The sequence below is a fragment of the Francisella-like endosymbiont genome, assembly GCF_003069505.1.
In the GTDB taxonomy this organism is placed as follows: Bacteria; Pseudomonadota; Gammaproteobacteria; order Francisellales; family Francisellaceae; genus Francisella.
In genome coordinates this window covers 173015-219747 of the sequence record NZ_QAPC01000003.1, presented here as the reverse complement: position 1 = coordinate 219747, position 46733 = coordinate 173015, and the positions used below count along the sequence as shown (strand labels likewise).

Genomic DNA, 46733 nt, shown 5'->3' with positions numbered 1-46733 from the left:
GCACAACCTTGCCAAGGTTGGGGTCGCGAGTTCGAGCCTCGTTTCCCGCTCCATAAATTTACGATAAATTCTCTTATTTTGACAACCCTTATATGCTAAAATTTACATTATTTTAAAATGCATTTAATATTTTAAAGCCAATAGGATAAAAATGACACAAAAAATAATTTTAACTGGGGTTACTCCATCAGGAACGCCACATTTAGGTAACTATATTGGTGCTATTAAACCGGCAATAGAAATGATTAAGAATGATCAATATAAATGTATGTACTTTATTGCTGACCAACATTCATTAATCAAGCTTTGGGATAAAAAATTACGCCAGCAATACATTCATGAAATAGCCTCATCTTGGCTGGCACTTGGTCTTGATTCCGATAAAGCTTACTTCTATCGTCAGTCAGATATCTCTGAGATAATGGAATTAACATGGATTATCAGTACAACTACTGTTAAAGGACTACTTAATCGTGCTCATGCTTACAAAGCCTTAGTTGACCAAAATCTTCAAGAGGAGAATATTGATCCTGATAAAGGTATAACTACAGGGTTATTTAACTATCCTGTACTTATGGCTGCAGATATTCTTATTTTTGATGCAGATCTAGCTCCTGTTGGTAAAGACCAAATTCAACATATAGAAATAGCTCGAAATATCGCCAACCGTTTCAACCATATTTACCAAAAATCAATTCTCAAAGCACCTCAAGCTATGACAAGTGAAGATAGCCAAACTATACTTGGTTTAGATGGTCGCAAGATGTCAAAAAGCTACGATAATACTATTGCTATTTTCTCAACAGAGAAAAAACTTAGAAAACAAGTGATGAAAATTATTACAAATTCTCAAACACCTGAAGAGAAAAAAGATCCAAATAATTGTACTATTTATGCAATATATAAAAGTATTGCAAGCCAATCAGAGATAACTGCCCTAGAAGAGAAATACTTAGCAGGTGGGCTTGGTTGGAGAGATGCCAAACAAATACTTTTTGAAAAAATAAATGAGCATCTAAGGGATGCTAGAGAAAAATATGACTATTATATAAATAATCCTAAAATTGTTGATGATATTCTTAGCCAAGGAGCTGCAAAAGTACGCCCTTTCGCAAAAAATAAACTCAAAGAAGTTAAAGATATCATAGGAATGTAAAATGCAGAAGTTAGATAATATAATTATTGCTAATTATAGCATTCATTCTTTAGCACTTATATGCTGGACAAAGCAAAATTTATCAGATAATTTCTGTGTTTTATCTGTAGATACAGGATTTGCTGCAGCTAGCTGGAATAGTTATTTAGCAGCAGTTTTTGACTGGCTAAAAAGAGAAAATATAAACTACTTTCATTTAAATTCAGAAAATACTTTCCAAGAATTAGTTTTAGCACGTAAGCAATTTCCATCGCAAAAGTTTAGCTGGTGTGCTGGTTTTCTAAAAGGCATAACTTTACTTAATAAAATCGATGAGCTTGATGCTAATGGTGATGCCACTATTTTACTTAGTCATCGCAAAGATATGTCTAGTGTATCACAGCTTTTAAAAAACATAGATGAAGAAGAAAGATATGATTATAGACCTTTATCATATCCTTTACTAAATCATAGCTATGATGACATTCGCAACTTAACCAAAGAATTACCATTTGAACCTGCAAAACATAGTCTTGAATGCCAACCATGTATACATTTAACGCAGCAGTTTAAAATATTGACAAAACAAGATATTGAGAAAGTAACTGATTTAGAAGTTAAAACAAACAGCTTTATGTTTGGAGATCTACCTTTTGATAAATTAAGTGATGATTTTTTTACACAAAAGAATTTATTAGAAGAGTTATCAAAAGCATGTAGTTGGGAATATAGTTGTGGCTTATAGGGAATTATTATGAGTGAATATTTTTTATTTAGTTTGCTAACTGTTGTAGCAGCATTGATGAGTTACATTAACATTAAGCTTCTAAAGTTACCCAAGGCAATAGGCTTAACAATTCTCTCAATAACATTTTCGACACTGTGTGCCTCTTTTTTAAGTCCGTCAAATTTTTTAGTAGTTGCTTTATCAAGTTTTGATTTCAAAAAAAACAGTTCTTGATGGAATGTTATCTTTCTTATTATTTGCCAATGCGCTACATTTTAATATGATTGATCTAAAAAAAGAGCTAAAAGCCATATTTGGACTTGCAAGTATTGGTCTACTACTATCAGCACTTACAACTGCTATATTAATTTACGGCTTCTGTCTATTAGTCGGTTTTGATATTAGCTTAGGCTATTGCTTAGTTTTCGGCGCATTAATTTCTCCTACTGATCCTATTGCTGTAATTAGTACTCTTGCTGGTAACAAATCTATACCTAAGCATATAAAAACTTGTGTAGTTGGCGAGTCATTATTTAATGACGCTACAGGTATTGTCCTTTCCGTTGTATTATCAAATATCGTTTTCTTTGGTAGTGGTGGTGATTTTGGACAAGCTATTAATGGTCATGGTATTGAATATGTTTGGATAATAGCTAAACAAATTGGTTCAGAAGCTGGTGGTGGCATACTACTTGGTTATATATTTGCTAGAGTCGCACTTATATTTCTAAAAACTAATCAGGACTCTGAAACTTCAATTTTTGTAACATTAGCTGTAGCAAGCATGGGATATGTAATCGCTCATAGCTTACATGTATCAGGACCTATTGCCATGGTTGTTGCTGGTTTATTCATTGGTAATAATCTTTCAGATCATAAAAAAACATCTCCAGATCAAGTAGAAAAACTCGATAACTTTTGGATGGTTATTGATAATATGCTTAACTCTTTCTTATTTATACTCATAGGTCTAGAGTTAACTAGTATACCATTTAATCATAGCGCTTTTTGGGTTGGTGCTGCTGGCATATTCATTGTGACATTTGCTAGATTAATTAGTATCTCAATACCAATTACTGTAATTGATAAAAAACTTACTCGAACTTCAGCTAGAGATAATTTGCTTGTAGCTTGGTCTGGAGTCAGAGGTGGCATATCTTTAGCCTTAGCATTATCATTACCTGATGAAGGTAATGTTATAGTTAGTATCACCTATACTGTAGTTATCTTATCGATACTTGCTCAAGGCTCTACTTTGAAGATAGTTCTAAATATGATTTATCCTCACAATATTACTAAGAAAGCTGCAAATACTATAGATAACTAATAAATTATTCGTATTTATGTTTATAGTAAGCATCACCCAAGTATTTGACTAAGTAATTATCTACCTGTATTGCTTATGGCGTTGAGTCTGTAGGCAGGTTTACACGGATTAACTCAATAATTAATCCACGCATTAATGTCCCAATAGTTTGTAGTTTACATACATTCTTTTACAAATTTTTTGATCAGATAACGATATTGAATCCGTATACAACCTACTATAAATAGGTCAACATATGACTATATAATCGGGATTTTTGCGTTGGCTTTTGGATATCTTTTGGTTGTCTTGGATATATCTAACAATCACTATAACAAGATTACCAATCCAATTGGAATTTAAATGCAATATACTAGACTGAAAGCCTAAAATTAGTGTAACTTCACCAACATATACCACAAAATCATCCTCTTGAGAATCTCCAAATAGAGCTGCAAATAAAAATGCTAAGCTATCCCGCCACTATTCGACTGGTAAATGTAATAGAGCCAATTACTGTTAAATTAGATGGCAGTAAAACGATAAAACCATAATATTATCCATCCACAAATTGCTTAACTTGAAAAAATCTCTAATTTCTTTGAATTTGCCGGCATTAAAGAAAGTTTAAATAAAACATCAATTAAAATTATATTAACTCTGCATCAAATTAAGTATTTATAACCAAATTATATTTGTCTGATTAACTTTTCAATAAAATATTGATAATCTTTTTCACTCTGATATAGCTAAAAATAGTGATATACTTGGTAGAGGGCTAGGCTTGTGTATCGTAAAAAAGATATTTGAAGCCAACAGTGTCCAAGTATCTATCGAAAACAATAAACCACATGGTTTAAAAGTAACTACTAACATTTAAAGATCAAAATTATTAAATAGTTTAACTGTATATAAATTTTAGCTGATTTATAAACCAGATTTACAATATTAAAATATCTAATTTCATAAATAGATAATTATTTTCGCTTAAAACTAACAACTACTAATCAAAACAAGCTTTTATCAAATATAATAGAGGAGCTAAGACATTATTTTAGCTAGATTATAAAAATGATATTTTTACAATTTTAAGTAACTATTTAATCTAAAATAATAAAAATAGGAGTAAAAATGAAAAAAATAGTTTTATTAGGTTTAGCTCTTTCTAGCAGTCTATCTTTTGGTTCAGAATATGTTAATTTATTAGCTAGAAATAATATTAACTCTCTTGTATTAGTCAATATTTCACAACAGCTAGGATTATATTCATAATTTAGAATTAAATGAAGCAGATTTAACTCAGAAAATGGATAAATTACAATCTGAACTTAGTAAATCTAAACAAAACCTTAAACTAGCAGAGTCAAGTGGTTCTTACCTTAATTTATATCACTGGTTTATAAACAGAAAACAGTCAGGATACCTAAGTAAATATGATTAAACATCATTTCCGGTAGACTTTTTATATAGAAAATTAAACCAGAAGAAATAAGCATGTATGCTCGATTAAACGTCGTTTACAATATTTCAAATGAAGACACTCTTTCTCAAGATGATGAATTTTACAACGATATACAAGAAAGTATTAACTTTTATGAAAGTTTATTAAAAATAAGTAAAAGATAAATTATCTAAAAAAGAAATAACTAAAATTATTGAAGAAGAGGAGTATGACAATAATCCACTTTTAGACAAGAAAGTCAATAATATAAAATCTCTTAAAAATGAACAAAAGAAAGAAAAAAGTTTAGATAACCGTTTTGTCAAGAACTTAAAAGAGAGTGTTATATTTGGTAAATTAGAAACAAGCCAATTTGAAGTTGTTAATATTCTTTACCGTAATAACTCTGAATTATCAGGAGTTATTCTTTATAGTAAAAAAGAAAATAAGATGATTATTGTTTATCCAGGTAGCAAATGTGCATCTGATTGGATTGGAAACTTACAGGCTTGGAGACTTATACTGGTAATGCTGAACATAATGTTGGTAAGGGTGATTTCAGTATACACAAAAGTATTCTGTCAATGTTTATTGAAGAGTTAAAACCATTTAAAATTTAATAAAAGAGTTTATAGATAAGTATTCAAATACTACTCCACCAGAGATAATTGTACTAGGGCATAGCTTAGGCAGGTCATTATCTACACTCATGACTTATCATATTAAATCACACATATTACCAGCTTATGCTAAGAATAATCCTACGATGAAAAATACAAAAGTATATAACATCAGTTTTAGTGCACCTAGATTTGTTGATAGCAAAGGTGCTAAAATTATTGAAGAAAAAATAGGTAAAGGAAACATTATAAGGTTTTGGAATGCTAGAAATCTAGTACCTTCTATTATGTTAGGATCACTTAATTCAAAACATGTAGGTATAGATATACCTTTAAAAGATAGATTTTCACATGAGTGGTATAAGCCAATACTAACCCATTACTCTCTATGCAACGTTATTGGAACCTCTCTAAAGAAAGTTTTGAGGAAGTCAGATATGAAAATATCAAAAAAATAGATCAGCTAGATGACATTAATATAATTTCTGATTACTTAGAATATCTAACTTAATCTAAAGATAGAATTAAGCAATTAAGAAGAATTGCATCATTATATTAAAGATATACTTAATCAGGATAAATTAGAATTAAGAGCTAAATTAAAACAAATTATTAAGAAGCTTGAAGAAAATAAAATGTCTGAAAATGATATTGAGTATCGTAAAGAGATTGATCAGTTAAAATTTTAAATTCTAGAAACTAAAAAATCAAGCCTATTAAATTTTCTATAGATACTCATAAGCCTAAAGGTTAGATTAAATCATCTTAAAACTTAAAGAGCTATTAGAAAGTGATGATGATTTGTCAACTTATGATGAAGAATGGGATGTTCTATAAATAACCTAAACAAAATCTACTATAATATCTAAACTGTATTATCATCTAAGATCTCATTTATATAAGTCATATTATATGGGCTGAAATCTCAAAAATGGAAATTTTCTAAAATGATGTCCAAAAACTTTAAAGAATAATTACATTTATTTACATTATATCATTAGATGTAGATATAATTTTTAGAATTAAATAATTATGAAAAGTATTTTAGTAGTCGATGACGAAAAAGAAGGCTATAAATTTTATATTACAGATTCAGCAGAAGCTGCAGAACATATTCTAAACTCAGAAAAAATTGACTTAATGTTATTAGATATTATGATGCCTATAATGAAAGTGGCTTAGATTTTTGTAAAAGGATATGTTCACAGAAAGGTATAAATATAATTATTGCTACAGCTTCAAATTATGAGATAGATCAAATTCTAGCATACGAATTTGGTGCTAAAGACTATATATCAAAACCTTTCAATAGAAAGCTTTTATTAATAAAAATTAAAACTAATGTTAACAGTAGTCTGATTCGCTCTAGATATTTATTTTTTGACGGAGTTGTTTTTGATACTTTAGAGAAAACAATTAAAAATAAACAGGATATACTTTATCAACTTAGTAATATTGAATATAAAATATTGCTCTTATTGACTGAAAATATTTATAGTTTCGTTAACTGCGACAAACTTTTTCAAGCAGTTTATAATCGTCCTTATGATGGTTATAGCCGAAGTGTAGATGTTACAATTAGTAAAATTAGAAAAAAGACAAATGATAAAGATAAAGTTACTATACTCACAAGTTCACAAAATGGTTACTCCTTAAACAAAGAAGTAAAAAAGTTTGTCTCACAAAGTGATCTATAAGATTTCATAAAATCTTATAATCAATAGTTTGAATTGTAATTAATTTAGTAATTTCTTTGCAGACGCATATTACTTGCATCACTTGGTGAATACATACTTGTACCCATTATTGATGAAATCAAGCTATGATATTGATAGTTTATACCATAGAAATCAAAATAATTATCTGTAAATTCTTCTGGGAAAGCTGCTTGAAGCGTATCCTCTTGTGGTTGAGAATAAGACATATATCCTTGCTGCTGATTACTACCCCAAATTATTGTGCGCGGGTATTATTCATATCAATCATAGAAACTGGATCATCACTAAATTAAGCTGTTTGGCACCTTGAGATTCTGACTAGAGAATTCTGGCACACCATTTTTATATGTCTCATAAATAGCAGCATAAACATTGAAACTAATCATAAGAGCTATAAATAATATTAATAATCTCATTTTAACTCTTTGATAAAATCACTATTGTTCTTTAATATTGCCAAAGCTTTTTCATAAGCACAATCATTTAGTATCATTACTATCGCAACCTTGACGGATTTATTCGCTTTTAAGTAAAAATCTGCTGCTGTCGTATAATCTACTCCAGTAGCTTCACAGATAATATTTTTTGAGCGCTCGACTAGCTTTTGGTTAGTAGGTTTTACATCTATCATTAGATTTTGATAGACTTTACCGACAGCAACCATTGAAAGAGTCGATATCATATTTAGAATAAGCTTTTGAGTAGTTCCAGCTTTTAATCTTGTTGAGCCTGTCAAAACCTCAGGCCCTGGTACTGCCTCTATAGTATATTTAGCATATTTAGATATTTTTGCCTGCTTAGTACAACTAATAGCAACCGTAGCTACACCAATAGAATTAGCATACTCAAGAGCACCAATCACATATGGTGTCCTACCACTTGCAGCAATACCTATTACAATATCTTTAGCTGTAAGATTTATGATCTGTAAATCTTCTTTGCCAAAATTAGCATCATCTTCAGCTTCTTCTTGGGCTTGGATAAAAGCCTTTTCCCCACCAGCTATCAAGCCTATAACCATATTATAATCAACACTGAAAGTTGGTGGACACTCTACAGCATCTAATATACCTAATCTACCACTAGTCCCTGCCCCAATGTATACAATCCTACCAGCATTTTTTAAAGTATAAGATGTTGCTAAAATCACCTCTGTTATATTTGTGTGCTGTTCTTTTAGAGCTTCAATTACACTATACTCTTCATCTATCATTAAACTGACTGCTTCAGCTATAGACATTGAATCAAGATTAAAGCTTCTAGGGTTTCTTTTTTCCGTGTTAATATTTTCTAAGATATTCATAATTTGATTTCCTTGACTATTCCTAAAGGATAAAGGTACTTACTATCTAAATATACAGGAGCAGCTGGTTTATTATCCTCTTCATCTTTAGCTTTGCTATTCTTTTTTTTAACTCTTGTTTTTTCTTTCAGCTATCGATTTTGATTTAGTTTTATTTTGGGAAGAAGATTTACCTTTATCATTAATTTCAGACTTATCCTGTGGCTGATCTTCATCACCTAGTTCATCTCTAATTTCCTGTACTTTAAGATCTAATGCCCCTGATTGAATATATATCTTATTAATTGTGTTTTTGACCGCATCAAAATCAGCTAAAATTTGTGGGCTAGATGCCTCTAAATCAATCTCTTGGAGTATATCAAAGTCGTAATCAAGTTGCATAACTTTATCTGGTGTAAATACAAATAAATAGCCAAACTTTGATACAACTAACTGAATGCCTTCATCTTTTTTATCAGCTTCTTTTTTTTGATTCTGGTAAGCTAACAACAACCATATCACTATTTTTATTATCCAAGTCAAACTCTTTTTCAAGACCATTTGAGCCGCATTCCAAACTTATAAAACTACCATAACCTTTTTTATATTCATAACGATGTAATTTATTAGGCTCAAATGTAATTATATACATCGAATCATTAGATTTGGACACTATTATTGGTTTACCAAAGCTCTCTCCATCAATATATGTATCTAGACTCTTACCAACGCGATGATTACCGTTATAATTAAAATCACTAATACTCATCAGTGTTTTACTTTGATCATTAGGATGAAATATCAGCACCATATTAGCCTCAAGATTACTTGCCATATCTGGCACTAGTAACTTAACTGTATCCTCATTTAACTCTTCTTTGAAGTCAAGTTTATCAGCCAATTTGACAACATACTTTTTATTGGTAGATGAATACTCTGAATAGTAGACTTCTAACTGTTGCCTAGTTATTTTTTTCTTTTAGTAGTATTATCCTTGGTATTACTACCACTTTGGTTTTGTCCACCACTTCTAACAATTAACAGCTCAGGAGGTGCATTATTTTTCTCAAAATACCAAACTACATCAATAATACCATCTTTGATAAACTGTTCTCCTGATGAACTCATATCTCTGCCACCACCACTAGTTACAGCTTGCCACTTACCAATTTGATTACCCAAAGCTTCATTATCAGCTGCTAAACCTTTGACCTCTTCATTAATAAGGTCATCTAAAAGTATATCTGTAGTAAATAATTTATCTGTATCATATAGCAGTAAATATAATCTCCACTTACCCTTCTCAAGGTTCCAGCCTACCTTAACTTTATAGTCTGTTGCTATTTTATCTAGAATTGGCACACCAATTTTTGCATTTTTTGTAAAAATATTTAACTGCCTATTCTGTTTTTGTATAAAGCCAATAAGTCCTTTTGGCGCATCATCAATAGTACCATCACTTTTTAAGCGATAAATTCTCTCTTGGTAATCAGTCATAGCGTCAAGATTTATCATCGGCACATTAATCGTGATAAAATCGTCATCAAAACTTTGGTAGCTATTTGCCGCTAACGAATTATAGATAATCCTTTCAGTAAGATCAACATGTGTACCTAAGCTAAAAGCTTTATATATTACATCATAACTATCATATTGCTGAGACTGAAAAAGTTCTGCATTTGTGTTATTAGGGAAAAACGGTGATATATTATCCTTATTAACTATAATTTGAAACTTACTATCGCCTATTTCAAACTCCGATGATTTTGTGAAATTTATATCATCTTTAACTTATAGATATATAGGTTTCACCTAAGACTTTCTCATTATTATTTTTAATGATACTTTTAGTAGTCAAAAGCCCCATCTTAAACGTATATAAAAGACTTGTAAGCATCACCATAATCACAAAAGAAAATACCAAAGCCATTAACAATGCCAAACCAGAAACTTTCGCTTTTAGTCTTTTATACATATAAGCCCCTAAACTTGATCTAATAAGAATATTTTACTAGTTGGTTGACCTGATACTTTAAAAGAAACCTTAAGTGCCGCAATTGTTGCACTTTTTACTTTTATTGGTTGTTTTTGTAGTGATTGCCACTTTAGCTTTGCACTTCCTTGATGGATATCAGAATTTAAAACATATTCGATCTTCAAATCACTGACATTATCTATTAACTCATATATTACCGAGTCATCGGAGTTTTGTTTCACATACTCATATAAAGAGTAAATTTCTTGACCACTTTTATCTTTTTACCACTATCTGCTACAAAGAAAACTTCTAGAATATACTTACCAACATAGTCACCAATCTTAAACTTATCTTCAACTAGTCTAGTAGTCGAGATAAAATCTAGTGTAACAGCACTAACTTTAACTAGCTCACACTCAAAAACATTACACAAAACTAGATAATCATTAGCTTTAAGATCTTTCTCCGGTAGCGTATCTTTTTGAAACTCATTTATTTTAAAAATATTATTTGATGAGTTAGTTTTTAAAGTTGAGTCTAAGATACTTCTTTGAATCATCAGAAAATCTGTACCTGGTTGTACACAGTGAATACTTTCTTTTATATTCATACTTATAAGATCTTCATCGTGTAACATCCGCTCTTTACAAGCTTCAACTGAAAGACTTAATCCCTTTGGCAGACCTTCTAACTCTTGAATTGGAGCTTTTCCAATGGTTATTATCCCCATTTTCCCAAAGATATCTCCAAAGTTATCCCCTGAGTTATTCACAAGCTGTTGATAGATATCACCATATTTAGTAGTAAATCCTACATGACTGATAGCATTATAGAAAATTTGCTTAATCAAAAGCTGATTGGTATTTATCTTATGTTTGTCACTTAATTTGATATACTGCTTATTCATATCAATATAAATACCAATAGCCATTACCATAACTATAGCTGCTATAACCATTGAAACCATTAGCTCTGGCAGTGTAAAGCCAGCGTTTTTATTATTGCTCTTGGCTATCATTTTGCTTTACCTCACGCTCAATAACCTTAACGCGATCTGCAACACTAAGCTGGTCATCAATAGTAACAATATTGACTATTTTGTATACTATATTAACATTATTATCAGTAGCTTTTTTGGATTTTTTATCTGCTTTTTCGACCATCTTTCTGATGTCAGCAACACTAAACGCTTTGAATCTTTCACAGCCTTTGGCTTTTCTTCAAGCTTAGCATCATTTTGTTTCTCTAACACAGCTGTTTTGATAAATTCTATACCATCTTTGGTTTTAGTATCATCAAAAACTCCAGTTAGACGATAAACACTTACTCTCTCATCAAGAAGAGTTGCTATCTCATTTTTTTGTTCTCAAGAATTATGTTGACTAAGACACTATTTAGCAGCAGAAAACCTGAGGATAACACAAACAATAAAATCAAAGCGGCAAGCATTGACTCTACTATACCAAAGCCTGCCTGTGGTTTTATCTTTTGTAAGAGCATTGAAACATTTTTGATTTAGTATTTATAAACTATGCTTCCTTGAACCTTCCAAAAGACATTAATTTATCATATCTTTTAGCATTTCTTTGTTCTACTGTCATGTCAGAAAGTATTTTTATCTCTGCAGTTATAGCTTTTCTAATATTAGTAGCAGTAGTTTCATAATCACGGTGAGCTCCACCTAGTGGCTCAGGAATTACTTCATCAACTATTTTTAATTCTTTAAGACGCCCTGAGGTGATATTCATCATTTGTGTAATCTCAGATGCTTTCTCAGCTGTTTTATGCAGAATTGAAGCACATCCTTCAGGTGAAATAGTTGCAAAATAGCTATACTGCAGCATAAGTAATCTATCACCAACACCTATACCTAAAGCTCCACCAGAACAGCCTTCACCAATTACGATACATACAACAGGAACTTTTAGAGCGCTCATCTCTAATAGGTTTCTTGCAATAGCTTCACTTTGACCACGCTCTTCTGCTTTGATGCCAGGGTAAGCACCTGGAGTATCAATAAAAGTCACAACTGGCATATTAAACTTCTCTGCTAGTTTCATAAGTCTTAAAGCCTTACGATACCCTTCTGGATGCATCATACCAAAATTGTGTTTTATTTTACTCTTGGTATCACGACCTTTTTCCTGACCAATAACCATAACTGGCTTATTGTTTAATTTTGCCAAACCACCGATAACAGCTAAGTCATCACCGAAAGTTCTATCACCATGCAATTCTTGGAAATCAGTAAAAATTAACGGTAATAAATCTTTAAAATATGGTCTATTAGGATGGCGTGATAATTGTACTACTTGCCAATCTGTAAGCTTAGAGTAAGTAGATCCCATCAGCTCCAGTCTTTTCTTACTTAGCTTTTTAATTTCGACTTCTGTTTTTTCATCTTCAAATACATGTGATAAAGATGTGATTTTATCTTCAATTTCTTTTATTTTTGACTCAAAGTCTAAATAATTCATTTATTTTCTCCTTTCAAATGCAAATCACTTCATAAAAAATCGCCACATTGGTATTTTAAAGTATTTTAGCAAAATAAAAAAGTAACAACGACTGATTTTAAAAGTTTGTTATGCTAAACATTTATATATAATCAATTGCTATCAAATAAGATTCTACAATTTAGCTATTATGCAAGATACTTCTAATCACACCCCGATGATACAGCAATATTTAAAAATTAAATCACAATATCAAGATATATTATTATTTTACCGTATGGGTGATTTTTATGAGCTTTTTTTGATGATGCTAAAAAAGCTGCAGAGTTTTTAGATATTACTCTGACTGCTCGTGGTAAGTCAAATAGTGAATCAATTCCAATGGCTGGAGTACCATACCATGCCGCTGAAGCTTATATTGCAAAAATTGTCAAAAAAGGTCTATCGATCGCTATCTGTGAGCAAACTGGTGATCCAAATACTTCAAAAGGCCCAGTTGAGAGGCAAGTCACACGCATTATAACTCCAGCAACAGTTTCTGAAGAAGCTTTTTAGATAGTAATCAAGATAGTATTCTTGTGAGTATTTTTGTCAAAAAAATAAATACAATTTAACATACACTAACTATACTCAAGGAAAAATTTATCTAGTTAAAACACTAACTAGTCTAAATGAACTAAAAAATGCTGTTCTGAAACTATCACCTCAAGAAATTATTACTCACTCTCGTGAACTTGCTCAAGAAAATCCTTTTAATAGACCAATTAAAGCTTTAGAAGAATGGTACTATAGTAATTTTGATGCAAAAAAATATATTAAAAACTCTTTTGATACCAATATTGCTAATAATATTCTCAATCTTTATAAAAGTGAACAGCTAACAACTATTGGCTCAATACTTAGCTATCTTGCAAATATTCTCAAGGATACTCCTAGGCATATCACTGATATCAGCTATGAACAAGAACAAGATATCCTTAACATCGATATAAACAGTCGTATAAATCTTGAGTTAGATAATAACTCAAAAAGTAGTTTGCTCAGCATAATTAGCAAATGTAAGACTAGTCTTGGTAGTCGTTTACTAAAAAGGTATTTCAGGAATCCAACAAGGAATTTAAATATTTTATCTACTCGCCATAATGTTATAAATAGCTTAAGTGAAAATCAGTATTTTTCAAAAATTTAAGATGTACTTAACTATATCAGTGATATTGAAAGAATAATCTCACGAGTTGCACTTGGAACTGTAAAGCCTAAAGATCTTGTCGCACTACGCGACTCTCTTGAGCAATTACCAACACTCAAAAAACTCCTTAGTGACAAAAATATTCAAGAGATTGAGAATATCAATAGACGTATCCACCAGCTTGATGAACTTGTCGCACTTTTAGAAAAAGCTATCGTTGAAAATCCCCAGCAAATATTCGTGATGGTGGCGTCATTAAAGATGGTTTTGATAAAGAACTAGACGAACTAAAAAGCATAAAAGATAACTCTTATGATTTTCTAGTTAAATTTGAAGAGTTACAAAAACAAAAAACTGGTATAAGCACACTTAAAGTTGGTTACAACCGTGTCCATGGCTACTATAGAATTATCGAAACAGCATGCTGATAAAATCCCAACTGAGTATGTCAGACGCCAAACTCTAAAAGCTAGTGAACGCTATATCACTGAAGAGTTAAGAAACTTTGAAGATAAAGTCCTTTCATCAAAAGAGAAAGCCATAGCCCGTGAAAAATTAATCTATGATACACTATTAAAGAAAGTTCTAGAATATTATAAGCAAATCTAAGAAACTGCTGCAAGTATTGCAGAAATAGATGTCTTAGCAAATTTTGCTGAAAGAGCTATTAAGCTTAAACTTAGTCAGCCTAAGTTTAATAACTTAGCAAAATTAGAACTTAAACAAGTTCGTCACCTAGCTATTGAACAGAATATTGATGAACCATTTATCCCTAATGATACATGACTAAGTAAAGATACCAATTCCCTACAAATAATCACCGGTCCAAATATGTGGGGTAAGTCGACATATATACGTCAGGTTGCACAACTAATATTCTTAGCTTACATCGGCTCATTTGTACCGGCAAGTTACGCAGATATTTGTGACATTGATACTATCTACACAAGGATTGGTGCATCTGATGATATCTCTAGCGGCAGATCAACTTTTATGGTTGAAATGACTGAAACAGCCTATATCCTCAATAATGCTAGTGCTAAATCGCTAGTAATAATGGATGGATAGGTCGTGGCACAAGCACTTTTGATGGGCTGGCTTTAGCTAAGGCATGTGCAGAGAAATTTGCCAAAATAGGTGCATTTACTTTGTTTGCAACACATTATTTTGAGCTCACAGAATTAGCCAAACAATATCCAAATGTATGCAATATTCACTTTGAAGCAAAAGAATATAAGGATAATATCTACTTTATGCACAAAGCTATTGCAGGAGCGGCTAAAAAATCTTATGGCATCCAAGTAGCTAAACTTGCTGGAATATCTCAAGATGTTCTAGAGTCAGCAAAGCAGAATTTATATAATCTCGAAAAAAACAGCTGCTAACAGAACCAACCCAAATCCAACCCCAACTTGAGTTAGAACCAACAACTCAAAAAAATCTTTTACAACAAAAACTTGATGCAATCGATATCAACACAATAACACCTTTAGAAGCACTAAATATTCTCTTTGAGCTAAAAAAGCGCTAATTTAGTTATATAAATCTTTTTCAATTTGCTATAATTTTCCAAAACTATAAAACTTTATAAAAGTCTTAGGAAAAATCATGCAAAATAATGAAATCCAACCATCTTTCTTAATCCAGAAAGTATATACAAAAGATGTTTCTTTTGAGACTATTAACTCTCCTGTTTGTTTTAAAGAACAGTGGGATCCTGGTTCTGATTTTAACATTGACATAAATACCACAAAAATAAATGATGAAAATTTCGAACTACATTTAACTATTACTGTAACTACGAAAAACAATGATACTAATGCTTATATAGCTGAAGTTACTCAATCTGGAATATTTACAATTACAGGCATGACAGCAGAACAAATTGATTCTGTACTTAATACATATTGTGCAAATACTCTTTTTCCTTATACCAAAAGAATAATTGACTCCTCAATAATCAAAGGAGGTTTCTTACCTCTTAATCTTCCTCCAATCAACTTTGATGCAATATACCTACAAAAGAAAACTAAGCAATTACAACAATCCACACATTAAGTAAGGTAAATAGCCTATGCATCATTCACAAAATAGTTTAATTAAAATTTTAGGATCTATAATGATTACTGTCGGCACCATGATTGGCGGCGGTATATTAGCTTTACCAATAATTACCGCTAAGCTTGGTTTTGTAATAGGTTCACTCCTCATATTCATAGTTTGGAGCATATGACCTACACAGCGGTAGTTATATCAGATATCTCATGCTCGATGCCTTATCGCAGTAGCTTCAAAACCATAGCAGAAAAATATCTTGGTAAACCAGGTGGAGTTGTTGCAAGTATTGCTTTTTTGATATTAATGTATTTCATAAGTACTGCATATATCTCTGCGGCGGCATCTTCATTATCAACATCATTACCAAGTCTTGATGAAAAACTATCATCTTTAATCTTTGTAATTATCTTTGGTAGTATCGTGGTCTTAGGGACTAGGTTTATTGACTATGCTAATAGATTTTTTATAATCCTTAAGATCTTAGTTTTAGTAATTTTGTGTGTAGTTTTTAACAGATATATTGATGTTCCTAACCTTTTTGTAGCTCCTGTTGACCTTGGAATATCACTAGTAATAGCTATTCCTGTTTTTACAACATCTTTTACTTCACATATTATCGTACCGGCATTGTCTGACTATCTTAGTAAAAATGCTAAAGATATGAAGCGTATTGTTATAATAGGTAGTATTATCCCATTAATCCTATATTTAGTATGGGTCGTAACTATTTTAGGTGTATTACCCCTACACGGCCCAGTAAGCTTTATGGATTCAATTTTCAATCATACCCCAGTAGATAAGGCTAATATCGGCGATATTCTAAAAATACTAGGTAGTAAAGTAAGAACTCCAACAACAGATGCTGTATTACATATTTTTGCTTATGTTGCGATTATAACATCATTCTTAAGCGTAAACTTATCTCTATTTCATTTTAATTTAGATACTTATAAATTATATAAAACTAAAAAAGCTATAGGTTACTCAATAGCAGCAGTACTAACCTTTGCTATACCATTAATAATAAACCAAATGGATCCAGACATCTTTATTCATGCAATGACTTGTGTTGGTTTATCAATCTCTGTTTTGTTAATGATTATGCCAACGCTTATGGCATTTAAGATAAATAGCCTCAGTGATAATTTCAATTACAAGATATCAACTTATAAAAGTCTATGGCTAATTTCACTAGTTTCTGGTGTAATAGTTATATTATGTGTTGTTGCTTAAAACCTAAGTATGATTAATCTAGAGTATATCAGTAATTTTCTTGATAATTTACTTTATCTCAAAAACTACTCTCAAGAAACTATCAATAACTACCAAAGAGATTTATTACAACTAAATCAATCTCTTAATGATAAAAATATTACTAGCTTAACTCATAATGATATATTGATATGGATAAAGAAGCTCCACGCTCAAGGTAATTCTCCTAAAACACTTCAGCGTAAAATTAGTTCGGTGAGAAGCTTTTTTAATTTTCTAATAAATAGCGAAATAATATCACAAAATCCAGCTAGTGGTATCAAAGCACCTAAAAGTAGTAAGAGACTACCCAAAGCAGTCAATACAGATGAACTGGCATATCTACTAAATATAAATCCAAACAATGATATTGAAGCTCGTGATATTGCCTGTTTTGATCTGTTGTACAGCTGTGGCATTAGACTTAGTGAATTATCATCAATTAACCTAAAAGATATCAGTATCTCACAAAAAAGTATCCGTGTTATAGGCAAAGGCAACAAACAGCGTATTGCATACTTTGGTTCTAAAACCCTAAGTAACCTCGATAGATGGCTCAAAATCAGAGATACCCTTAAACCAAGCTGTGATTATCTATTTATTTCTCGTGATGGTAAACATTTGACAAATAGATCAATCCAAAAGCGCCTTGAAATATTTGCCGAAAAATATGCTAGCCGCCATATTCACCCACATATGCTACGTCATTCTTTTGCTAGTCATGTACTTGACTCATCTAAAGATCTGCTAGCTGTAAAAGATTTATTAGGTCATGCTGATATTTCTAGTACACAGATATATACTCATTTAAACTTTCAACAATTAGCAAGTGTTTTTGATAAAGCACATCCTCGAGCAAAGAAAAAGTAATGCAGATAAATATTTCTAACTTAGATTAAAAAATCATCTTGATAAGCTTATAGAAGGTACACTAGAGTATAAGCTTTGCCAGCAACATAAATACTTATATCTCGAAAATGATAATCTAAAACTTCATTATGATAATAAAGAATTATTTATAGATTTCAATGATAGTGAAATCTTAAATAGAATAAACCCTAAAGCTAAGAAATGTAGTGTTGTACAGGTAGTTGAAGGTCGCTCTAAAGCTAAGCTTACTATCCTTGATACTACAATTAGGTAGTGATACTGTTACATTAGCTGCTAGAGGTCATACGCTAATAACTCTAGAAAAAGATCCATATCTCTATCTGCTGCTAAAAGATGCTTTGCAAGAGCTCAACAAATAGATTATCTGAAAGAGATTGTCACTAAAATAACCTTAATCAACATAGATAGTAATCATTATATACTTACAACTTATAAATCATTTGATTGTATCTATGTCGATCCAATGTTTCCATCTCGTAAAAAAAGAGCTAAAGTCAAACAAGGCATGCAAATACTCCATCAAGTTGCATTTAATGATGAGATATCTAACTCCAATTTATTAGATAACATTATACAAGGGACGAATAACCAAAAAAGCTGTAGTTAAAAGACTTATAAATGCCGAATTTCTCAGTAACAAAAAGCCAAGCTCTCAGCTTAAAGGCAAGACTAATAGATTTGATATTTATGTCTATAAAAATATTAAACACTTCTTTTAGCGTTAGTATACGAAGCGACAATAACTATTCCTTCAATAAATAGCAATAGTGCTGATAGCCAATAGTATGGAATAAAATCTCTATAATACTGTGGCGCATTTTGAATAACCATTGCAGAGTTTGCATAATTAAACAGCATAACTAATAAATACTACAGAAAAATAATAATTCCTATAGCTAATCTAAAAATAAGAAATATTCCACCTATAACAACCAACATATAGCATAAATAATCAAAACCAAACAGTAACTCGTAATCTAATATATAAGGGTTTACATATTTATACATTAGTCCAACCCATACAGCCAAAATAATTAACGCAATAACTAATAATAATTTCTTTTGCTTGGATGCTTTGATGTAAGTTGAATTTCTTAGCCAAACAATAGCTGCCAAAATAGCAGTTAGTATTTGTGTAGATAAGTAAATCAGTGATGTTGATATTCCATACTTGCCATAGATAAATACATTTATAACTAAACTAGCTAGTACAAATAACCATGCATAGCTATTTTTAAAAAAATCAAAAAAGCAAATATTAACATACATGCATTATTTTATGAATTATCTAAAATATCTTTATTTACTAATATTCATAGGCATGTTAACAAATATAGCTTATGCTTATGCTGATGATAATATTTATACTTGGCGTGCAGCAAATGGTAAAGTAGTCTTCTTACAAACAGTCCCTATTTTTGATCAATAGTATCAAAAAAGCGTTTATCATAAAAATCATATTGAACAAAGAAACCCTGTCAAACAACAACTTGCTTCTTTAAAACACAATAATTTTTATTTAGATAACGAAAATCCCCAAGCAACGACAACTCAAGCAACTAATCAAAGAAGTACTTAAAGTAAAAATTATCTCACCAGCTAATCGTGAAAGCCGCTTTGTGCATAATGAGAAATTAGCAATAATACTAGAGCCTACTTTAACAGCCGATGATCATCCAATATTCATCATAAATGGCATACCTTACCATGCTCATTTTAAAAACGATGGCTGGAAAGTCAATCGACCGAACCCAGGTCTAGTAACAATTGCCGTTCGAGGTAGACAAAAGATAATAAAATTATTAACTCTGATAATTCTGAATTTTATAGAAGGCAAGTGCTAAGTAGATAAATTTAATCTAAGCACTCTTTTGATTAGAACTAATTTTATATATACTTGATACTATTAGCACTTTGAGAATTTAATAATGTCAAAATTTCATAAAAATGTCTTTAGCGTTATAGTTTGCATATTGAGTTTTTTATCTCTTGCTAAAGCAACTTATCCAAAGGTCTATTCTTGGCGAGCTGAGAATGGTAGTGTGGTATTTTCAGAAGAAAAACCTAGTGATAATGTTGATTATAAAATTATTGAAGTAGATCAGCCTACTGTTATTGATACTAAAACTCAGCAAAATCCTACTGATGATAAACCAGTTAAAATAAACCAATCTGATGTAGAAAAACTAGCAACATCAGAGTTAGCTGAGAAAAACAAAGAAGTTCTTGAAGAAGGTCAAAATACTGAGTTAAATGTTGAGATTACCTCACCTGCTAATGATGCTAACATTTTTACTAAAGAAGATAAAAGCTATATCAACCAATCCTCAGATAGCTAGCAATGATAGTCTAACATTTATAATAATAGTTCAGCTATTCCAGCAACCTATGAGGATGGACAGTGGAAAATAGCTCGACCTATACTCCTGGCGAGAATAAACTTAGTATCTCTGGACGCATTGCTCAAGGTGATGAAATAAAATCAACTAATCAAGTAACTTTTTATATCAAAAATGGCTGGTTACAGCAAGCTAAAAATACTGGCAACTATCGTGGCAATTAATAAACACTATTTATCTAAATCTGAAACAATTGAATTTTTGATACAGTCTTTCGAACCTTGCTGAGCCAATTTTATAACTCACCCATTCACATTCAATTAACTAATTTCTAACAATTACTATCTAGTCTTCACTATCCCAATTAACTTCTATGAATTTCTCTGGACTTTTCTCTTTGAGATGATTTAAATTAGGACAGCTTATAGTATGTATAACCACCCCTTTTGAAACACTCATATATCCTTGAATTTGATCGGGATAAACAGGATGACAACACTTAGCCATCTCATATTTCATACCATCAAAGCCTGAAACTAAGACTTTTGGAGTTTTTGCTTTTATCGTTATTGGTTTACTTTTTTTCTTGATTAGTTTTTCTTCTGCTGAATATGTGTCAATAATATAGTTAACAACACTATTAGCCTTTAAGCTACCACCCTCAATCGCTGCAAAAAGACTATCACTAGTTTTCATATTAAACTTAGCAGCAACTTCAACGAAGTCAACCTCTTTAAGATCATAGCCTCTTAGCTCTTTTAGAAGCCGATCTTTTCCTAAAGCTATATTATCTTCTTTGTTCTGCTCATTAAACCATTTAGTGACTCTTGACCTATTACGTGCAGAAGATAAATAGCCTAAATTTTCTGACGCCCAATCTTTATTTGGATTAGGCTCTCTGCTTGTTAGAATTTCGACTTTATCACCAGTTTTTAGCTTAGTTGTTAATGGTACTATCTTACCATTTAGTTTAGCACCTTTAGTACGGTGACCGACCATCGTATGCACTGAATAAGCAAAATCTAAAACTGTCGAACCTTCAGCTAAATCTATTAGCTCATTTGCTGGCGTAAATACATAAATCTTCTTATTAAGCTCTTTAGTGATTTCACTACCATCTTCATTAATCTCTCTCTCCCACTCAAGAAGAGATCTTAACCAAGCAACTCTAGCCTCATAAGAAGCATCAAATTTAACACCTTCTTTATAGCGCCAATGTGCCGCAAAACCTAACTCAGATTCATCATGCATTTGCTGTGTTCTAATTTGAACCTCAATATTCTGCTCACCAACTTTAACAACTGTATGTATTGATTTGTAGCCATTTGGTTTAGGATGGGCGATATAGTCACTAAACTCTTCTGGTATTGGCGAGTATAAGTTATTAACCTCAGCAAGTACTTTATAGCATTCATCTACATTATTTGTTATAACTCTAACAGCAGTAATATCATACAAATCATCAAGTTCTTGATAACCTTTATTTTTAAATTTCTTGTAGATACTATATATATGTTTAACTCTACCTTGAATACCTGCATGTAAATTATATTTCCTAAGTATTGTTTTTAAATCTTGTATTACTTGAAGTAAGAAATCTTCACGCTGTTTTCGCGTAGCACCTAGGCTTTTAGCTATTCGTTTGTATTCATCTTGTTGTAAAAAGAAAAATGCTCTATCTTCTAGCTCCCATTTGATAGCACCTAAGCCAAGTCTATTTGCTAGGGGCGCATAGATATCTAATGTTTCTCTAGCAATAACTAGTTGGGTATTACTACTTAAAAATTTTAGATGACGAATTGTACATAGTTTGTCGACAATTTTTACCAGAACAATTCTAACATCCTCAATGATTGTCAGCAGCATTTTCCTAAATGTATCAATTTGCTCTAAGGAGATGTTATCTGAACGATACATCTTAATAGCTAACATTTTACGCGTACCTTGTAAAATCCTAAGTACTGTTTGGTTAGTTGCCTGCTCGATATTTTCATCAGATATATCGCCAAAATTATATAGCTCATAAAGAATACCTGCAGAAACAGATTCTTCATCTGCTCTAATTTTGAAAAGGACATACGCCATCTCAATAGCATATAAAAACGAGCTAATACCTGTAGGATGGCGCACAGATTCAGCACTTTTACTCTTAAGAAGCTCTAAAGCTGCAGCTATAATCTCAAACTTATCACTAGTATAAAAACTTTTAAGCTCAAATATCAAAAGATTATCTTTTATTTGACCACCACTATCTAGAAGTTTAGAGTCAATAACTTGCATAACTACCCACTTTTTGTAAAAAATACAAAGTCAGTCTATAAGCCGGGTTCTGTAATAGACAGTCATTTATCTAGGCTTACTGTCACCAGTAAGCTCAAGCGACCTACCCCTGCCACGATGCGAGCAACATCATAGTGGCACTATTTGGTCTTGCTTTAGATGGGGTTTACAATGCCATTGAGTGTTACCACTAATGCGGTGCGCTCTTACCGCACCTTTTCATCCTTACCTTACTAAAAATAAGGCGGTATATTTTCTGTTGCACTTTCCGTAGGCTCACGCCTCCCAGACGTTATCTGGCATCTTGCTCTGTAAAGCCCGGACTTTCCTCACTCAATTACAAGCGCGACTGTCCGACTGACTTTGTATTTATTAGCTTTCTCTAATTTTAGCTAACTCAATATTATTACTAGATTTTACCGAATTATATTCTTCCTGCAAAGCACATATCTTTGCATTATATTGTTTTTTTAGTTTGATAACTTCAAACTCAAGATACATTCTGTCATTATTAAGTTTTAAACGATAGTTATTGTATTCTTCTTGCAGTCGTGTTCTATCATATCTAACTGCTTGAACCAGTTTAAAAAGCTCAATCATATCACTAGGGAATTGCTTAAGCTTATCTATACTAAACTCCTCAACACTAGGGTTCTTACTATACTCATCGCCTATTAAGTCATCATTAGCAAAAGATTTTTTATTAATATCAAAATTAGGTTTCTTCATAGAAAATAGTCAAAGATTTGAAAGTTAACTAAATTATATACGAGGTAATCTACCAAAGGCTACTAATAATTGCAATCCAATAATACCTAGACCACTAAATAATATCAAAGATAAATATAACTTACTAAGGATATCATTTTTACCTTGCTTAGTTCTTATAGCCCAACCCATCATTGTAGGCTGCACGATCAGTAATACTGAAACAAAGATACTAGCATAGCCCAAAGCAGATATAAAACTGTTGACAAAATATATCGCAAAAATAAGTGGTGGTAATAGTGTTATCACTAAAGTTAGCAATTTTTTCCTGATATCCAAACCATAAAGATCTCTATTAAAAGAGAATAAAGCTAAAGCAACACCTAAAAAAGATGTAATAATCGCAAAGTTCTCAAAAAGTCTTATAAAAACTAATGGACCATTCTGACCTAAACCTTGATACGCTTCTACTAGAGTCTTGCCTGCATTACTCAACACTATAAAACCATTATCCCCATATAGACTTACTGTCCCAAGTGTAGCTACAACCCATACTAAATAAACAATTAATGGCGCTAATGCTCCAATAGCAACTGTTTTTTTGAAAACTACATCATTCTCAAAGTAGTTTCTAATTGCTGGGATAATAATATGAAAACCAAATGATGTAACAAGTATTGGAATAGCAAACCAAACATACTCTACCCCTAGAGCTTTATTTTCTAGTATAGGTGCACGAATTTGTGGAGCAACAAAAGCAATAAATAAAACAAAAGCTAGTATTTTTAGACTTAAAAATAGTTTATTAACACTAAATACTACTTTGATACCTTTATATATAAAAAAACCAAAGATTAAACAAAATAGCAGCTTTGCTAAGCTAGCATTTTCTAGGTTTAACCAACCAAGTATATAAGTTTGAAAAAGTTGCCCGCCCATAAAAATATAAGTTGTAAGTAACGAATATAATAATAGTAGATAAAATAACAAATTTAATACTCTACCAGGCTTACCTAATATATTGTGCGCGATCGAGTCCATATCTGTACCTAAAGGCTGGGAAACATTTGCCTCAACAATTAATAAAGCTGTTGCATACATAATTATCCAAACAATAAATAAAGCTGCCGCTGCATAATTAAACCCAACTGCTGCTACCGCAAAAGGAATCCCAAGCATGCCTGCGCCAATAGCTGTTCCGGCTATAATAGCTATAGCACCAATTTGCTTAACTTTTGAGACTTGTTTCATTGCTTAACCTTTGAGCACTTTTTTTCAAAAAACACTAAATTATACCAATTTTAATAATTTAATGTAAACAAATATCAACGATTGACTAACATCAAATAATACTTCCAATTATGTAATTAGATACAAATTTAAGCAAAACCACAAAACTAATCTTCATCTAGAATTTATAGCTTGATTTTAAGAGCAAATAGCTAAAAACTTATATCATATTTTGATCTTAAATTATTATGAGTATTCAAAGAAAAGCTATTCTAGCTCTTTTTATAGTTACTATATTTTGGGGAGCAACATTTCCCTTAATAAAAATCTCTCTTGTGTATATTTCGCCTGGGCTTTTTGTGGCTATTAGGCTTAGTTTATCGTGCCTATTATTTTTGCCTTTAGTCTTTGAAAGCTAAATTTAATAGTAAAGTCTATTTACTAAAAGTTGGTACCATATTTCGCTCACTTGGAGATATGAGTTTTTATTTCCAAACTCAGGGACTATATACAGTTTCTTCAAGTATGTCAGCTTTTTTAACTGCTTTGAGTGTAGTTATAATTCCTTTTATTAGTAGTCTTTTTAAGGTTGATCCGCCTAACAATATATGGCCTAATAGCATCTTGCGTCTCATTATTAGGAATCTATGCCCTATCTGGTTGAGTTTTGACAACTTTACTATTGGCTACCTTTGGTTAGTGCTATGTGCTTTGATGTATGCTGTATCAGTTGTGTATCTAAGTTATGAAACTAGAAAAGATCATCGTAGTGAAGCTTTTAAAGATTTACTCTTACCTAATAATACTACAGGTAGCCTTTAGTATACCTATGCTACTAGTATGTCACAAGTTGCTGTCATTTTCTCTTTTGAGCCTGTTTTTGCAACAATCTTTGAAAAATTAATTAATGATGAGAAAATTTATCTATCGACAATAATTGGTGGTGCATTAATACTTATAAGTTACTGTATAATTGAAATTGATAATAGAAAAAGATAATCCTAAGCCCTAGGATCGAAATTCATTTTTTCTTGCATCTGCATGTAGAACTCTTTTTTCTCATCAGTATCTGCAAGAGGTAGCTTAATATCATAAACAATATAAAAATCACCATCACCAAGACCTTTACCTTTGATACGCATTTTACGCCCTGATTGGCTTCCTTCTGGTACTTGCATTTTTTTCTTACCATAAGGAGTATCTATTTCTAATGACGTGCCAAGAGCTGCTTCCCATGGTGCAATATTGATATGTTCATAAATATCATTACCATCAACCTTATAATTTTTATAATTTACTACTTCTATTTTGATATAAAGATCACCTGCTGGAGCATTTGCTCCTATACCTGCACTACCCTTACCTTTAACACGAAGCTTCTTACCATTACCCATCGCTGGCGGTATTTTAACATCAACACTTTGATGCTGCATTGTTGGCATATCATTAGCACCTACTTCTTGATAACTATATGAAACTGTTCTCTTACCGCCCTTGATTGCATCTTCAACATTTAGACGTAATGATATATTTATATCCTCACCTTTTCTTGCTCTTGGCTGACCACCAGTAAAACCTCTAGCGCCAGCACCACCAAAAAGATCGCCGAAGATATCACCAAGATCCTCAAAATTAAAGCTATGAGATCTACCTTGAGAGAAACCACCAAAGCCACCACCAGCTCCGCCAAAGCCTCCTTGCTGGACTTTATCCCAGTTTTCTCCGTAGTTATCATAAAGTGCTCTTTTTTCTTTATCGCCCAAAGCATCATATGCTGTCTGGATTTCTTTAAATTTTTCTTCAGCTCCTTTTTCTTTATTAACATCAGGGTGATATTTTTTTGCTAACCTTCTATATGCTTTTTTTATATCTGCTTCTGATGCATCTCTACTCACCCCTAGTAAAGAATAATAATCTGCCATACCTAAAACTCCCAAATAATACTGTAATAATATATCTACACTAGATATAAACTACTTGATTAATGTTATAAAATTTCTGCTATTGGATATAAGGGTTAATTGGCAAAAAACAAGTAATATAACTAAATTCTGAAAGATTTATACAAAAAACAACCTTATCAATGAATCTGTCATGAGATTATTTAAGGCTAACAATTTTATATATAAGTCCTGCTAATGGTATTTTAACTAAAAAATTAAATAAAATAACTGCTAAAGTTATAATATGAACTTTTAATAAAAATATTTTTTGATAATGGTAGTGCAAATAGGATAGCCTATAAACCACACTCCGTATCATTAAACGATATAATCGTATACTTAAGCTGATCATTAAACTCAATACCATGCTGACGAATAAGAGTAAAATAAAATATAAGATGCAAGCACTAATTAAACCAGCCATAAAACCAACAAAAGTTTTATTCAAAAAATTTCTCATCGAAATTTACTCCTTTCCTTATCATAAACATAAAATTCATAGCAACGATATAGCGTCGTCCATAAAACTAATAATGTATAAATCAATCCGAGCATAAGTACTATACTAGGAAATAAAATCATTATGATAAAAAATATAAATGTAAAAACTCTTTATTGATTCTTTTTGACTGAAAACACCAACTAACAAAAAACTACTAATACAAACAATTATAGACATCATCATTAACAAACCAAACCATATTTGTGGCTGATTAATAAAAATAGCAATAATAATAAAACTCTCGACAAAGTGATCAGATAATATATCAAGCATCGTACCAAGATGAACTAGATTTTGTAGCCTTGCCAAACTACCATCTAACACATCTAAATAACCCAATATTAAAAGGAAAAATAGCTAACCATGGTAAGTATAAAACTAAAACAGCACTTAGTAAACCTGTTATAAAAGATAGTATAGTTACTTATATTTAGAGCAGACAGCAGAATTGCAGCTTTATTAACAAATAACCTCTGAAACCAGGACCTAATATTTTGTTTTATCACGTCTATTTTGGTTGTAATAACTTATAAGTGAAGTCTATCACTGCTCCATATATAATGTGAAGTACTAATGTTATTATTGGAGCCATCATACCAAGTTTTAATTCAAATAAACCTTCTCCACTCATTGGCATAGGTATAAACATCATAAGCAGCCAAGCTATTACACCAAAAGATATACCCTTAACAACTAGAGAACCAGGTAATTTATTATATAAAATAAAAAATGCTATACCCCAAACAATCGTTCCTATTATAAAATTAACTATCCACCCGATGAGAGGATTAAGAGGCATTCCTAACATATCATGTGACATCATAGTTAAAATCTTTATAGGGTTGAGTTGGGCATAATGTCAGCTTTTATTTTTATAATCATGAATAGCGAAATTACTATAGTAGCAATAAACCCCAAAACCATACTTTTAAATAAGTTTTTTATATTTATTTTTCCATTTTTTTTCTCCAACTTCTATATTTATTACTAAACTAAAATTTTATTTATTTTTCTCTATTCCTCTAGTTTCTTATTGTCCTTAGGTTAAACATTAGTAAAAAATGGATTATTTTTTAACTCTATCACTATATTTAACTCACTTAGAGTCTGATATGCAACTACGTGTGTTGGCATGTTTTTTTATTTTTAATAGCTATCGTCCATTGTACAATTAACTTACTAACATTCTCACCAATAATTGTAGCACCTAATATATAACCTTTCTTACTTACCGCTACCTTTATCAGTCGATCAGTTGCTAAACTTGCTACTACACGGTCATTACTTTGATATAACAACTTTAAAAGTGTTACTCCGTGAGTTTTGCCTGTGCGATATTTTGTCTAACATAAGCTATTTCTGGATTAATATATATAGACCATGGTAAACTACTATAATCAACTTTTGTTGGTAGTTTAAAAAGAATATTTTGTATCACAACACCTGTATGATAACCAGCAACATGAGTAAACTGATACCATCCTGTAACATCGCCAATTGCATAAATATTTTTGTAATTCGTTCTTTTAGACGTTTATTAACATTTATGTCTCTTGAGGTAATTTAATGCCAACTTTATCTAAATCAAGCTTATTGTAAGTTTGGTGCTCTTCCTAGCCGCAATTAACAAATGAGAACCTTGATAAAGCTTATCACCACAGTAAAGACTTATTTCCTGTGCATCATGCGCTACCTCACCAATATTTACATTTGTTATTACATTAATAGCTAATCTATCAAACTCTTTGAGGATAATCTTTCTACATTCACTATCAAGTATACCTAGAATAGTATCTGACGCCTCAAAAATAGTAACCTTACTAACCAAGTAAGGTATGAGCCTAGGCTAGCGCAACACTGATAGGCCACCACCAATAATCATCAAATGCTTAGGTTTTTCTTTAAACTCAAAGATTGTTTCATTAGTTAGGTAATCTACCCTCATCCAAACCTTTAATTTTAGGTATAGTTACACTTGATCCTATTACTATGACAATATACTTAGCTTTAATATATATTGTAACCTGCTTTGACTGTATATTGATCAATTATTTGAGCATATTCTTGGATAATCTCGACACCTAAAGCTTCAAAGCGCTCAACTGAATCATGTGGTTCTATCTTTGCTATTGTGTCTTGGATATGCCCTTATACTTTTTTATAATCAACATCAAACTTATCTATATTTATGCCGAAATTTTGTGCTTTATTTATTTTTGCAATAACTCAGTGTATTATCTTAAAAGGCATAATATACATAATAATACTCATGCTAAAAACTCATCAAATTTATTTAGCTATGCTAAATAAAAATATCTATAAAACTATATTTTATGCTCAAGAAATACAAACGCCAATTGGTAGTTTAATTGCAATTGCTGATACTAGTTATTTATATGCTTGTTTTTTTATCAGTAATTCAAGTACCTACTCAATAGAAAAGTTGCTAAAAATTTATACTGCAAAGATAATTTTTAAAGCTAATAGCATAACAATGCAGACAGCAAATCAATTAGGCAGATATTTTAAAAAAGAGCTAAGAGATTTCTCAATTCCACTACAACTAACAGGTACTAGTTTTCAAAAACAAGTTTGGCAACAATTAATAAAAATTCCTTATGGTGAGACTATCAGCTATCTTGAAGAAGCTAGAAAAATTGGCAAACCAACAGCTTTTAGAGCTGTAGCTAATACAAATGGTAAAAATCTTTTGCCAATAATTATTCCTTGCTACCGAGTAATAAATACAAATGGTAAACTTGGTGGTTATACTGGTGGATTAGATAAAAAAGAGTTTTTGCTGAATCTCGAATCAAATATTTAGAATGCTAAGAATAATCATAATTTCATAAAATCAATGTTATGGTAAATATATACTTCACCTAAATAAGATACTAATGCCTGTGGTATGTTTTAGAAGTAGCTAGTTAATTAATACAACATAACTCTTAGATGTGCTACTAAAGTAAAATATGGTCGTGATGAATATGTACTTATTGGTTTTTTGATAAAAAAAGAGAATAATTATTCTATAAAATGCTGTAAAAGATCTTAACAAAGCAGCTGCTGAAATTTTATCAAATTAATTTTCTAACACGTCTAGGCTGTAGGCATTGCAGTGTCTGCACTTCATAATTGATTCATTTAAGTCAAGTATAATATTTGATTTTTTAGTGTTCTAAAATCTGAAAAATTGATAAACTTTTATCGAGTCTTAAAAGCTTGTATGGTCTTGTTTTTAAAGCTATTAAAGGGATAGCTTTGAATTTATACTAGCCAAGTTGGAGCTTGGTTATTTAACAAGTTGCCGTGTGGTCAACTACTTGCTGTAAAATTGACTGCACTCCAAAACTAATGAGAATTTAATGGTTAAATTAATAACAAATAATTCTTAACACCAAAATTATAACTATCGTTATATAACAAAATAAAAAAATAAATGATCTTTTCTACCACTTTTTGTGAATCACAAAATTCTTTTTCTATGTAGCCAATTATAATTTCTCTTACCTACGTGACAAACCCTATGAGTATCTGGTCGTGTAAATCTAAGTCTAATAGCTGCTATAAAATACCATTATCCACATTACTACAGTAAACTGTGAAGTAATAGCAATCAATAAAGCAAATGCTCCATATACTGATGACATTATTAGAAATATCGATGATAATACAACTACAATTAGTACTTGTATCATCAGCATATTTACTGGCATGCCGAATTTATTCTTACCCTCCATAATTTTTGGGAAAAGCTCTTGCTCTGCTACTGTTTGCATACCACGAGCTGGCCTAAGATCCATGTACTAAGTGATGCTAACATACCTAAAGGATTACCACAATTATTGGCTTAACATCGCCTAAACCGATTATATTCAGTACTTGTGAAATACCTTGTATCAAACCATTTAAGATATTAACATCTTTCACTGGAATAATAATAGTTAAACCAACAGTGGTTAAAATAGTCAGTGATACAATTATCATGCATATTTTTTTAGCAATATTTACTATCTTACGATAATTATTTGCCTTAATTGCATAATGAATTTCCGCATTTTTGAAATTCTTATCCAAAGCTTTTTTTGCAATAGCAAAAGTATCGTCTAAAAGCTATAAATCATAAATATAGCAAGGTGTTGTAAGAGAATTATCTCTTATATAGTTGACTAATTTTGTATTATCAAAAATTATATATTTATTCATTAATTTATGCCCTTATAATAAATCAGGTAATTGCTAATCATTTTTAATTTGATCATAGATATGTTGTGATAGTTGTACTAACACTGAATTTTTATTTGAGTAGTGATGCTTGAATATCACTAATATCTTCTTCAGCTATAGCTGTACATCCTTCTGTACCAATAGTTGCAGACTTCCAGATATGCATAAAGATACATGAGCCTTTTCTTGGTACTGTTGAATTTGTATTCTACAAAACTTCTATACCGTATTCATAGAATAAAATCTCTAACATATTTTCTGCTGAGCGCCAATCTTTATCACTAATTTGCTTGCTATTAACTATGTGATTGTAATATTTTGAATTACTGTCATCGATACACATTCTATGCTTGTTTTTTAACTTGAATATAGTCAGCTGATGTCCTATTAGCAAAACCAAAAATTTTACCTAAGCTAAAAACTACTGCTGGAGATCTGCTATCGCCTTCTTGCTTTAGTGGCGCCTTTACTAAATTTTAGTAAGAGCTATCTGCCCATGCTAGACCACTTTTACCAATCACAACAGCTGAGGCTGGTTTAATAACTCTCCAAGTGTTTGCACCGTTTCTGGTAAAGTATGATAATCTAGCTGCCATCCCTTGCCAGCTATCTGTCACTACAACAATCAGTTGTTGAGCTTGAACTATTTTGTCTAAAGCTTGTTGTTGAGGATTCATAAAGGCCAACCTCTAGATATTGTTATTACTTAAAGATAATTCAAAGAAGTCTTGTTTGTGTATATTACTTTAGGCAATTTATATCTAGTGGTGAATAGAATTGATCAAAATAATTAATTAGTATACACATCGACATAACTCCTTTTTTATAGATTCCAAACAACACTCATAAAACTAAAACCAAAAGTCATACTAATGTTTATATCCTCTTATACCAGAGAAAATACTTAATCATCTAAAGACTAAATAATAACCACTTTGTAAAATTTATGTACGAAATTAAATTATTTGGTTTTTAATCATAAAAAACTATTATAAAATCGTATTAATATAAACTAAGTTAGTTGTAAACTAGCTTGGTTAAATACAAAATTGTACAAGCAGAGGATATTTATTCATAAGTTTCTTTATAATAACTGCATAAGGGGACTTGTTTTAAACATATGAAAAAATATTCTAATAAATTTCAAATTATAAAGGAGATGCATAAATGAATGCTCATGAGTATATTGATAGCGTAATTGCCCAAGTAGAAAAAAGAGATGGTCATGAAAAAGAATTCATCCAAGCTGTAAAAGAATTATTTTCTACGCTTAAACCAACTCTAGAACAAAATCCTAAATATATCGAAGAAAATATTCTAGCACGTATAGTTGAGCCTGAAAGAGGTATTTCTTTCAGAGTGCCATGGATTGATAGAGATGGTAATATACAAGTAAACCGTGGTTACAGATATCAATTTAATGGCGCTATCGGTCCTTTCAAAGGTGGGATTAGATTTCACCCAAGTGTATACTCAGGTATTATCAAATTCCTAGGCTTCGAGCAAGTTTTCAAAAACAGCTTAACTACTCTACCTATGGGTGGTGGTAAAGGTGGTGCCGACTTTGATCCTAAAGGTAAAACTGACGCTGAAATCATGAACTTCTGCCAAAGCTTTATGATGGAATTACAACGTCATATTGGTCCAGATATCGATGTACCAGCTGGCGATATTGGTGTTGGCGGTAAAGAAATCGGTTATATGTATGGTCAATACAGAAGAATTCGTGCTTGTTTTGAGAACGGAGTATTAACTGGTAAGTCACTAGAGTCAGGCGGTAGCTTAATCCGTCCTGAAGCTACTGGTTATGGTGTAGTATTCTTCTTAGATGAGATGCTTAAGCATGATGGTGACACTCTACAATGTAAAACAGTAGTAATATCTGGTTACGGTAACGTTGCTTGGGGCGTATGTAAAAAAGTTGCTCAATTAGGTAGTAAAGTTGTTACAATCTCTGGTTCAAAAGGTTTTGTACATGATCCTGAAGGTATTACAACTGATGAGAAAATTGAATTCTTGCTAAAAATCCGTAATGGTGAAAAAACAATGCAAGACTATGCTAAAGAATTCAATGCAAGCTGGCACGCAGGTGAAAAACCTTGGGGCATAAAAGCAGATATCGCAATTCCTGCAGCTACTCAAAATGAAATAGATGTTGAAGATGCTCAAAAACTTATTGATGCTGGTGTTAAGTATGTTGTTGAAGCATCTAACATGCCAACAACTAATGAGGCGATTGAGTTCTTAATGAAGAAAGGTATAATTCTAGCTCCAGGTAAAGCTGCTAACGCAGGTGGTGTTGCTGTTTCTGGTCTAGAAATGAGCCAAAACTCAGCTAGACTATCTTGGACAGCTGAAGAAGTTGAATCTAAACTTCAACAAATCATGGCTAACATTTTCCATGCTTGTAAGTTTGCTAGTAGTAAATACAACCTTGGTTATAATTTAGTTGCTGGTGCAAACCTAGCTGGTTTTGAAAAAGTAGCAGAAGCTATGATTCAACAAGGTAGATACTAATCATAAAACATATTATCTTATAAAATGCTAGCGACTATTTATTCACTAGTAAAATCTGCTAAAATCATACTCTTAGAGTTTTTTCATTTAAAATAAATTGAACACTAAAAAAACTAATTCTATAAATGATGATTATAATCATAAAATACGAATATTTATCTTACTTTAATTCCCTATCCTGATGGGTATGAGTATAGATCTATTTGCAACATCCTTACCCGGAATAAGTACTTCAATTAACACTTCAACATATATTTCAAAAATGATCATATCCATATATCTAATAGGCTATGCTCTGGATAATTTAGTAGTAGGTACCGTTACAGATGTATTAGGACGTAAGGCACTACTAAGAGTTTCATGTGTACTATTTGTAGTAGCTAGCTTACTAACCTATATTAATATCAAATGAATACGTACCTCTTAAGCTCAAGATTCTTTCAAGGATTTCTTATGGGATCAATAGGTGTTGTTACAAGAGGTTTTTTTCAGATATACTTTCTCCTGAGAAACTTATAGAACTAGGATCTACTATAGGCTTTATATGGGGATTAGGGACTATTGCAGGGCCAATAATCAGAGGCTTTTTCAATGCTTTTGGTTGAAAGTCTGATTTTTATTTCTTTAGTATAATTTGTAGCTTTATTGACGATATTAGTTTTTATTATATACCCCCAGAAACAATAAGCAAAAAGTCAAAATTGAGTATTATATAAAGTTAGAAAAGATATCACTGAGGTAATAACCAATAAAGAGTTTATGACCTTAAGTATCGCAATGGGAATTGCCTATTTACTTATCATAACCTTCAACACCCTAGGTCCTTTCTTAATTCAAGATATAATGAGGTTATTCAGCCGCTTATTTTGGAAAACTTGCTATATTTCTAGGTTTTGCTTTTTTACCAGCACCAATAATTCGGCGCAAGTTATTAGATCATTTTTCAGTTCGGAGGATCTTTTTTTTTTATATTTATACATCTAATTCACCTTATTAACAACAAGCTTTTTTGTGATTAGCTTATTAACTAGTGATATCGCTTTGATTATTATAGCTACTATGGTTGTTTATTTTACGTGTGGTTCAATTTTCCCTCTATCTATGGGAAAAGGCATATGAATGTTCCGCCATATATCAGGAACTGCTGCAGCTATTATGTACTTTGTAAATATTCTATAACTAGCTTAACTTCTTTTATACAAAATTATATCCATGTTCACAACATTATAGATATTATAATTATTTATCTAGTTTTGATGTTTATCATTGTTGGTTATACTAGTATAAACTAAATGATCTTTAGGATTTTATGTCAGCAAAAAATTATGATGTAATAATAATCGGTGCTGGTGTTGCTGGACTTATGTGTGCTATACAAGCTACAAAAGAAGTCGTAAAACTCTATGTCAGGTGGTGGACGCTGTAATTTTACTAATTATAATATCGCTGCTGATAGATATCTAGCTGATAATCCACATTTCATGAAAAGACTTTAGGACAACTCTTCTGAGATAACAAAACTAAAGATATCGTGAATATGCTCTTAGAAGAATGTGATAAGTATGATGCTAAGATACAACTATATACTAATATTGAAAATATTATTAAAAAAGGATCTTTATTTCATATCACAACACAAACAGATGAATATAGCTGTCAATCACTTGTAATAGCCACAGGTGAATTATCTATCCCAACGATGGGCGCTACACAGGTTTTGGTTATAAGATTGACAAGAAATTTGGACTAAAAGTAAATCCACAACGCGCCGGACTTGTACCTTTCATATTTAATTTAGAAGATCAACAAAAATTTGAGCAACTACGTGGTATTTCAATCTTCTGTCGTGTATCTAATCATCAAGTTAGTTTTGATGAAAATATTCTTTTTACTCATGAAGGTTTAAGTGGTCCAGCAATTTTGCAAATATCCTCGTATTGGAACTCTGGAGAAAGCATTAAAATTGATTTATCCCTTAATATCAATATTACTGATTTTCTAAACAGTAAAAAAGAGCAAGGCACAAAGGCTATACTAAAAAACACACTATCAGAATTATTACCTAAGAATTTTGTAGCTAATTTTTTCGATAGTGATATTCTCGAAAAAAGAGTCTGTGATTTAGCAATCGATGAGATTAATAGTATTGCTAAAAAATACATCAATGGCTAGTATATCCTCAAACTACAGAAGGTTATCGTACTGCAGAAGTCACCCTTGGTGGAATTAGTTGTGACGAGCTTTCATCTAAAACTCTAGAAACAAATAAAGTCAGGACTTTATTTTATTGGTGAAGTTGTCGATGTTACCGGTTGGCTCGGTGGCTACAATTTCCAGTGGGCTTTGGCTTCTGGTTGGGCTGCTAAGTTGTATAAGTGACAAAGCTAGGCTATAATTAGTTAAACATTTATAAGTGCTATTTTGTGGTATGAAAATTCCTGCTGAGAAAGAATTTGCAATAAAAAAAGCGATTCTAAAAGCAATTGAACATGGTTATAGTCCAGCTCAGTTAGCAGATAGCTTTGGTGTATCTAAAAGTTTAATCTATAAGTATCGTAGAGCACTTAGAGATCAGGGTTTCATAAGAAAAAATGAAAATGATGTATATGTCATAACAGAAAATAAATTCTCTATCAAACCGAGAATGCCTGAATCTGGCAAACTTGATTTAGATGATGATATAAAAGATCAACCAAAGCAAACTCGACAAGCTAACAATCAAGATATCCAGCAACGCGTAATAGATGAACCTAAACCTCAAATCAATCGTACTGAAATAAAGATTCAAGAAAAGATACAACAAATCAGACAAATCCAGTTACAGCAACAACAAAACACTGCTTCTCAAGATAAGAGACTTTTCAAAAAGATTCTTGATAAATTCAAAAAGATAATTTAAGTTTATTTTTTATCATTATATAACAAGATTAGCACTTATAGAGCTATCCATTATAAAAGTTGTACAAATATTCTCTTTTGGTTATCGTAAGATGCAAAAATAAAAGTCAGTATGACATTTTTATAATTAACTAGCTATATTTAACTATAAGATATTTTAGAAAATATTAAATAAGATAAATTTACATAGTAAACATTTTAACCTAAACTAATCAATATGCAAATAAAATACACTAATTTCATATTATGTCAAGCAATAGCAAAACAATCCTCATAACTGGTTGCTCTCATGGTGGTATAGGCTACGCTACAGCTATCCACTTAAAAATTTAGGTCATAGAGTTTTTGCTTCAGCAAGACAACAAAAAGATGTCGAAGCACTTAGTCAAGAAGGTTTTGAGACCTATCTTATAGATGTAACTAACTATGAGCACATAGATAATGCTTTAATTGATATTTTAAATAAAACTGGTGGTACTCTAGATGTAGTATTTAATAATGCTGGATATGGTCAGGCTGGTGCTTTAGAAGATATTGACACTAAATTTCTCAAACAACAATTTGAAACAAATGTATTTGGATTACATAACTTAACATATAAAGCTTTGAAAATAATGCGTAAACAAGGTTATGGTAAAATCATCCAACATAGTTCAGTACTAGGACTGGTTGCGATGAAGTATCGCGGCGCATACAACGCAAGTAAATATGCTATTGAAGGTCTGACAGATACCATGCGTCTAAAACTAAGAGACTCTAATATTTTTATAACTAGTCTAAACACAGGACCTATTACTAGCAAATTTAGAGAAAACTCTATTAAAACAATTACTAATGTTGATTATAACTCTTCAGTATATAAACAGCAATATGAAAAAATACTTGCACGCCAACACAAAAAAGTTCCATTTAATAAACCTGCTATTTCAGTTGCAAAAGTTGTTGAGAAAATAATAAATTCCGACAAACCAAGACCAAGATACTATATTACAAAAGCGACTTGGATTATGGTATCTTTTAAAAAGATACTACCAACACATATTCTAGATAATTTTCTTAATAGATACTAGCGAAGCTACTTTTTGATTACCACTTGAATTTATATAATAACCAACCAATAAATATAAAGATCTTAGGTCCGAGAGTTAATTCAAATTCATATATAAAAATATCATATTCACCTGTTAAATCAATAGATGGTTGAAAACTAAATGATAATCCCAATTGATGTCGATATAAACACAAAAAATCCCAATAAATATTTGTAAGCACCATCAATAAGTTTGATGTAAGCAACTACTAGATATAAAGTAAGAGATAAAATAAAGTACTATAGTATAAGTATTAAAGCTTGATACATCAAATTTACTGATGGTAAAAAGTTTGTTAGTAATATTATAGCTGTTACTAATACTACCATAAATACTAAGGCATTTTTAGGAGAATCATATTTGTTAGTTTTGTGTACCCACTCTGACAATATTCCTTTAGGTATACATTTAAAGAACATTACTACTTGGGCTAGGAGCCAAATACTCACAGCAGCCAGCTCTGCAAATGTCAGTAAAAAACCATTAATCTTGGGAACTAATCCCAGCCAAATCTATAACCAATTATTTCAAACACCATCAATCCTGAAGCACTATTTATCGTGTTAGGTGATGCAACAAGATTCAAAATAATTGTCCAAAATATATACAAACCCAACAAAATAAATGCAGAAAATATTAGACTATAAATATAGATTTTTCTTAGCATCTTTGACTGAATTAGCAAAAGTATGCTATGAAACCTAGAACAATAATTACTATAGCAGGCAAAAATGAACCTAAGACACTACCGATATCAACAAGGTATTTATTAGCTTTCAAACCACAAAAACTAATCACTGTAGCTAACCAAAAAGCCACTAAAATAACTACCGTTATATAATAACATATTATCAACCAAGTCAGGCTGACCTATGAAATATGCAAAGTTAGTAGCTAAAAAAATAAGTACAGTTGGATAATAAAATATTGTATTTACCTAGTATAACCACGCTACCATAAAACCTGCCTTTTGCCCTAAAGCTCTGACGGTCCATGAGTAAATACCTCCCTCATCAGGATGTTTTCTGGATAACTGAACTGCGATTATGACCAAAGATAAGAAAAACATTACAGCACCAAGTATACAAAAGAATATTGCTGAAGCTCCCAAGCAAGCTGCTACAGGTATCCAGCGAATACCAAAATTATCTGTGACAGCCATGATTGTAACACCTTTCAAATCTAGAACTTTATCTTGATTGGAATTTATATCCATATAGTGAACCTTTATCTTAAAATTTGATAAAGGTTACTACAGGTAAAAATAAAGAATTTAGAAAAGTATTTTGTGTTTTAGAAAGAATATAACCAGATTTTACATCATACCCGGCATACCGCCCATACCACCACCCATAGACATAGCTGGAGCTGCTTCTTTGATTTCACCAACCATCACCTCTGTTGTGATCATTAGACCAGCAATTGAAGCAGCATGCTGTAAAGCTGAACGAGTAACTTTAGTAGGATCTAAGATACCCATTTCAACCATATCGCCATAAGTATCATTAGCTGCGTTATAACCATAGTTACCTTGGTTAGCTTTAACTTGATTAACAACTACAGAAGACTCTACACCAGCATTTTGTACGATCTGTCTTAGCGGAGCTTCTATCGCCTTTCTAAGTAGAACTATACCATGGTTTTGATCATCATTTTCACCTGTTAAGCCATCTAATGCTTTCTGTGCTCTAATTAAAGCAATACCTCCACCAGCAACAATACCTTCTTCTACAGCTGCACGAGTAGCATGTAAAGCATCATCGACACGATCCTTTTTCTCTTTCATCTCAGTTTCTGTAACAGCACCTACTTTGATAACAGCAACACCACCAGAAAGTTTAGCTAGTCTCTCTTGTAGCTTCTCACGATCATAATCAGAACTAGCTTGAGCAATATTAGCTTTAATTACATTTACTCGTTTAGCGATAGCTGCTTTTTCACCAGCACCATCAATGATTGTTGTATTATCTTTTGTTACTTGTACTCTACTAGCTGTACCTAAATGCTCCATTTTAGTTTCTTCTAACTTCATGCTTAGATCTTCAGATATAAGTGTAGCACTAGTTAAGATAGCGATATCTTCTAGCATAGCTTTTCTTCTATCACCAAAGCCAGGAGCTTTAACAGCACATACTTTAACTACACCTCTCATATTATTAACAACTAAAGTAGCTAAAGCTTCGCTTTCTACAGCTTCAGCAATTATTAGTAACGCTCTACCAGACTTAGAAACACCTTCTAATACTGGTAATAGATCACGTATATTAGAGATCTTCTTATCAACTATTAAAATATATGGATTCTCTAAATCAGTAGTCATATTCTCTTGATTTGTTGCAAAATACGGAGATAGATAACCTCTATCAAATTGCATACCTTCCACAACATCAAGCTCGTCTTCAAAACCTTTACCTTCTTCAACAGTAATTACACCTTCTTTACCAACTTTTGCCATTGCATCAGCGATAAGCTTACCAACAGTAGCATCAGAGTTAGCAGAGATAGTACCAACCTGCTCAATTGATTTTGGATCTGAACATGGCTTAGAAAGTACTTTTAGTTCTTCAACTAGCTTAGCAGTTGCTTTATCGATACCTCTTTTTAGATCCATAGGATTCATACCTGCAGCAACAGCTTTTAGACCTTCTGTTAATAATGCTTGAGCAAGTACAGTAGCTGTAGTAGTACCATCACCAGCAACATCAGCAGTTTTTGAAGCTACTTCTTTAACTATCTGAGCACCCATATTCTCAAACTTATCTTCTAGTTCGATTTCTTTAGCAACAGATACACCATCTTTTGTGATAGCTGGCGCACCAAATGATTTATCTAAAACAACGTTACGACCTTTTGGACCTAAAGTAACTTTTACAGCATTTGCTAATGTATTAACGCCATCTAGCATTTTTGTACGAGCTTCATCTGAAAATAAAACTTGTTTTGCAGCCATTTTAATTTCTCCTTTAAAATTTTGTAAGATTCTTTGATTACGCAATAATACCCATAATATCTTCTTCTCTCATCATCAGAAGAGTTTCATCACCAACTTTTACTTCACTACCAGAATATTTACCAAATAAAACTTTATCACCAACTTTTACATCCATAGGTAGTGTAGAGCCATTATCTAATTTTTTACCATTGCCGACAGCGACAACTTCACCTTCACTAGGTTTCTCTTGAGCACTACCAGTTAAGATAATCCCACCTGCAGATTTTGTTTCTTCTTCTGCACGACGAACTAATATTCTATCTTGTAATGGACGAATGTTCATAACAATCTTACTCCTTTATTAATTAACTTTATGTTTAAACGTTTTAATTTGTGTACATCTTAGAACAATCCCATAGTTCTAAGTTCTTGCAACTCTAGATATTGAGTCAAAAAAAATTTTTTCAAGGAAATTTTTTATTTTTTTGTCAAATAAACTCTCTCTAATATTTAAACTTAGATTCCTTAGTGCCTAATCAATATATATAGAGAAACTTTCAAATTTAAATAAAAAACTAGCGCAATAAATTGTATAATAATAATTAAGCTTTATAAATAAGAATCTATAAATGAGTGTAAAAAGTATGAGCTTTTTAGCTCGAATAATCCACACAATAGGGTTTGAATTTTTTAGCATTGTGATATTTACACCTTTCGCTATGTTCATTTTACATCAAGATGTATTTCATATCGCCAGCTTAGCTATTATAATTTAACTAATAGCAATGTTATGGAATTTCATCTATAACTATATTTTTGATATAATCGAAATAAAATTTGGTGTATGCCGTTCAAAGTGAGGAATTATTATTCTTGGTTTACACGCTTTGCTTTTTGAACTGGGGCTACTTATAGTTACAATCCTTTTGGTAGCTTATATACTAAATATGAGCTTTATTAGCAGCTCTTGTAGTTGAGATATTGGTTTTGTTATTTTTTTACCTTGTATATGCTTTTGTGTATAATTATATCTTCGATAAGATATACTTTAATTTTATCCATAGATAAATAACTTGATACAAGCACCCATAGCTTAACTGGATAGAGCGTCGCCTTCCGGAGGTGGATGCGGGGGTTCGAGTCCCTCTGGGTGTTCCACTGATATTCTAATATGCTAAATTCAATTAGCACTAGAAAAATTATCTAGCCCATGTAGCTCCATTTGCTGAACTTAGTGTTACTGAAAATATGATTATTTGAAGTGATAAAATTACCTTTTTTATTTATCAAATCATGACATTATTATACATGACTACTTCCCAAACTTTAAATATATAAATTTTAATATATTAATAAGATTTACTTATAAATAAAAAGTGACTTTTGCTATTTTTTAATTTTGCAGAAATAAACTTTTATCCAAAAGTACAAAAAAGTCGAATCTGTACTAAATTAATTATAAAAAACAGTTTAAATATTATGATTACTTTAATTTAACTGAATCAAAACCATAGTAATTAGCAAATTCTTTGTTATACCATCCATTAGGATCAGAAGTAAGTTCAAAATAATATATACCATCCCTAACAAAGTCCCTCAAAGGCAATAGCTTTAAGCTAATATTTTTTTCCTGAGTTAATAATATCCTATTTCATTAATCCTTTTATAGGATAAAATATAACTATAAGATATATAAAGAGTAACACTACAACAATAGCAAAAGAAATTAATTTAAAATAACAAATATATTTATCACGCAAAAATAATCCTAACCTACTTTCAAAAAAATACTTATTTAATATAAAAATAAATAAGCATATGTATCCTTTTAACTCTTACGACTAAACCATACATTATAAAAAATGTAGTCAGTGATATAGATATTAAACATAAAGAAATTATTAACTTAGTTATTATATTTTTTTCTAATAGCCACACGGTAATAAGTGAAACAATAAAGGGTAAAGAAACCTCAAGTTTTGAAAAATGATATAGTAATACTAAATATATTCTGGAAAACATAAATTAAAACAGACTGCCCATCAAGCACACCATCTGTTCTGATAAAATTTCCAGGTGTTATAATCATTATAGTACCAGATAAAAATAAAAGGAACAAAAAAATATAAAGTATTTCGATTTAATTTAACTTTTTTTATGAATTTATATAAAATATAGAAAAAGAAAATAGTAAAAATAACCATAAAAAAATTCATTATACAAGCCAATTATTATAGCTAATAGTATGCTTTTTATTGGAGAAAAATTATCTCTTACATAAAGAGTATAAAACATATAAACTAATAAACTCATTCCACATAAATATTGTATACCAGCAGTTTTCTATATAGCACTTTTTATAAATCCAGTTATACTAAAATACATAATAAATAAAGATATATACAATAAATTTTTTTGATAATATGTTCTCATGATTTTTAATAACCGATTTATTTATAAGTAAACAATCAATATAGTAATGGCAAAAGCATTTATCAAGTCTATAAAATATATCAAACATGAATAACTTCTACCAGAATTTGAGCAGAAGCTCTGCCTGTCCAGTAAAAATAATCATTATATACATGAGAACAAACAGTATTATTTATAAAGAACATTTATATTTGATCGCTAAAAATCATCCATCATTAATGGCTGGCAGAGATTTATAATTAAAAATAAACAAATATTATAAGATAAACCAACATTAGATAATTTCTACTTGGATTTATTTTTAACATTATAATTACTAAAGTTAGACATGTTTTTATTATTTATAAGTAATGAATTGAAATGACCATAAAATTTCTGAAGTGCTGACTTAGCCTTGACACGGCACATGAATCAAAAGTTACCGTTGCTTCCTTCCGGACCTAGCGGGGTTCACAATCTATCATTGCGTGGAAACCAAGTCAGCGACGTGTATAATACTAGATATAGCTAAAAATTACAAGTTATCAAAGCAAATTCCATTATTTAAGATAAATTGGTATCATTGTGTTAGTAAAAAATACACATATTAACTAAAATGATTATAGTAATATCACCAGCTAAAAGCCAAAATTTTGAGCCTATAAAAACAGGCTATCAATTCACGCAGCCAATATTTAAGGAACAAATAACAAAACTTATAAACACTCTAAAGCATTATGAAGTTGAAGAAATAGAAAAACTAATGAAAATTAGCCCTAAATTAGCTGAAGAAATATTTGCTAAACACAACAACTTTGATCCTAATAAATATGATAAGTCAAATGCAAAAGCTGCAATATTTACTTTTAGTGGTGATGTATACAAAGGACTAGAAGCAGATACTTTAAATAGTAAAACCATAGAGTATTCACAAAGTCATTTATTAATGCTATCTGGTCTATATGGATTGATTCGCCCTCTTGATTTAATACAAGCTTATAGACTCGAAATGGGCACAAACATTAAAATTGAAGGCAAAATTCTGCATAAGTATTGGCAAGATAAAATCACAACTCAATTAAATGAGTATTTTAGCCAACAGCAAAATAAAATTTTGATAAACCTTGCCTCTAATGAGTACTCTCAAGCCATAGATAAAAAGTCTTTAAATGCTAAATGGTTAGATATTGACTTCAAAGAGAATAAAGCAGGTACATATAAGACTATTGGCATCCATGCCAAAAAAGCTCGCGGCTTAATGGCTAGATTTATTCTTGAAAATAGAATTAAAGATATTAGTGATATCAAAAACTTCAATGTAGCAAGTTACCAATTTAATCCAGACTTCTCACAAGAAAACATTTTGTGCTTTACAAGGTAAACCATGAAAATAAAAATAATCACACTTGGAGAAAAACCACCTAAATGGGTTAGTGATGGCTATGATGAATATAAGAAACGTTTAAGTAAATTAATACCTCTTGAGTTAATCGAACTACCAATAGCTAAACGGTCCAAAACTGGTAATCCTAAACTATGGATGGAACAAGAAGCTAAAACAATTATTAGTAAACTCAATCATTATGATCACTTGGTGATACTTGATGTTAATTCTAAAATCACCTCAACCGAAGAGTTAGCAGAGAAAATGCAAAATTGGAAATTTAATAATACAAGTGTTGTGATTCTAATTGGTGGTCCTGACGGTATTGACCAAAGTGTTAAAGAAATTGCAAAAGAGAAAATATCAATATCAAAAATGACTTTTCCTCACCCTTTAGTGCGTATTATTATTGCTGAACAACTCTATAGAGCTTATACAATACTAGAAGGTCATCCCTATCATAAATAGCTAAGTCGCGCCTTAGTACATCTATCGTTATTATTTAAATCTTTAATTGTATTAATATCAGTAAAATTATACTGTGAAAATAACGCTGCAACAGCATTTGCCTGAGTGAAATCATGCTCTATATAAATACAACCATTTTGTTTTAGAAAGTTGTTTGCTTGAGATATAATTATCTTAATATCTGCTAAACCATTATCTTTGGCAAATAAAGACTCTGCAGGTTCATAGTCTTTGACGCTTTGATCAATGTTTGTATCAGCCAAACCTATATATGGCGGATTAGAAACTATAATATCAAATTTACCATCGTCAAGGCTTGTATACCAACTACTCTGGATAAATTTGACATTAGTGATATTATTTGATCGAGTATTTTTTTTAGCAACATCAAGGGTCTGCTGATGCAGATCAACCGCAACAACTTGACTATTTGCTAGCTCAGCTGCTAAAGCTAACGCTATTGCTCCTGTACCCGTGCCAAGATCAAGTATTTTAATATCAGCATTTTTATCAACTATATCATCTAAAACTGTAGATACCAATACTTCAGTATCCGCACGTGGTATAAGCGTATCTTTAGTTACATAAAGTTTTTGATTCCAAAAATACTTATAACCAAGAATATAAGTGAATGGCTCACCAGCTAGAAGACGCGATATTTTAGCATCTATTAGTTTAACTATATTACTGTCAAGTTGACTATCTGAATTTAGATAAAGATATGTTTTATCAACACCTAAAGTATCACAAATAATCATTTGTAACTCATGCTTTACTATATTGGATTGATTAAAATTAGCTAGGCTAGTTGCTAGTAATTGAGAGATTGTAATATTACTACTCATCAGACATAGTTGCTAAAAGATCCGCCTGATGCTCTAGAATTAGTGGTTGTATAATACTATCTAGACTACCCTCCATAAACTCATCAAGCTTATAAAGAGTTAAATTTATACGATGATCGGTAACTCTACCTTGAGGGTAATTATAAGTTCTAATTCTCTCTGATCTATCACCACTACCTACTAGGCTCTTACGTGTATCAGACTGCTCTTTTTGCTGTTTATCAATTTCAGCTTGTAGAAGTTTTGATTTAAGCATAGACATTGCTGCTGCACGGTTTTTATGTTGAGAGCGTTGATCTTGACACTCGACAACCACTCCAGTTGGGATATAGGTAATCCTAATTGCTGAGTCAGTTTTGTTAACATGCTGTCCACCAGCACCAGATGCTCTAAATGTATCAATTTTTAGATCTGCTGGGTTAATATCAATTCCCTCAACTTCATCAGCCTCAGGCATAACTGCAACAGTACATGCTGAAGTATGGATTCTACCTTGTGACTCTGTAGCAGGAACTCTTTGTACTCTATGAGCACCAGATTCAAACTTCAACTGTGAATACACACCATCACCATATATTCTTGAGATAATTTCCTTGTAACCACCATGTTCACCTTCACTAGCTGATATTACCTCAATCTTCCAGCCTCTTTGCTCAGCGTACCTTGAATACATTTTAAACAAATCACCTGAAAATATCGAAGCCTCATCACCACCAGTCCCAGCTCTAATCTCTAGGAAAACGTTAGCATCATCATTAGGATCACGAGGTAAAAGAAGTATTTGTAATTCACTCTCAAGTTTTTCAATAACCTCATTAGCTAACTTTAGCTCTTCTTTTGCCATCTCAACAAGCTCAGCGTCTTTTTCATTAAGCATTTCATAAGCGGATTGTTTATCTTCTAAA

At 31.3% G+C, this 46733-nt stretch carries 28 protein-coding genes, 1 tRNA gene, 2 other RNA genes and 23 pseudogenes (1 of these 54 cut by a window edge); 29 read left to right on the top strand and 25 right to left on the bottom strand.

What is annotated here, in order from left to right; all coding sequences use genetic code 11:
- The first annotated feature begins 151 nt into the window (after positions 1-151).
- The 11 genes and pseudogenes from trpS (at position 152) to C9379_RS06625 (ending at position 6926) form a co-directional block, all read left to right on the top strand.
- Positions 152-1156: a tryptophan--tRNA ligase gene (gene trpS, locus C9379_RS06675; RefSeq protein WP_143385395.1), complete on the top strand. Its 1005-nt coding sequence runs from the start codon at positions 152-154 to the stop codon at positions 1154-1156.
- 1 nt (position 1157) lies between these two features.
- Positions 1158-1880, top strand: a complete 723-nt coding sequence (locus C9379_RS06670) for a hypothetical protein (protein ID WP_143385394.1) — start codon at positions 1158-1160, stop codon at positions 1878-1880.
- Between the two features lie 9 nt (positions 1881-1889).
- Positions 1890-3189, top strand: a pseudogene (locus tag C9379_RS06665) (cation:proton antiporter).
- Positions 3190-4299: 1110 nt separating this feature from the next.
- Positions 4300-4440, top strand: a complete 141-nt coding sequence (locus C9379_RS06660) for a hypothetical protein (protein WP_318263488.1) — start codon at positions 4300-4302, stop codon at positions 4438-4440.
- A gap of 34 nt (positions 4441-4474) precedes the next feature.
- Positions 4475-4609 (top strand): hypothetical protein, encoded by a 135-nt coding sequence (locus C9379_RS06655; protein WP_318263487.1) that lies wholly within the window; start codon positions 4475-4477, stop codon positions 4607-4609.
- Positions 4610-5097: 488 nt separating this feature from the next.
- Positions 5098-5229, top strand: coding sequence for a hypothetical protein (locus tag C9379_RS06650; protein WP_318263486.1), 132 nt, complete (start codon positions 5098-5100; stop codon positions 5227-5229).
- A complete protein-coding gene (locus C9379_RS06645) occupies positions 5229-5687 on the top strand; it encodes a lipase family protein (protein WP_143385393.1) in 459 nt (152 codons plus the stop codon). The genes C9379_RS06650 and C9379_RS06645 overlap by 1 nt, the downstream gene beginning before the upstream one ends.
- Positions 5688-5771: 84 nt before the next feature.
- On the top strand, positions 5772-5918 hold the full coding sequence (locus tag C9379_RS06640) for a hypothetical protein (RefSeq protein WP_318263485.1): 147 nt from the start codon (positions 5772-5774) through the stop codon (positions 5916-5918).
- Positions 5919-6261: 343 nt separating this feature from the next.
- Complete coding sequence (locus tag C9379_RS06635; RefSeq protein ID WP_318263484.1) at positions 6262-6411, top strand: hypothetical protein; 150 nt, start codon at positions 6262-6264, stop codon at positions 6409-6411.
- A pseudogene (locus C9379_RS06630) lies at positions 6375-6503 on the top strand (hypothetical protein); the annotation flags it as partial. The gene C9379_RS06635 and the pseudogene C9379_RS06630, both read left to right, overlap by 37 nt.
- A 204-nt stretch (positions 6504-6707) precedes the next feature.
- Positions 6708-6926, top strand: a complete 219-nt coding sequence (locus tag C9379_RS06625) for a helix-turn-helix domain-containing protein (RefSeq protein WP_318263483.1) — start codon at positions 6708-6710, stop codon at positions 6924-6926.
- Positions 6927-6970: 44 nt separating this feature from the next.
- On the opposite strand, the pseudogene C9379_RS06620 reads toward C9379_RS06625, so the two are convergent.
- From C9379_RS06620 to C9379_RS06595, 6 genes and pseudogenes are all read right to left on the bottom strand, one after another.
- Positions 6971-7363 (bottom strand): annotated as a pseudogene (locus tag C9379_RS06620) (hypothetical protein).
- Entirely contained in the window at positions 7360-8250 is an 891-nt protein-coding gene (murQ, locus tag C9379_RS06615; RefSeq protein ID WP_343377563.1) for an N-acetylmuramic acid 6-phosphate etherase, read from the bottom strand. Before murQ ends, C9379_RS06620 begins: the two are co-directional and overlap by 4 nt.
- Positions 8247-10204 (bottom strand): annotated as a pseudogene (locus tag C9379_RS06610) (hypothetical protein). Before C9379_RS06610 ends, murQ begins: the two are co-directional and overlap by 4 nt.
- An 8-nt stretch (positions 10205-10212) precedes the next feature.
- A pseudogene (locus tag C9379_RS06605) lies at positions 10213-11225 on the bottom strand (PilW family protein).
- Positions 11206-11707, bottom strand: a pseudogene (locus tag C9379_RS06600) (pilus assembly protein). Before C9379_RS06600 ends, C9379_RS06605 begins: the two co-directional pseudogenes overlap by 20 nt.
- 29 nt (positions 11708-11736) lie before the next feature.
- On the bottom strand, positions 11737-12684 hold the full coding sequence (locus C9379_RS06595; RefSeq protein ID WP_143385391.1) for an acetyl-CoA carboxylase carboxyltransferase subunit alpha: 948 nt from the start codon (positions 12682-12684) through the stop codon (positions 11737-11739).
- A gap of 169 nt (positions 12685-12853) precedes the next feature.
- Between C9379_RS06595 and mutS the strand changes: the two are divergent.
- The 5 genes and pseudogenes from mutS to C9379_RS06570 all read left to right on the top strand — a co-directional run bounded on the left by mutS (position 12854) and on the right by C9379_RS06570 (position 18771).
- Positions 12854-15383, top strand: a pseudogene (gene mutS, locus C9379_RS06590) (DNA mismatch repair protein MutS).
- A gap of 77 nt (positions 15384-15460) precedes the next feature.
- The gene (secB, locus tag C9379_RS06585) at positions 15461-15910 is read left to right on the top strand and encodes a protein-export chaperone SecB (protein WP_143385390.1); all 450 of its coding nucleotides are present in this window, start codon (positions 15461-15463) and stop codon (positions 15908-15910) included.
- A gap of 61 nt (positions 15911-15971) precedes the next feature.
- A pseudogene (locus C9379_RS06580) lies at positions 15972-17143 on the top strand (amino acid permease).
- A 9-nt stretch (positions 17144-17152) separates the two neighbouring features.
- Entirely contained in the window at positions 17153-18031 is an 879-nt protein-coding gene (locus C9379_RS06575; protein ID WP_143385389.1) for a tyrosine-type recombinase/integrase, read from the top strand.
- A pseudogene (locus C9379_RS06570) lies at positions 18031-18771 on the top strand (class I SAM-dependent methyltransferase). Before C9379_RS06575 ends, C9379_RS06570 begins: the two are co-directional and overlap by 1 nt.
- Here the strand turns inward: C9379_RS06570 and C9379_RS06565 are convergent.
- Positions 18755-19317 (bottom strand): annotated as a pseudogene (locus C9379_RS06565) (hypothetical protein). The pseudogenes C9379_RS06570 and C9379_RS06565 overlap by 17 nt on opposite strands.
- A gap of 14 nt (positions 19318-19331) precedes the next feature.
- On the opposite strand from C9379_RS06565, the pseudogene C9379_RS06560 reads away from it, so the two are divergent.
- Positions 19332-19904 (top strand): annotated as a pseudogene (locus C9379_RS06560) (DUF4124 domain-containing protein).
- Positions 19905-19980: 76 nt separating this feature from the next.
- Positions 19981-20615: pseudogene (locus C9379_RS06555) on the top strand (DUF4124 domain-containing protein).
- Positions 20616-20736: 121 nt separating this feature from the next.
- On the opposite strand, the gene C9379_RS06550 reads toward C9379_RS06555, so the two are convergent.
- From C9379_RS06550 to C9379_RS06535, 4 genes are all read right to left on the bottom strand, one after another.
- On the bottom strand, positions 20737-22671 hold the full coding sequence (locus tag C9379_RS06550) for a RelA/SpoT family protein (protein ID WP_143385388.1): 1935 nt from the start codon (positions 22669-22671) through the stop codon (positions 20737-20739).
- Between the two features lie 22 nt (positions 22672-22693).
- An RNA gene (gene rnpB / locus C9379_RS06545) (RNase P RNA component class A) lies at positions 22694-23036 on the bottom strand.
- 7 nt (positions 23037-23043) lie between these two features.
- Entirely contained in the window at positions 23044-23400 is a 357-nt protein-coding gene (locus C9379_RS06540; protein ID WP_143385387.1) for a hypothetical protein, read from the bottom strand.
- A 33-nt stretch (positions 23401-23433) separates the two neighbouring features.
- A complete protein-coding gene (locus C9379_RS06535; protein ID WP_143385386.1) occupies positions 23434-24630 on the bottom strand; it encodes an amino acid permease in 1197 nt (398 codons plus the stop codon).
- 227 nt (positions 24631-24857) lie between these two features.
- Here C9379_RS06535 and C9379_RS06530 point away from each other — a divergent pair.
- A pseudogene (locus tag C9379_RS06530) lies at positions 24858-25608 on the top strand (DMT family transporter).
- Positions 25609-25610: 2 nt separating this feature from the next.
- Here C9379_RS06530 and C9379_RS06525 read toward each other — a convergent pair.
- From C9379_RS06525 to C9379_RS06505, 5 genes and pseudogenes are all read right to left on the bottom strand, one after another.
- Positions 25611-26531, bottom strand: coding sequence for a DnaJ C-terminal domain-containing protein (locus C9379_RS06525; protein ID WP_143385385.1), 921 nt, complete (start codon positions 26529-26531; stop codon positions 25611-25613).
- A 178-nt stretch (positions 26532-26709) separates the two neighbouring features.
- Positions 26710-27012 (bottom strand): annotated as a pseudogene (locus C9379_RS06520) (membrane lipoprotein).
- Positions 27009-27560: pseudogene (locus C9379_RS06515) on the bottom strand (CDP-alcohol phosphatidyltransferase family protein). Before C9379_RS06515 ends, C9379_RS06520 begins: the two co-directional pseudogenes overlap by 4 nt.
- A gap of 2 nt (positions 27561-27562) precedes the next feature.
- Positions 27563-27877, bottom strand: a complete 315-nt coding sequence (locus C9379_RS06510; protein ID WP_343377562.1) for a DUF6789 family protein — start codon at positions 27875-27877, stop codon at positions 27563-27565.
- Positions 27878-28143: 266 nt separating this feature from the next.
- A pseudogene (locus C9379_RS06505) lies at positions 28144-29280 on the bottom strand (FAD-dependent oxidoreductase); the annotation flags it as partial.
- Positions 29281-29353: 73 nt separating this feature from the next.
- Here C9379_RS06505 and C9379_RS06500 point away from each other — a divergent pair.
- The gene (locus C9379_RS06500; protein WP_343377561.1) at positions 29354-29878 is read left to right on the top strand and encodes a methylated-DNA--[protein]-cysteine S-methyltransferase; all 525 of its coding nucleotides are present in this window, start codon (positions 29354-29356) and stop codon (positions 29876-29878) included.
- A 663-nt stretch (positions 29879-30541) separates the two neighbouring features.
- Here C9379_RS06500 and C9379_RS06495 read toward each other — a convergent pair.
- From C9379_RS06495 to C9379_RS06485, 3 pseudogenes are all read right to left on the bottom strand, one after another.
- Positions 30542-31038 (bottom strand): annotated as a pseudogene (locus C9379_RS06495) (amino acid permease); the annotation flags it as partial.
- A pseudogene (locus C9379_RS06490) lies at positions 31039-31260 on the bottom strand (diaminopimelate decarboxylase); the annotation flags it as partial.
- A 33-nt stretch (positions 31261-31293) separates the two neighbouring features.
- Positions 31294-31958, bottom strand: a pseudogene (locus tag C9379_RS06485) (L,D-transpeptidase family protein).
- 490 nt (positions 31959-32448) lie between these two features.
- Between C9379_RS06485 and gdhA the strand changes: the two are divergent.
- The 5 genes and pseudogenes from gdhA to C9379_RS06460 all read left to right on the top strand — a co-directional run bounded on the left by gdhA (position 32449) and on the right by C9379_RS06460 (position 37766).
- A complete protein-coding gene (gene gdhA / locus C9379_RS06480; RefSeq protein ID WP_143385381.1) occupies positions 32449-33798 on the top strand; it encodes an NADP-specific glutamate dehydrogenase in 1350 nt (449 codons plus the stop codon).
- Between the two features lie 262 nt (positions 33799-34060).
- On the top strand, positions 34061-34210 hold the full coding sequence (locus C9379_RS08895; protein ID WP_318263481.1) for an MFS transporter: 150 nt from the start codon (positions 34061-34063) through the stop codon (positions 34208-34210).
- Between the two features lie 897 nt (positions 34211-35107).
- Positions 35108-36177 (top strand): annotated as a pseudogene (locus C9379_RS06470) (aminoacetone oxidase family FAD-binding enzyme).
- 49 nt (positions 36178-36226) lie between these two features.
- Positions 36227-36697: an FTL_1293 family small RNA FtrC-regulated protein gene (locus C9379_RS06465; protein ID WP_143385401.1), complete on the top strand. Its 471-nt coding sequence runs from the start codon at positions 36227-36229 to the stop codon at positions 36695-36697.
- Between the two features lie 245 nt (positions 36698-36942).
- Positions 36943-37766, top strand: a pseudogene (locus tag C9379_RS06460) (SDR family NAD(P)-dependent oxidoreductase).
- 16 nt (positions 37767-37782) lie between these two features.
- Here the strand turns inward: C9379_RS06460 and C9379_RS06455 are convergent.
- The 3 genes and pseudogenes from C9379_RS06455 to C9379_RS06445 all read right to left on the bottom strand — a co-directional run bounded on the left by C9379_RS06455 (position 37783) and on the right by C9379_RS06445 (position 41062).
- Positions 37783-39003 (bottom strand): annotated as a pseudogene (locus C9379_RS06455) (APC family permease).
- Between the two features lie 99 nt (positions 39004-39102).
- The gene (groL, locus tag C9379_RS06450) at positions 39103-40737 is read right to left on the bottom strand and encodes a chaperonin GroEL (protein ID WP_143385378.1); all 1635 of its coding nucleotides are present in this window, start codon (positions 40735-40737) and stop codon (positions 39103-39105) included.
- Positions 40738-40774: 37 nt separating this feature from the next.
- Positions 40775-41062 (bottom strand): co-chaperone GroES, encoded by a 288-nt coding sequence (locus C9379_RS06445; RefSeq protein WP_143385376.1) that lies wholly within the window; start codon positions 41060-41062, stop codon positions 40775-40777.
- A gap of 286 nt (positions 41063-41348) precedes the next feature.
- Between C9379_RS06445 and C9379_RS06440 the strand changes: the two are divergent.
- Positions 41349-41787 (top strand): annotated as a pseudogene (locus C9379_RS06440) (PACE efflux transporter).
- Between the two features lie 14 nt (positions 41788-41801).
- Positions 41802-41877: transfer RNA gene (locus C9379_RS06435), tRNA-Arg, on the top strand.
- Between the two features lie 1658 nt (positions 41878-43535).
- Here the strand turns inward: C9379_RS06435 and ffs are convergent.
- An RNA gene (gene ffs / locus C9379_RS06430) (signal recognition particle sRNA small type) lies at positions 43536-43632 on the bottom strand.
- Positions 43633-43747: 115 nt separating this feature from the next.
- Here ffs and yaaA point away from each other — a divergent pair.
- The gene (gene yaaA, locus C9379_RS06425) at positions 43748-44512 is read left to right on the top strand and encodes a peroxide stress protein YaaA (RefSeq protein ID WP_143385374.1); all 765 of its coding nucleotides are present in this window, start codon (positions 43748-43750) and stop codon (positions 44510-44512) included.
- Between the two features lie 3 nt (positions 44513-44515).
- Positions 44516-44983, top strand: coding sequence for a 23S rRNA (pseudouridine(1915)-N(3))-methyltransferase RlmH (rlmH, locus tag C9379_RS06420; RefSeq protein ID WP_143385372.1), 468 nt, complete (start codon positions 44516-44518; stop codon positions 44981-44983).
- On the opposite strand, the gene prmC is transcribed toward rlmH, so the two are convergent.
- On the bottom strand, positions 44974-45828 hold the full coding sequence (gene prmC, locus C9379_RS06415) for a peptide chain release factor N(5)-glutamine methyltransferase (RefSeq protein WP_143385370.1): 855 nt from the start codon (positions 45826-45828) through the stop codon (positions 44974-44976). The two genes, rlmH and prmC, sit on opposite strands and share 10 nt — an antisense overlap.
- Positions 45821-46733 carry the 3' portion of a peptide chain release factor 1 gene (prfA, locus tag C9379_RS06410; RefSeq protein ID WP_143385368.1) on the bottom strand. The gene runs 173 nt beyond the window's last position, so 913 of the gene's 1086 nt are visible here — the last part of the coding sequence; its start codon lies beyond the right edge, outside the window — the gene reads right to left on this strand; the stop codon is at positions 45821-45823. Before prfA ends, prmC begins: the two co-directional genes overlap by 8 nt.

What these genes read in the sequence shown, in the direction of transcription:
- trpS (WP_143385395.1), top strand. Translation starts at nt 152, where the DNA reads ATGACACAAAAAATAATTTTAACTGGGGTTACTCCATCAGGAACGCCA.
- C9379_RS06670 (WP_143385394.1), top strand. Translation starts at nt 1,158, where the DNA reads ATGCAGAAGTTAGATAATATAATTATTGCTAATTATAGCATTCATTCT.
- C9379_RS06660 (WP_318263488.1), top strand. Translation starts at nt 4,300, where the DNA reads ATGAAAAAAATAGTTTTATTAGGTTTAGCTCTTTCTAGCAGTCTATCT.
- C9379_RS06655 (WP_318263487.1), top strand. Translation starts at nt 4,475, where the DNA reads ATGGATAAATTACAATCTGAACTTAGTAAATCTAAACAAAACCTTAAA.
- C9379_RS06635 (WP_318263484.1), top strand. Translation starts at nt 6,262, where the DNA reads ATGAAAAGTATTTTAGTAGTCGATGACGAAAAAGAAGGCTATAAATTT.
- murQ (WP_343377563.1), bottom strand. Translation starts at nt 8,250, where the DNA reads ATGAATATCTTAGAAAATATTAACACGGAAAAAAGAAACCCTAGAAGC.
- C9379_RS06595 (WP_143385391.1), bottom strand. Translation starts at nt 12,684, where the DNA reads ATGAATTATTTAGACTTTGAGTCAAAAATAAAAGAAATTGAAGATAAA.
- secB (WP_143385390.1), top strand. Translation starts at nt 15,461, where the DNA reads ATGCAAAATAATGAAATCCAACCATCTTTCTTAATCCAGAAAGTATAT.
- C9379_RS06575 (WP_143385389.1), top strand. Translation starts at nt 17,153, where the DNA reads ATGATTAATCTAGAGTATATCAGTAATTTTCTTGATAATTTACTTTAT.
- C9379_RS06550 (WP_143385388.1), bottom strand. Translation starts at nt 22,671, where the DNA reads ATGCAAGTTATTGACTCTAAACTTCTAGATAGTGGTGGTCAAATAAAA.
- C9379_RS06540 (WP_143385387.1), bottom strand. Translation starts at nt 23,400, where the DNA reads ATGAAGAAACCTAATTTTGATATTAATAAAAAATCTTTTGCTAATGAT.
- C9379_RS06535 (WP_143385386.1), bottom strand. Translation starts at nt 24,630, where the DNA reads ATGAAACAAGTCTCAAAAGTTAAGCAAATTGGTGCTATAGCTATTATA.
- C9379_RS06525 (WP_143385385.1), bottom strand. Translation starts at nt 26,531, where the DNA reads ATGGCAGATTATTATTCTTTACTAGGGGTGAGTAGAGATGCATCAGAA.
- C9379_RS06510 (WP_343377562.1), bottom strand. Translation starts at nt 27,877, where the DNA reads ATGATGTCACATGATATGTTAGGAATGCCTCTTAATCCTCTCATCGGG.
- C9379_RS06500 (WP_343377561.1), top strand. Translation starts at nt 29,354, where the DNA reads ATGCTAAATAAAAATATCTATAAAACTATATTTTATGCTCAAGAAATA.
- gdhA (WP_143385381.1), top strand. Translation starts at nt 32,449, where the DNA reads ATGAATGCTCATGAGTATATTGATAGCGTAATTGCCCAAGTAGAAAAA.
- C9379_RS08895 (WP_318263481.1), top strand. Translation starts at nt 34,061, where the DNA reads ATGATCATATCCATATATCTAATAGGCTATGCTCTGGATAATTTAGTA.
- C9379_RS06465 (WP_143385401.1), top strand. Translation starts at nt 36,227, where the DNA reads ATGAAAATTCCTGCTGAGAAAGAATTTGCAATAAAAAAAGCGATTCTA.
- groL (WP_143385378.1), bottom strand. Translation starts at nt 40,737, where the DNA reads ATGGCTGCAAAACAAGTTTTATTTTCAGATGAAGCTCGTACAAAAATG.
- C9379_RS06445 (WP_143385376.1), bottom strand. Translation starts at nt 41,062, where the DNA reads ATGAACATTCGTCCATTACAAGATAGAATATTAGTTCGTCGTGCAGAA.
- yaaA (WP_143385374.1), top strand. Translation starts at nt 43,748, where the DNA reads ATGATTATAGTAATATCACCAGCTAAAAGCCAAAATTTTGAGCCTATA.
- rlmH (WP_143385372.1), top strand. Translation starts at nt 44,516, where the DNA reads ATGAAAATAAAAATAATCACACTTGGAGAAAAACCACCTAAATGGGTT.
- prmC (WP_143385370.1), bottom strand. Translation starts at nt 45,828, where the DNA reads ATGAGTAGTAATATTACAATCTCTCAATTACTAGCAACTAGCCTAGCT.